This window comes from Caulobacter sp. DWR2-3-1b2, from assembly GCF_049896345.1.
In the GTDB taxonomy this organism is placed as follows: domain Bacteria; phylum Pseudomonadota; class Alphaproteobacteria; order Caulobacterales; family Caulobacteraceae; genus Caulobacter.
On the sequence record NZ_JAFCUC010000004.1, the window covers coordinates 1 to 53,049 of the forward strand.

The window sequence follows — 53,049 nt, forward strand, 5'->3', positions numbered from 1 at the left end:
CTCGATCCGAGCCCACTGATCGTCCCGAAGAACTTCGCCTTCCAACACCGCCTCCAAAAAGCAGCGTTGAATCAGAACCGCCTCTCGATGGGAATCCTAAATCGTCACTACGGCCTAGAACCCGCTGGCGATCGCCGTGTCTGGCCGGCTCTTTTCCTTGCGCGCCATGAGGTTGTTCAGGGCGTTGACATAGGCCTTGGCCGAGGCGGTCAGGGTGTCGGTATCGGCGGCCTGGCCGGTTGCGATGCGACCGTCCTCTTCGAGCCGGACCGAGACCTGGGCCTGGGCGTCGGTGCCCTCGGTGACCGCGTGGACCTGGAACAGGCGCAGGGCGGCGTCGTGCGGCACGATCTGCTGGATGGCGTTGAACACCGCGTCCACCGGACCGTCGCCGGAGGCTTCCGAGGTCTTGACCTCGCCGTCGACTTCGAGGGTCAGCTCGGCCGACTGTCCGTCGGTGCCGGCCACTACCCGCAGGCGCTGGACGCGGATCCGTTCGGAGCCGCGCGCCAGGGCGTCGTCGACCAGGGCGATGATGTCGTCGTCATAGACGTGCTTCTTGCGGTCGGCGAGATCCTTGAAGCGGCCGAAGGCCTCCTTCAGGGCGTTCTGGCCCAACTCGTAACCCAGGTCCTTCAGCTTGGCGCGGAAGGCGTGGCTGCCCGAATGCTTGCCCATGACCAGGCTGGACGGCGCTTGGCCAACCGATTCCGGGGTCATGATTTCATAGGTCTCGCGGTTCTTCAGCATCCCGTCCTGATGGATGCCGCTCTCATGCGCGAAGGCGTTCTTGCCGACGATAGCCTTGTTGTACTGCACCGGGAAACCGGTGATGGCCGAAACGTAGCGGCTAGCGCGGGTGATATGGGTGGTGTCGATCTTGGTCTCGTAGGGCAGCTTGTCGGCGCGCACCTTCAGGGCCATGACGATCTCTTCTAGCGCCGCGTTGCCGGCCCGCTCGCCCAGGCCGTTGATCGCGCACTCGATCTGGCGCGCCCCGCCCTGCACGCCCGCGAGGCTGTTGGCGACGCCCAGACCCAGGTCGTTGTGGCAGTGGGTCGAGAAGATCACTCGGTCGGCGCCCTCGACGTTCTGGGTCATCCAACTGAACAGGTCGGCATATTCCGACGGATAGGTGTAGCCCACCGTGTCGGGCAGGTTGATTGTCGTCGCCCCCGCCTTGATGGCCGTCTCGATGGCGCGGCGCAGGAACTGGCGGTCGCTGCGGGTGGCGTCCTCGGCCGACCACTCGACATCGTCGCGCAGATTACGCGCGTGAGTGACCGACCGGGCGATCACGTCGATCACCGCCTCGGGCTCCATCTGCAGCTTGTGCTTCATGTGCAGGTCGCTGGTGGCGATGACCACATGAATGCGGCCACGCTGGGTGCCCTTCAGGGCCTCCGCACATCTATCAATATCGACCTGGTGGGCGCGGCACAGGCCGGCGATGGTGCTGTTCTTGACGATCTTGGCGACCTCACGGACCGCCTCGAAGTCACCGTTCGAGGCGATCGGGAAGCCGGCCTCAATGACGTCGACCCCCATCTCCTCGAGGATCTTGGCCAGTTCAAGCTTTTCGTCATGCGACATCGAGGCGCCGGGCGATTGCTCGCCGTCGCGCATGGTGGTGTCGAAGATGACGACGTTGTCGCGCTTGTCAAAAGCGCCGGCGGCTACGCCAGGAGAAATCGGGGATGTCATGGATCTACTCGTCGGAAGGTGTCTGCGTGCGGGGCGGCGGCGGGTCGGTTATCCCCTGCGCGCCCGGCCACGACGATGCGCGGCCCCTAGAGCGCCCAGGGGGTGATAAGCCGAAGGCGAAGCAGTTGGCGCGCGACGTTCATGCAGACTTTCTACACAGCGGCCTAAATTCGAGCAAGCATTTTGCGCCAAAGGCTGATTTTGCCGCACACGGAGCAAGTTCCATCCCTCCTCCTGGCTAATCGTGGCTTGACGATTGGCAAATAGGGAAGAAAGACGTCAAAACCGCCTCGCTAGCCGCGGCATCGAGAGGCGATCTGCCTTCACTGGCCTTGGCTACTCAGCCGTCTCGCGCTTCTTGAGCCAGGCGCGGGCCACCAAGCCGCAGACGATCCACACCGCCACCGCGATCACCAGCATGACAATGTGCCGCTGCCCCCCGCCCTCCAGCGCCTGGACGATGGAATTGCCGGCGAAGGCGGTCAGGGCGATCTTCGGGATGATGCCGATGGCTGTGCCAGCGGTGAAGTCGCGAATCTTCATCGGCGTGACGCCGGCGGCCATGTTGACGACGATGAATGGCGCCGAGGGCACCAAGCGGACGATCAGGCTGGCCAGGAAGCCGTTCTTGCCGATCAGTTTCATGAACTTGGCCACGCCGTCGCCGGCCAGGTCCTTGAGCAGTCGCCCGCCGAACGCGCGCCCCACCCAGAACCCGACCAGGGACGAGACCAGGGTGCCGATCCAGCTATAGGCGAAACCTGTCCAGGGCCCGAAGGCCACCACCGCCGCGGCGATCAGCACGAACTGCGGAACGCCGATGAAGGCTAGCGCCGCGAAGGCCGCCACCGCCACGGGAAGTGCCCAGGGTCCGTGCGCCGCGCTCAGCCAGTGCTCCACCGCAGCCTCGCCATTCAAGCCCAGCATCTGGGCTCCGAACAGGAAGACGACCCCTACCCCGCCGAACAGCACGAACGACACCGCCACCGTGCGCCAGGCGCGGCGGTCCATATTGGTGAAGAATTCGATCAGCCGGGCTATCACGTCCCTGCCTCGCCCATGGTCTCCGTTGGGTCAAGCCCCACCTCACGCGCCACATGGGTGCAAAACGTCCGCCGATCGCCCACTTTATTGTCACGCTTCCGCGCCGTCTCGTCGCGGTACGGTTAAGATTCCCGCGCCACGACAATTCCGTTGCGAAGCTGTCTCACCGCGCGGCTAAGTTATCCACAGGCGCCGCTGCGGAAAGCGAGCGTTCTTGGGGAGTGCGTCGGACGTGAAGACCCTGGCTGTGATTTCCCGCAAGGGCGGGGCGGGTAAGACCACCCTGTCGATTAACCTCGCCCTGGCCTCCCACCTCGGTGGCTGGCGAACCATGCTCGCCGACATCGATCCGCAGCGTTCGGCGTCGGACGTCATGCGCGCCCGCACCGAGCCGGGCCCCACCCTGGCCGAGATCAACGCCGGCAAACTTTTTCAGACCCGGTCTCACGCGATCCACGACGCCTATGACGTGATGCTGATCGACACCCCGGCCGCCCCGGACTCCGACGTGGCCGTGGCCGTGAACTCCGCCGATCTCTGCGTGCTGGTGTGCCGGCCTACCTTCCTGGACATCGCCTCGGTGGCGCGCTCGGCCGAGATGGTCCGCCGGCTGGGCAAGGCCGCGGTCATCGTGCTCAGCCAGGCTCCGCCCAAGCGTGGCGCGCTGGAACCGGTGGCCGTGCAAAAGGCGGTCGAGGCCTTGCGCTTCTGCGGCCTGCCGGTCGCGCCGGTCGGGCTGCGCTCGCGGGCCATCTACCAGCAGTCGATCGCCCATGGCCGCTCGGTCGGCGAGTGGGATTCGGCCAGCCCCGCCGCCCAGGAGATTTCGCGTCTCTGGGACCATCTGGCCGCGCAATTGACCCTGGACCAGCAGGCGCGCGGCGCCCGCGCGGTTTAAGCTCGACAAGGATTCCCAGGAAAAACAAGCTCTTGAGGCTGGCGCTAAACCTGCTTGCAAGATATTCCGCAAGTTGAAGTTCTGTTCACACCTGAACCATAACAGTTGTCGCAATCGGTGATCTTGCGGCGCTGACAAGAGGCCGCGCTTATGGGGCGGAGACACCAGATCATGAAGACGATTACAGTGCTTTCTCGCAAGGGCGGGTCGGGCAAGACGACACTGGCCGTGAACCTAGCCCTGATGGCCTTTCTGGCCGGGCGCAAGGTCATGCTGGCCGACATCGATGCCCAGCGTTCGGCCTCCGACTCCCTGCGACGTCGCGTCGAGCCTGGCCCTACTCTGGTCGACGGCGTAGCGGGCAAGCTGTTCCACGCCCGGTCCACCGCCATGCGCGAGGACTACGACTACCTCTTCATCGACACCCCCGCCTCGCCCGAGACCGATGTCGCCCAGGCGGTGAACCTCTCGGACCTCTGCCTGGTGGTTGGACGTCCCTCGTTCCTGGACCTGGCCCCGATCGTGCGCTCGGCCGAGGCCGTGCGGCGGCTCGGCAAGAGCGGCTTCGTTGTGCTCAACCAGGCCCACACCAGCAAGGCCGAGGTGGCGCCGGTCGCCTATCCGGACATCCTCGAGGCCCTGCGCTTCTGCGGCCTGCCCTTGGCGCCGTACGGCCTGCGGGCGCGCGACGTCTTCCAGACGGCCATGGCGAACGGCCGCTGCGTGCCCGAGTGCGAGGGCGCTGGCCCGGCCGCCCGCGACCTGGAACGGCTTTGGGTCTTCGTCGAAGCGCACATGGTCGCCAGCCGCGCACAGCCGGCCAGGACCGCATTGGCCAGTTGATCTCGCCTTTCACGATCGACCGATCGCTGGCTAGAGCATTTTTCGAGCGAAGGGGTTCCGGTTCGCGTGAAGAAAAATGCGTCAAAACCAAAGATTAGAGCTCACGGCCTGACGCAGTCAGGTCGGGAAATGCTCTAGCGGTCGCCGCCTGTTCAGTTGAGTGCTGAAGGACGCCATCGACTGGGCCTCGCGCGGCCCTCCCTCGGCCTTGGACGGCAAGCTCGCCTGCATCATCGGCGCCTCGCCCGGTGTCACCGGCACAGTCCGCGCCCAGGACGCCCTGCGCCAGTCGCTGCGCATGGTCTCGGCCCAATGCTGGCCGCTCAGCGAGATGCTGGTCGGCCAAGCCCACACCAAGATTGAGGCCGCCGTACTTATGGACGAGAATACCACCGCCTATCTCGGCCGGCGCCTGGCGGCGTTCGTGTAGCGTGTGCGGAATGTGGGTGGCTTTACTCAAACTTCTTCGGGTCGTAGTCGGCCCCGAAGTCCAGCACGAACAGCGGCCCCAGCACCAGGGTCTGTCTGGCGCCGGCCAGCTGTAGCGAGACGCTGGCCTGGCCCTTGTCGGCGTCGATCGTCGCTCGGCCGCGCGAGGTGTAGATCTTCCATTCGGAGCCGGTGATGGCGATCGGCGTGCCCTCGACGATGCCGCCCCAGGGCTCGGCCGCCTGCTGGATCCGCACCGCGCTGACCGTGCCCGAGGCCGGGCCGCCATCGACAGGTTCGGCCTTGGCGTAGAAGGCCACCATCAGCACGTCACCCTTGGTGATCTTGCCCTGCACCGCCTGGCTAGCCCCGATGGTCCAGGGCTTGTCCGGCGCTGCCGTGGCCACCTGCACCCGCAGGCCGCCGCCGCCCGCCACGGCCTTGTCCTTGACGTAGCTGTTCGTCTGGCCCGGACCGTAAAGGGTCCAGGACGTCGATGGCTTGTTGATCGCGTATTTCATGATGTCTTCGGCCGACGAGGCCGGCCGGACGGTCGCCAGGCCCAGGGCCGCGACGGCGGCCAGCAGTACGATCTTGCTCATGGTGTTTCCCCCTTCTGCGACGTCATGCGCCGCGTGGCCGCCCGTGGTCGGGCGATAGGTCGTTTGCTCCCCCGGGCCGCCCGCCATGCGCGACGGCCTCGTTATGATGATAGCGGTACCGCTAGTGTCCTGCCGACGCAAGAACCCCGGTTTTCGGCGTCATGCCGCGTTGCGCCGCGGCAAGCGGGGGCGTAAAGACCGCCGCAATCCTGAAACCGGTCTTTCGAGTCCACGTCCTCCCAGGGGAGTCCTGAACTATGTCGCTCGAGTCCGCCGCCCTGCGGCGCATCGCCCCTTCGGCCACCATCGCCATCAGCGCCAAGGCGCGCGCCCTGAAGGCCGCCGGTCGCGACATCATCGCCCTATCGGCGGGCGAGCCGGACTTCGACACCCCCGATAACATCAAGGAAGCCGGAATCGCGGCGATCCGCGCCGGCAAAACCAAGTACACCGACCCCGACGGCATGCCCGAGCTGAAGGCCGCGATCTGCGCCAAGTTCAAGCGCGAGAACGGCCTGGACTACAAGCCAAGCCAGGTTCACGTCGCGCCGGGTGGCAAGCCGGTGATCTACAACGCCCTGGTCGCCACTCTGGACCCGGGCGACGAGGTGATCATCCCCGCCCCCTACTGGGTGTCTTATCCCGACATGACCCTGCTGGCCGGCGGCACGCCGGTGGCCGTGGAGACTACCGCCGAGAGCGGCTTCAAGATCACGCCGTCCGCCCTGGAAGCGGCGATCACGCCCCGCTCCAAGTGGCTGATCATCAACAGCCCGTCCAACCCCTCGGGCGGCGCCTATACTCGCGCCGAGCTGCAGGCCATCGCCGACGTACTGCTGCGCCATCCGCAGGTCTGGGTGCTGACCGACGACATGTACGAGCACCTGGTGTTCGACGACTTCGAATTCACCACCATCGCCCAGGTTGAGCCCAGGCTCTATGACCGCACCCTGACGATGAACGGTGTGTCCAAGGCCTATGCCATGACCGGTTGGCGGATCGGCTATGCGGCCGGTCCCGAGCCGTTGATCAAGGCCATGGCCAAGATGATCAGCCAGACGACCTCGAACCCCTCGTCCATATCGCAATGGGCGGCGCTGGAGGCCCTGAACGGCACGCAGGACTTCATCAAGCCGCACGCCAAGCTGTTCCAGGAACGTCGCGACCTGGTGGTGTCGATGCTGAACCAGGCGGCCGGTTTGCACTGCCCGACCCCGGAAGGCGCGTTCTACGTCTATCCGTCCTGCGCCGGCCTGATCGGCAAGACCGCGCCCAACGGCAAGGTTATCGAGAGCGACGAGGACTTCGCCGTCGAACTGCTGGAGACCGAAGGCGTGGCCGTGGTCCACGGCGCGGCGTTCGGCCTGTCGCCGTTTTTCCGCATCAGCTACGCCACCGCCAACGACGTTCTGGAAGACGCCTGCACGCGCATCCAGCGCTTCTGCGGCAATCTGAAATAGGCTCCAGGCGATTTGGGGATGCACACCCACCGCGCTGCGCAAGCGGTCGGCTAAACGCCTTGTTATGAGCGTGCATCCCCGCCTGTTCCACGTCATCGCGTAAAAATCGCAACCCTTTGCTCGCGAACCGCGCTAACGGTCCGCGTCGCACGTCTGTGACAAAGGAGGTCGCCGCATGGCCCGTACGCCTAACTATTCTTTCGAACGTCAAGAGCGCGAGCGCCTGAAGGCCAAGAAGGCCGCCGAAAAGGCCGCTCAGAAGGCCGCCGAGAAGGCCGCGCAAAATCCCGACGAGTCCCCTCGGACCCCGACTGACGACTAATGTCCGACGACCAGTGAAAGACGGCCTATGCCCAGTTCTACCGCGTTCAACCATGAAACCGTCGTCCTCGACGGCGAGCACTTCAGCGACTGCGAATTCCGCGACTGCCGTCTGACCTTCGCTGGCGGCAAGGCCCCGGTGTTCGACAACTGCAAGATCGTGGACTGCGAGTGGAAGTTCGAGGGCGCGGCCGAACATACCCTGGCGCACCTCAAGGCCGTCTGGAACGCCGGCGGCAAGGCCCCGGTGCAGGCGATGATCAAGGACATCACCGGCGGCGGGCGCTGATCACCGCCGCTTGTTCTTGGAGGACCTGAATGCCAGGGGCGGTCCAGCGGGACCGCCCTTTCTTGTCGACAGGTCCGCAAAGCCAAGGCCGACGGTTATTCCCTAGGCTCATCGTCGATCCAGTCCGTCAGTCCTTCACGCGCGTGCACCTCGCGCAGGGACGGCATGGCGCGCATCCCCGCCAGGTAGCGGGCGATGTTGGGCCACATGGTCGCGGGCCTGGGCATGTTGCGCGACCAGCGCATCAGCATGGTCGCCAGGAAGTCGACGGTCGATAGCCGCTCGCCCAACATGTAGGGGCCTGGCTGGGCCGCCAGGTGGGCGTCGATGCGGTCCCAGATCGCCGCCAGTCGCGCTGCGGCATTGGCCGTCACCGCTTCCGTCGCAGCCTCTCCAGCCGGCTCATGCGGATAGAACCAGGCCCGGAAGCCCGGCATCGCGGTATTGGCCAGATACACCATCCACTGCAGCCAGGCCGCGCGCTCTGGCGCGCCCACCGCCGGGGCCAGGCCCCGATCGGGATGACGCTCGGCCAGGAGCATCAGGATCGCCGCCACCTCGCAGACCGGCGCGCCATCGACGATCAGGGTCGGCACCACGCCGCTGGGATTGAGCTTCAAATAGTCGGGGCTTTTCTGCACGCCCGTGGCCGTGTCGATCAGCGTCAGCTCAAACGACACGGCCATCTCGATCAGCATCCAGTGCGCCGCCAAGCTGGCCGTGCTGGGACAGTAGTAGAGCCGATACATGCGAAAATCCCTCACCCGAGACGGGCGAGGGATCGTTCAGAGCAGCCGAGCTGTCAATCGCCGTGCGATGAACGTCAGTGCTTCTCGCGCCACTGGGCCTTGGCGTCGTCCTGGGTCAGCGAAAGATGCACGGCGTCTTCGTCGATATGGTCGATCCAGCTGATCGGGATCAGGTGGTGCTTGAACCCGCCGCCAAGATCCAGCTTGGCCAGCTCGATCTCGTCGCCGAGCACATGGTCCACGCGACCGACATGCCCGCCGTCCGAGCCGACGACTTCCAGATGTTCGCGGATTTGCGAGATGTCGATCATGGTGGTTCTCCGATGGATGAAAACGTTCGGAGAGCCAACGGGCCAACGGGCCACGGGGTTTCACGAAGCTCTTGCGAGGCGCGAATGTTCTTTACATGTTCTGCTCAAGGGTGAGGTTGGCTGTTCAGCGTGAAGCTTTGCGACCGTGGCTATCCTTGGCTATCAGTCGTCACCCGTCCGATGAGGAATGACAGATGATCAGACCGCTCGCCGCCGCGTTGCTGCTGATACTGACTGGCGCGGCGACTGCCTCGGCCCAGACGGCGTCGGAGGCCGTCGCGAGCGCTCCTGCCCCCGTCGCCGCTGCGTCGGTCGCGCCCCTGCCCCGAGTCGACGCGGTGTTCGCCCCCGACGGCGTCACCCTGACGGACGGCGGCAAGAGCGTGCTGTTCTACCGCACCGCGCCCGCCGATCCGCACGAGTCGGGCCGCTTGAACTATGTCCACCCGATCTGGGCGCCCGACGGAGCCGTGCTGACGGAGGATCGGCCCGCCGACCACCTGCACCAGCGCGGCGCCTTCTGGAGTTGGCATCAGGTCATCGTCGACGGCAAGAATGTCGCCGACGGCTGGTTCATGAAAGGGCTGACCTTCAATGTCTGCGAAAAGCGTTTCAAGGGCGACAGCGCGGGTGGCGGGACGCTGCTGGTCAATGCCGACTGGATCGTCAGTTCCGGACCCGAGGTGGCCTATGTGGCGCGCGAGACCACCAAGGTACGGGTGTATCCGCTGAAGAGCGGCGCTCGGCGCATCGATTTCGACACGGTGATCACCGCGCGGTCCAAAACCCTGGCCTTGGGCGGCAGCGACGACGACAAGGGCTATGGCGGGTTCTCGATCCGGTTGGTCAAGCCCGACCGCTTGGCCTTCGGCTCGAACGGCAAGGCCGTGGCGCCGGCGGTCGGGCCCGTCGAGGCCGGCAAGGCCATGGGCTTCGCCTGGACGCCGGGCGGCGGGGCTCCGGCCTGGACCGTGGGCCTGGCCTGCAAAGCCAACGGCGCGCCGATCACCCGCTGGATCCTTCGCAAGGAGCTGTCGATGCAGAACTGCGTCTTCCCCGGTCGCGCGCCCTTCGTCCTCAAGCAGGGCCAGACCTTGCGCCTGCAATCTACCCTCATCCTGCGGCCAGCGACGCCTCCCAAGAAGAAGGGCTGAGCCTTGGCCGAGATCCTCAACCTCAATCAGGCCCGCAAGGTCAGGGCCAAGACAAACGCCAAGACCCAGGCCGTCGAGAACCGCGCCAAGTTCGGCCGCACCAAGGGCGAAAAGGTCGCCGAGGCGGCGCTAGCCGAGAAGCTCAGGCGTGATTTGGACGGGGCCAAGCGGGACGGCCAAGACGAGGACTGAGGGGTCGCCGGGGAGACGGGGAAGCGAGCCGTCTCAGGGACCAGTTCCTTAGCGAGGAGCCAGATACCGCATGGGCTTGGGCGGCGTCGGGTTCTGAACGGCGCTTTCCGCGGAGCCGGCCATCCGCCGCGACGTCCTGGCTCGCCGAAATGCCGCCGCTAGATGCTGCAGCGCCAGCACCCAACCAAAGCTAGTTTCCTTATGGGTCTTGATCGCTTCGTCCATCATCGTCGCCTTCCCTGCGCTGCGATGACTGGAAAATCGCGTTTTTGCCATTGGATGACAAACGGGGCCTCCTTGGGTAAACATAAGCCTTACTTATGTCAGACATCCTCGCCACCTTGCCGCTCAGCGCGATCCGGATCTTCGAAGCGGCCGCGCGCCTGAAGAGCTTTACCAAGGCCGCCGACGAGTTGGGCGTCAGCCAGGCCGCCGTCAGCTGGCAGGTCAAGGCGCTGGAGCAGCGCCTGGATCAGTTGCTGTTCACCCGCCTACCCCGCGAGGTCTTGCTGACCCCCGCCGGCGAGCGACTGTCGCGGGCCGCGACCGAGGCCATGGCGATCCTGCGCATGGCGCTGTCGGACCTGATCGATACGGGCGAGGGCGTGCTGTCGATCACCACCGTCCAGAGCCTGGGCGCCCAATGGCTCGCCCCACGCCTGGGCGGCTTCCAGGTGGCCCACGCCAAGCTGGCCGTACGGCTGGAGACCTCCAGCCGCGTCGTAGATCTGCAGCGCGAGAGCGTCGATCTGGCCCTTCGCGGCGGACGGGGTCAGTGGCCTGGCCTGGAGAGCCACTTCCTGGCGCCATCGATCCAGACCGCCCTGTGCACACCCACGTTCCTGGCGCGGATCGGCGGCCTGGCCACGCCGGCCGACCTCGTCGACGCCCCGCGCATCGGCTCGGCGGCCGAGTGGGCGACCTGGTTTGACGCGGCGGGCGTGGCCCCCTGCGACACGCGCGTCGCGCCGCGCCTGATGGCCGACGCCCAGGCGCTGGAAGTGGCCTCGGCTCTGGCCGAGCAAGGCGTGGCCCTAGGCTCGCCGATCTTCTACGCCCAGGACATCGCCCAGGGCCGCCTCGTCGCGCCCTTCGATGTCGTCGCGCAGTATGGCGGCGGCTATTGGATCACCTATCCCGCCGAACGCCGCCGGGTGCGCAAGATCGCCGCCTTCCGCGACTGGATCCTGGCCCAGGCGGCTGGGGACCCATTGATCGCGCGGTATCAACATCTAGGCGGCGCCTGAGCGCGCCCTGCCCGTCGCTTATTGCGGCGTGAAGCGATCGCGATAGTGCGCCGGGATGGCTTGATAGACCGTGTTTGGCCCGACCTTCAGCAGCTTGCGGGCCTCGTCGAGCGGCAGGGCGAAAAGAGCCGGATAGTCCACCTCCGGCAGCCACGCCGCCGCGCGGCCGTTGCGCCAGGCCTCGCGCACGGCCTTGCGATAGGGCTGACCGGTCTTCTGCTTGGTGAACTGGCGTGCGCCGGCCAGGGCGATGAGGGCGAAGCCCAGATTGCGGGTCTGGGCGTAGGAGAAGGCCACCACGCAGACCTCGCCCAGCGAGTCGGTGCCGTAGCCGGTCAGCACATGCCAGACGTCGTGCACGTCGCGCATGCGCCGGCCGTACCAGGCCAGGGGGTGCGGAGCGTCGATGTCGCCATCGACGACCTTGCGGCTCTCATTGGCCAAGCCCTCGGCGGTCAAGCCGCGCGGCGCGATGAAGTCGCGATAGCCCGCGCCCACCGTGCCGGGCCCGAACTGCGCGAGCCAGCTCTTGTCCGACAGGCGTTCGGCGAACTCTTCACGTTCATAGGCGATGCGGCCTCCCTGCGCCGTGCGCATAAGGCGCCGATAGCCCTCGACCACCGACGTGCCGGAGAGGGCGCGCATGATCTCGAACACCTGGGCGGTGTCTTCCTTGTCGGCGATCAGGCGCCGTACGGCCCTGAGCGCCCGCAAAGGCTGCACCTGGAAGGTGTCGCGTTGGCGCCGAACCGGCTGCCGAGTGTTTTGATCATCGAGGGCTTGCGTGGCGGTGATCATGAGGCATGCTCCGGCTGAACCCCATAAAGATGACATTGCGTCATTTTTAATCAAGGGGGTTCGGCGATCCCCGCTACGCGAATATTTACTGGCGAGATGGGACGGGCGAGATGGGCAGTCTGAAAAAGCGTTCGATCAACCTGGCCGGTCACGCCACCTCGCTGGCGCTGGAGCCGGAGTTCTGGGCCGTGCTGCAGAGCGCCGCGGCGGCCAACGCGACCAGTATCGCCGGCCTGATCCAGCGCATCGACGCCGGACGCGGCGAGCGGCCCCTGGCTTCGGCCTGCCGGGTCTATGCCTTGCAGTATGGGCAGGCCCACTAGGCCAGGGCATTTTTCGAGCGAAGTGGTTCCGGTTCGCGTGAAGAAAAATGCGTCAAAACGAAAGATTAGAGCTCACGGCCTGACGCAGTCAGGTCGGGAAGTGCTCTAGGTCTCTGCCTTGAGCCCAGGCCCCGGCAACGGGGAAGGCTGCGGATCGGGCATCGGTATACGCGGCAGGCGTGGCAAACCGGGCGCGGCGGGCATTCGCAGCACGATGTCGTTCGATCGAATTGCCAGCAAACCCGTGCGCCAGCTGCTCCACACCAGGGCGACGACGAAAAGCAGGACGACCACCAAGGCCAGTCCTGCCCATCCGATCAGCTGGAGTGGCTGTCCGTTGCGATGACGCGCCATGGCCTGCTTCTACTTCGGCGCGTCCGGAACCTTGGGCGCGTCCAGCTGCGGTGCGGAGACATTGATATCAACGCTCTTCTTGTGGCTCACCCCGCCCGTGAAGACGAAATAGGCGATCACCGCCACCACGACCACCAAAGCGCCGATGATGAACGCCATTCCGGCGTTGCCGCCCCCGCTCGTATTACCTTCAGCCACTTGATCTCTCCGTGAATTGTCGTCCCGCCGAACAAACGGCAGGCGCCAGTCGTGGTTCCGACACGTGGCGCGCACCGAAGGATTCCCGTTTTGGTCTCGCTTCCAACAGGTAGCACTTAGTGCTATATTTTCATGATGACTGAGACCAATTAAGTCAGGCGGGTCTTCAAGACGGCTTGGTTCACCGGGGCGGCCAAAAAGGCGCTGATCAAGGACGACGAGCTTTGCGCGGCAGCGTCAGCGGCCGAGGCGGGCCAAGCCGATGATCTGGGCGGCGGGGTGTTCAAGAAGCGCCTCGACAAGAACCGTAGCCGCAGCATCATCCTGGCCAAAGGTCGAAGGTATTGGGTTTACGCCTATCTGTTCGCCAAGAAGGACAGGGCCAATATCGACGACGACGAATTGAAGGCCTTTCGCAAGCTGGCCGACCCCCACGCCGAAAAGACCGACGTGGAGATCGACAGGGAGCTAGAGGCCAAGGTGATTGTGGAGATCTGTCATGACCAAGCGCAAGTTTAAGAGCGACGCCTTCGAGGCGATCCATGACAACGTCGCCGGGATGTATCGGGCCGGCACGATCAACAAGGCCACGATGCGCGACTTCGACGCCACCTGCCTGACCACGCCGCCGATGATCGAGCCCGCGCAGATCAAGCAGCTTCGCGAAAGCAACCATGTCAGCCAGCCGGTCTTCGCCCGCTATCTCAATACCAGCGAAAGCACGGTTGAGAAGTGGGAGGCCGGCGCCAAGAAGCCCAGCGGCGCGGCGCTCAAGTTGCTGGCGATTGTGCAAAAGCACGGGCTGCAGATTTTGGCCTAACCGGCAGACTTGGTAACCCCTGCGACATCTCCGGCCCGAGGGCTTAAGCCGGGCGAAGTTTGTGCTACATATGTTCCATGTCTTCCGTCTTCGACTCGTACCCGCCCGCCCCCCCGTCCGCCGACGACTTCCCCGGCGACCTGCCCGCCCCGCGCATCTCCGACCTGGCCCGCCCGCGCGGACCGGAGCGCCCGGTCGCGAACTATTTCGAAGGGCTGAACCCCGAACAGCGGGCCGCTGTCGAGGCCACCGAAGGCCCCGTCCTGGTGCTCGCGGGCGCTGGCACCGGCAAAACCCGGGTGCTAACCACCCGCTTGGCTCACATCCTGGCGACGGGCCGGGCGCGGCCTTGGGAGCTGCTGGTCGTCACCTTCACCAACAAGGCGGCGAAGGAGATGCGCGAGCGGATCACCCACATCATCGGCGACGAGGCCGAGGGCCTGCGCTGGCTGGGCACTTTCCACTCGGTGGCCGCCCAGATCCTGCGCCGCCACGCCGAGCTGGTGGGCATGAAGTCCAGCTACACGATCATCGACAATGACGACCAGGAACGGCTGCTCAAGCAGCTGATCGAGGCCGACAATATCGACGCCAAGCGCTGGACGCCGCGCATCCTGGCCGGACTGATCGACCAGTGGAAGAACCGCGGCTGGACCCCTGACCGCGTGCCGGCCAGCGAGGCCGGCGAGTTCGCCAACGGCAAGGGTATCGCGCTGTACCGGCAATACCAGGAGCGGCTGCGCATCCTGAACGCCTGCGACTTCGGCGACCTGCTGCTGCACAACATCACCATCTTCACTAGCCATCCCGACGTGCTGGCCGATTTCCAACGCCGCTTCCAGTACGTGATGGTCGACGAATACCAGGACACCAATGTCGCCCAATATCTGTGGCTGCGGCTGCTGGCCCAGGGCCGACAGAACGTCTGCTGCGTGGGCGATGACGACCAGTCGATCTATGGCTGGCGCGGGGCCGAGGTCGACAACATCCTGCGCTTCGAGCGCGACTTCCCGGGCGCCAAGGTGGTCAAGCTGGAGCGCAACTACCGCTCCACCGAACACATCCTGGCGGCGGCGGCCGGCCTGATCAACACCAACAAGAGCCGGCTGGGCAAGACGCTGTGGACCGAGATCCAGGGCGGCGAAAAGGTCAAGGTCAGCGGCGTCTGGGACGGCGAGGCCGAGAGCCGGATGGTCGCCGATGCGATCGAGACCGCGAAGAAGGCGGGCCGAAAATACGCCCAGATGGCCATCCTCGTGCGCGCCTCGTTCCAGATGCGGGCCTTCGAAGAGCGCTTCGTGATGCTGCAGATCCCTTACAAGGTGGTCGGCGGCCCGCGGTTCTTCGAACGGGCCGAGATCCGCGACGCCCACGCCTATCTGCGCCTGATCCAGTCTCCCGACGACGACCTGGCCTTCGAGCGAATCGTCAACACCCCCAAGCGCGGCATCGGCGACACCTCGGTGACCAAGCTGCTGCAGATCGCCCGGCGGGAGGGCATTTCGACGGTTGACGCCGCTCGGGTCATCATTGGCAGCGACGACCTGCCGGCCCGCACCCGCACGGCCCTGAGCAATTTCCTGCGCGACCTGGACCGTTGGCGCGCCCTGGCCAGCACCACGCCGCACCAGCGGGTGCTGGAGGCCGTGCTGGAGGAGAGCGGCTATACCGACGCCCTGCGGCTGGACAAGGGTCCGACCAGCCAGACGCGGTTGGAGAACCTCAAGGAGCTTGTCCAGTCGATGAGCGCCTTCGACACGCTGGAGGCCTATCTTGAGCACGTGTCGCTGGTCATGGACCTGGACAAGGGCGCTGGCGACGACGCGGTCTGGATCATGACTCTGCACTCGGCCAAGGGGCTGGAGTTCCCGCTGGTCTTCCTGCCCGGCTGGGAGGAAGGCGTTTTCCCCAGCCAGCGCAGCATGGACGACAAGGGCGAGAAGGGCCTCGAGGAAGAGCGCCGCTTGGCCTATGTGGGCATCACCCGGGCCCGCGAGGAGGCGCGGATCAGCTTCGTGGCCAACCGCCAGGTCTATGGCCGCTGGACCAGCCAACTGCCGTCGCGCTTTGTCGACGAACTGCCCCTGGCCCACGTCGATGCCGCGTCCGAGACCGGCTATTACGGCGGCGGCCCTGGCATGCAGCAGACCGTGGCCTCGCGCTGGGACGAACCTTCCAACACCTTCAGCGCCGGAAGCTATGACAGCCCCGGCTGGAAGCGGGCGCAGGAGCGCACGTCGGGCTTCGGCGAGAAGAACACGCCGACCTGGCGGGCCGGCGGCTCGGCCGCTCGCTCGGCGCCCATCGAGGGCGAGGGCCGGCTTGTGGCGGTCTCGGCCAGTTCGGCGGCCAGCGACCACAAGCGGGGAGACCGGGTGTTCCACGTCAAGTTCGGCTACGGCAAGGTGACTGCGGTCGAGGGCAACAAGCTCAGCGTGTCGTTCGACAAGGCCGGCGACAAGAAGGTGATCGACAGCTTCGTGGAGAAGGCGTGAGGACCGGGCCGTGAGGACCGGGGCGTGAGGACCGGGGCGTGAGCGGCGGCCTCAACCCCGCCTCTCCCCTCGCCCGCCTGATGGCCGGCGCGATCCGGCCCGGTCACGTGATGTGGCTCGGCGCGCGACCGGCGCGCCACGCGCCGTTGGTCGCGTTGGACGCGGCGGAGATCACCCGCGAGACAGGGTTGGTCGGCGATCACTACAACGGCCGACCGAACACCGACGGCAAGGGCGGTAAGCGCCAAGTCACCCTGATCCAGGCCGAGGACCTGGCGGCCATCGCCAGCTATCTGGATCGCGACGTCACCCCCCAGCATCTGCGGCGCAACATCGTGGTTGAGGGGATCAACCTGCGCGCCCTGAAGAACCGGCGTTTCCAGGTTGGCGAGGTCGTGCTGGAAGACACCGGCGACTGCCATCCCTGCAGCCGCATGGAAGAGATCCTCGGCCCCGGAGGCTACAACGCGGTGCGTGGACACGGTGGAATCACCGCGCGGGTGATCACCGGCGGCCTGGTGCGGCTGGGTGACCCCGTGAGGGTAGTGGAAACGCCGCTGCCTCTGTTCGACGCCGCCCCGTAATCCACGCATCCGGCGAAGCCAAGGTGTAGGAAGCCGAGACCTCAGTCACACCCATCGACCAGCACCAGCCGGCCATCGGTGGCGCCGTGGCGCAAGGCAAAGAGCGACTTGGCATCGGGGTCGTCGAGAAAGGCCTGGGCCGCCTCGCGTGAAGGGAATCGAGGATGACCATTCGCTCGGGCCTCCAGTCACCTTCGACGACCGTCGGTTCGGCGCCCTGCACGACGTATCGGCCGCCGTGCTTGTCAATGAACGCTGGGATCGCGGCGACGTAGGGCATGAACGCCGCGACGTCGCGAATGGAAAAGTCGAGCACCAGATAGGCCTTCATCGTGTCCCTCCCGCCGCGCCGTCCTACCCGCGAACCCGCGCCGGATTACCCACCACCGTCGCGCCGGTCGAAACGTCGCGGGTGACCACGCTGCCGGCGCCAATGATGGCGTCGTCGCCGATGGTCACCCCCGGCAGGATGATCGCCCCGCCCCCGATCCAGACGTTTTGGCCGATCACCACGGGTTTTGAGTACTCGATGCCCGTAAGACGCTCCACCGGATCGCGGGGGTGCTCGGCGGTGTAGATCTGGACGTTCGGCCCGATCGTTGTCCTGGCCCCGATCGTCACGGTGGTCACGTCGAGGATCACGCAGTTGAAATTGAGGAACGCGCCTTCGCCGATGCTGATGTTGCAGCCGTAGTCGCAGTGGAACGGTGGGCGGATGATGCAGTGGTCGCCGACATGGGCGAACAGTTCGCGCAACAGGGCGTGGCGTCGACCGACCGGCAGGTCCAGAGCGTTGTATCGCCCCATCCAGGCCACCGCCGTTTCGTGGTCGGCCATGATCTCCGGGTCCATCGGACTGTAGAGATCGCCGGCCAGCATCCGCTGCTTCTGAGTACGAAGATCGGTCACGCTAGGGAACTCCTGACTTCAATTCTCCATGCCAGACGATGCGGCGATCGCAAACCTTCACGTTTGGCCTTCGAGCTTCACTGAGTCGGCCTTCTCGCCCCTTGCGCACCCCAAACCCCGCCCCCATTTCGGCTCCTCGCGACCGGCGACCTTCGGGCGGGGTCGCCACTATCCCAACTGAGAAGCCGTTTTGCGCGGCGCCCCTGTGTTAAAGCGGCGCAGCCGCGCGGCAGCCCCTTCCAATGCTGCCGCGTTTCCATATCTAATCCATGTAAGGCGGGTGGTTCGGCTCGCCGGGAGAAAGCGGTCGATGGCCGAGCGAAAGCAAGGCGGACAGAACAACGGCGCGGGTTCTTCGGTAATCACGGAAGTGAAGCCGAAGACGCAGAAGCCTTCGCTGTATCGCGTATTGATCTTGAACGACGACTACACACCTATGGAGTTCGTCGTTTACGTACTTGAACGTTTTTTCAATAAGTCGCGCGAAGATGCGACCCGGATCATGCTGCATGTTCATCAGCATGGCGTCGGCGTTTGCGGCGTTTTCACTTACGAAGTTGCCGAGACCAAGGTCGCCCAGGTGATCGACTCGGCAAGCAGGCATCAGCACCCACTGCAGTGCACCATGGAAAAGGACTGAGGAGCCCTCCCCTTGCCCTCTTTTTCGCGCCCACTCGAAGAATCCCTGCATCGCGCCGTCGCTTACGCCAACCAGCGCAAGCACGAGTACGCAACGCTTGAACACCTGCTGCTGTCGCTCACCGACGACGACGACGCGGCCGGGGTCATGCGAGCCTGCGATGTCGACCTCAATGCTCTGAAGAAGAGCCTCGTCAACTATCTCGATGTCGAATTGGCCTCTCTGGTCGTCGACGACGAGGACGATGCAAAGCCCACCGCGGGTTTCCAGCGCGTGATCCAACGCGCGGTGATCCACGTCCAGTCCTCCGGTCGCGAGGAAGTCACCGGCGCCAATGTGCTGGTGGCGATCTTCTCGGAACGCGAGAGCCACGCCGCCTACTTCCTGCAAGAGCAGGACATGACCCGCTACGACGCGGTGAACTTCATCGCCCACGGCATCGCCAAGAAGGCCGGGTCGTCCGAGCCGAAGACGGCCAAGGGCGCAACGGTCGAGGAAGACGTCGAGAAGCCCAACGCCAAGACCGGCGGCGAGGCCCTCGAAGCCTATTGTGTCGACCTCAACGAAAAGGCCCGCCAAGGCAAGGTCGATCCGCTGATCGGCCGCGCCAATGAAGTCGAACGCGCGATCCAGATCCTCTGCCGGCGCACCAAGAACAACCCGCTGCTGGTGGGCGAACCCGGCGTCGGTAAGACCGCCATCGCCGAGGGCCTGGCCCGAAAGATCATCACGGGGCAGGTTCCGGAAGTCCTGGCGGGCGCCACCATCTTCTCGCTCGACATGGGCGCGCTGCTGGCCGGCACACGCTATCGCGGCGACTTCGAGGAACGCGTCAAGCAGGTGGTCAAGGAACTGGAGAACCATCCCAACGCGGTGCTGTTCATCGACGAGATCCACACGGTGATCGGCGCGGGCGCTACTTCGGGCGGGGCCATGGACGCCTCCAACCTGCTCAAGCCCGCCCTCGCCTCCGGCTCGCTGCGCTGCATGGGCTCGACCACCTACAAGGAGTTCCGCCAGCACTTTGAGAAGGATCGGGCTCTGGTTCGCCGCTTCCAGAAGATCGACGTCAACGAGCCGACGGTGGAAGACACCATCAAGATCCTCAAGGGCCTGAAGATCTACTACGAGGACTTCCACAAGCTGAAATACACCAACGAGGCCCTGAAGGTCGCGGTGGAGCTGTCGGCCAAGTATATCACCGACCGCAAGCTACCCGACAAGGCGATCGACGTGATCGACGAGGCGGGCGCCGGCCAGATGCTGCTGCCGGAGGGCCGTCGCAAGAAGGTCCTGGGCGTCAAGGAGATCGAGGCCGTCGTGGCCAAGATCGCCCGCATCCCGCCGAAATCGGTGTCCAAGTCCGACACCGAGTCGCTGCGAGAGCTGGAAACCGACCTGAAGCGCACCGTGTTCGGCCAGGACGAGGCCATCAAGCAGCTGTCGTCGGCCATGAAACTGGCTCGAGCGGGTCTGCGCGATCCCGAAAAGCCGATCGGCAGCTATCTGTTCAGTGGCCCGACCGGCGTCGGCAAGACCGAAGCGGCCAAGCAGCTCGCCCAGACGCTCGGGATCGAGATGATCCGCTTCGACATGTCGGAATATATGGAACGCCATACCGTCAGTCGGCTGATCGGGGCTCCCCCCGGCTATGTCGGCTACGATCAGGGCGGTCAGCTGACCGACGCCGTTGACCAGCACCCGCACGCCGTGGTGCTGCTGGATGAGATCGAGAAGGCGCACCAGGACGTCTACAACATCCTGCTCCAGGTCATGGACCACGGGGTGCTGACCGACAGCAACGGCAAGAAAGTCGATTTCAGGAACGTCATCCTGATCATGACCACCAATGCCGGCGCTTCGGATGCTCAGCGCCAATCGATCGGTTTCGGCCGCGACAAGGTGCAAGGCGAGGAAGAGGCTGCCCTCAAGCGCCTGTTCACCCCGGAATTCCGCAACCGCCTCGACGCCGTGGTGGCCTTCAAGCCGCTGACGCCCGAGATCATCCGGATGGTCGTGCAGAAGTTCGTCATGCAGATGGAGGCCCAACTGGCCGACCGGAACGTGACGATCTCGCTGAGCGACGACGCGGCCGACTGGCTGGCCAAGAACGGCTTCGACGAGCTCTACGGCGCCCGCCCCCTGGGCCGGGTCATCCAGGAGCACATCAAGAAGCCGCTGGCCGACGACATCCTGTTCGGGCGTCTGGTCCGAGGGGGCCATGTCAAGGTGGTGCTCAAGGACAGCAAGATCGACTTCGAGATCGAGAGCAATCCGGAGAAACCCGCCAAGGGCTCCAAGGTCGCCGACGAGGACGAGGCCGAACCGGCCCTGGCCGAATAGGCAAAACGACAGCGAGAGGCCCGGAGCGATCCGGGCCTCTTTGCTTTTGAGCTCGCGAATGAAGACTGTACAAAACAGGAACGCTCGGATAGCTTGAGTTCGTGAACCCGGCTTTCGACACGCTCACCGCCTCGGAATGCCTTCGTGACGCGGGGCTGGAAGAGCGCGCGGCGGAAGCGATCGTGGGGCTTGTGCAGTCGGCGGCGCACTTTCCAGACATTAGCTGCTTGGCGACCAAGGTCGATGTCGCGAACATGGCGACCAAAACGGACATCGCCGACATGGCGACGAAGGCTGACCTCGCGAACATCGCGACGAAGGCCGACATCGCCGACATGGCGACCAAGGCTGACCTCGCGAACATGGTGACGAAGGCTGACATCGCAGACATGGCGACGAAGGCCGACATCGTAGATATGGCGAAGAAGGGTGACGTCGCCGAATTGGCGCACACGACCAGGATGGACAGCCAAGCCTTGAAGGCGGACCTGGCCATAACCAAAAACCAGATACTGGCCGAGCTAAACGACAAGCTCCGCTTCCAAAGCTTCGCGTTGATGGGAGGCGTGACGGCGATCGTCGGCTTGGCTACGGCGATTATCAAGTTAGGCCCCTAGCCGAGCGGCCGATCCCGTCAGAGCGCCGCCGAGATCTTCTCGGCCACGGCCTTCAGGTCCTCCACATCGGCCATCCCCTCGCCGTGCCGGCCCAAAGCCTCGCCGTCGTAGCGCGGAATGATGTGGAAATGCAGGTGGAAGACGGTCTGGCCGGCCGACGCGCCGTTGAACTGGGTGACCACCACACCGTCGGGCTTCAGGGCCGTGGTCACGGCCTGGGTCACCTTCTGCACCGCGCCGATCAACCGGCCCAGGGTCTTGGTCTCGGCCTCGAGGATGTTGCGGGCCTGGCTGGTCTTGGAAATCACCAGCACATGGCCGCGCGACTGCGGAAAGACGTCCATGAAGGCCAGGACCTGGTCGTCCTCGAACACCTTGACCGCCGGGATCTCGCCCCGAACGATCTTGGCGAAAATGTTGTCTGTGTCGTAGCTTCCGTGAAGGCTCATGGCGGTCTCCTGTCTCAAGTGCAGGTCGTAGCAAACCCCGGGGGAGGCGCAAGCATGGGCATGAGCACCGAGACCCTCGCCGAGCGCCAGAAGAAGTGGTTCGCCTCGGTCAAGGAAGGCCTGGCGCGCGACACCGGCAAGAGTCTTGCCGACCGGGTGGCGGTCGCCAGAACCTGCCCGGAGACCAGCCCCCGCGCCCGCCTGGCATGGATGAAGCACCACCACGGCCTGGGCCAGAACCGGGCCAGCTTTGTGATGTCCGAAGCCTTTCCGGAGGCCAACAGGATCGGCGAGGACGTCGGCGCGCAGCGCGCGGCTCTATGGAGCGATCCCGCCTCCACCGCGATCCTCGAAGCCCTGGGAAAGGTCGTCGCCGACTTGCCAGGCCTGATCACGGGCCAGCGCGAGGCCTTCACCGCCTGGTCGCGCGGCTTCCAGTTCGCCGCGGCCAAGCCGGCCAGGGGCGGCGTGGTGATGCTGGGCCTGGCCGCAGCGCCGGATGCTTCACCTCGCCTCATCCCACCCAAGAACGAAGGCTGGTCCGAACGGTTAAAGGCCAAGCTCGTCCTCGCCGCGCCGTCCGAGGTCGATGAGGATCTTAAGGGGCTGCTGAAGGCCGCCTGGGAAAATTCCTGAAGCCTTTCGAGGAACGGTCGCCGCGCCCCTTCGTTGGCTAGCGAACGGAGGAACGTCCATGTCCAATGAAGCTGAAATCGTCACCAAGTTCTGGAAGTCGCTGAAGTCCGACAGGACGGCCATGGTCGGCCTGATGGGGGTCGAAGGCGGCCGGGCTCAGCCCATGACCGCGCAAACCGAAAGTGACGAGGGCGGTCCGATCTGGTTCTTCAGCTCGTCGGAGACCGACCTCGTCTCGGCCTTGACGACCAAGAGCCGGGCCGATCTGCATTTCGTGTCCAAGGGCCACGACCTGTTCGCCTCGGTCGAGGGCGACCTGGAGATCGACACCGATCGCGCCACCATCGACCGACTGTGGAATCCTTTCGTCGCCGCCTGGTTCGAGGGCCAGGACGATCCCAAGATCCGCCTGCTACGCTTCGACGCCGGTCAAGGTCAGATCTGGTTGAACGAGCATAGCCTGTTCGCGGGCGTCAAGATGCTGCTCGGGCGCGACCCGAAGGCCGACTACAAGGACAAGGTCGCCGCGACCAATCTGGGCTAGCGCATTTTTCGAGCGAAGTGGTTCCGGTTCGCGTGAAGAAAAATGCGTCAAAACAAAAGATTAGAGCTCACGGCCTGACGCAGTCAGGTCGGGAAATGCTCTAGCGTTCTTCGCGGAACGGCGAGAATTCTTCGGTCAGCATCTCGATCTCGGCGCTGACCGCCTCGCGCTCCCGCTCCAAATAGCGCGCCACCGGCTCGCGCAGGGCGGGGTCGGCGATCCAGTGGGCGGAATAGACCGGGCTGGGCAGATAGCCCCGCGCGATCTTGTGCTGCCCCTGGGCGCCGGCCTCGACGCGCGGCAGGCCAAGGCGAATGCCGTGCTCGATGGCCTGATAGTAGCACAGCTCGAAATGCAGGAACGGCACGTCCTCGGCGCAGCCCCAGTGGCGGCCGTAGAGGCAATCGCCGCCGATCAGGTTCAAGGCGCCGGCGATCCACGGACCGCCGGGACGGCGCGCCATGATCAGTAAGACCTTGTCGGCCATTCGTGCGCCCAGCAGCGAATAGAAGGCCCGGTTCAGATAGGGCCGGCCCCACTTGCGGCCGCCGGTGTCCATGTAGAAGCCGAAGAATGCGTCCCAGTGATCCTCGGTCAGCGCGTCTCCGGTCAGAGCGACAATCTCCAGGCCGGCCTGGGCGTCACGCCGTTCGCGGCGAATGGTCTTGCGGCGATTGGACGACAATGCCGCGAGGAAGTCGTCGAAGGTGGCGTAGCCGTTGTTGTACCAGTGATATTGCTGGTCCTGCCGCAGCAGCATGCCGCGCTGGCCCATCCAGGCCCACTCATCGGCCTTCGGAAACGTCACGTGCAGGGACGACGCCTCGAGCCGGTCGCATAGGGTCAGGGCCCCGCCCAGCAGGGCCGAGCGGCCGTCGTCTATATCGATATCCGGCCGGACGATCAGTCGCGGCCCGGTGACCGGCGAGAACGGCGCCGAACACTGCAGTTTGGGGTAGTAGCGCCCCCCGGCCCGCTCGTAGGCGTCGGCCCAGCTGTGGTCGAAGACATATTCGCCCTGGCTGTGGGACTTCAGATAGAGCGGCATGACCGCCGCGACACGGCCGTCCTCGTCCAGCACGCTGAGATGATGCGGCGCCCAGCCGGTGCGATCGACGGCGCAGCCGCTCTCTTCCAGGGCGTGGAGGAAATCGAAGCTGACAAACGGATCGCCGCACGGCCCGGCGCAGGCGTCCCAGGCCTCGCGGCCGATCTCGACGATGCGCCGATGGATGCGCACCTCCGCCTTGACGGCTGTCACGCGGCGAAACCCTCGAAGATCATGTTGTCGCAATGGTCGCTGACGCTGTCCCACTGCTCAGCCGAGCGCACGGTCCAGGCAATGATCGGCATGCCCTTGGCCCGCAGCAGATCGGCGCGTGGACTGGGCAGCATGTCCATGCCTAAGGCCAGGAAGTCGGGCCGGGCGATCTCGACATGCTCCAGCGCCGCGAGCGACTTGCGCATTTCCGGGGCCAGCCTGCGGGCGCTCTCGTCGGCCCAGCTGTAGCTGTCCAAGCCCCGCAGAATCTGCGGTTGGTGCTCGGCGAACCAGGCGTGGGAATAGGGATTGAAGCCGATCACGGCTGTCGGGCCGTTGTGGTCGAGCAGGATGTCGGAGACCCGCTTTTCGAGCTCGCCTACCTCACCGAACGGGGTCTTGAGCTCGATATAGACCATGGCCCGGTGGCCGATCACCGTCAGGGCGTCCGCCAGGCTGGGAATGGTCTCATCCGTGCCCGACAGCGTCAGTCGTTCCAGGTCAGCAGCGGTATGATCCCGCAGCTTGCCCACCGCGCCTGTCAGTCGCTCCAGGTGGTCGTCATGAAAGACCACCACGTGATTGTCGGCGGTCAGTTGCACGTCCAGCTCGATGGCGTAGCCGCCGGCGCAGGCGGCCTGAAAGGCGGCTAACGAATTTTCCGGCGAGCCGCCCGGCGACCACAGGCCCCGATGCGCGATGGCCGGTTCGAACAGCCGCTCCCAGGCCTCGCCGAACGCCTGGGCTTCGGGTCTTGGCCGGGCGCGCATCAGAACACCTCGACCACGGCGTCAACCTCGACCGAGAAGCCCAGCGGCAACCTGTAGACCCCCACCGCCGAGCGAGCGTGGCGTCCGGCGTCGCCAAACACCTCGACCATAAGGTCCGAGCAGCCGTTGATGACCTTGGGGATGTCGGTGAAGTCCTGGCTGACCTGGACGAAGCCGCCCAGCTTGACCACTCGCTTCACTCGGTCCAGATCACCGGTGGCGAGCTTCATCTGGGCCAGCAGATTGATACCGCAAAGCCGCGCGCCTTGCTGGGCCGTTTCGAGATCGACGTCGGTCCCCACCGTGCCCTTGAGGCCGCCATTGGCGTCGAGCGAGATCTGGCCGGAGATGTGGATCAGGTTCCCGGTCTGGACGAACGGAACATAGTTGGCCACCGGAGCGACCGGTTGCGGCAACACGATTCCCAGCTCCGTCAGACGCTCTTCGACCTTCGACATCATACGCTCCAAAGACTGGAGCCCATGCTTAGCGCCGCACGCTGACAGGACAAGAAAAAAGGCCCGAACCGTTCCCGGTCCGGGCCTCTTGAACTGCGTTTTTAATGACCCGAAGGCCAGAAGGTTTAGCGCGCGGCTTGCAGCTTTTCGACTGTGGCGGTGACGCGTTCATTCAGCGGCTTGACCGAGTCCTTGATCGAGGCCGAGACGATCTCCGAAGCCTTGCTCATCTGGGCGATGTAGGCTTCCAGGGCCGACTTGGCCCAAGCGGTTTGCAGCTCGACGGCTTCTTGGACGCTCTTGGCCCCGGCCAGCGACTTTGCGGCGGCCACCTGATCTTCGGCGGCCTTCTTCGAATAGGCGAAGGCTTGGGCGCCGAGGGCTTCAGCGCCCTTGGTGGCGGCGGTTACCGAGGCGACGACAGCTTCCAGGTTCTTCTTCGACTGGCTGTTGGCGTCGGCCAGGGCGGCCAGGGACTTTTCCACGCCGTCCTTGAACGCTTGGTTCGAGGCGGTGCTGAATTGCTCAGCGGTGTTCTTCAAGGTTTCGGCGGCGGCCATGGGGGAGCTCCTGGCAAAGGGCGGGGCACGATCAGGACCAACGATCCCGCCCATGCATTTGGGACAACGCCGGTGTCTCATGTTGCAGTGCAGCAGTCAAGATTTTTGTGCAGCGCACCATTACGTAACGGAAACAATCGCCAGCGGGCTGAAGCTTCGCTGCAACGCCTTGAAAAGATCCATGTCCGCGGCGAAATCGCTCACCAGTTGTTTACTTTGGCGTAAGGCGGCAACGCGCATGTTAGGGTACGCGTGTGGCGGTGCGGAACCGCTCAGTTCAGACGGACGCATTGATCATGTTCGCCAAGCTTAAGTCCGCCCGTTCTGTTCTCGCCGCCGCTGGCCTTGCCAGTGCGCTGCTGTGCGGTCTGGTCGCCCCGAACACGGCTGCGGCCCAGATCCCGTATCTGCAACTCAACACCGCCGAGCCAAAATACGCGGCGATCGTGATCGACGCCAATTCCGGCGAAATGCTTTATGATAAAAGGGCTGACAGCCCCCGCTACCCCGCGTCGGTCACCAAGGTGATGACGCTTTATCTCACCTTCGAGGCGCTTAGCGAAGGCCGCCTGAAGCTCACCGACCGAGTGCCAATCTCCTCGCACGCCGCCGCTCAGGCGCCGACCAAACTGGGTCTGCCCGTCGGCGACAGTGTCAGCGTGGACGAAGCGATTCGCGCCATGGCCGTGAAGTCGGCCAACGACGTCGCCGTCGCCATGTCCGAACGAATCGGCGGCAGCGAAGGCCGCTTCGCCGCTCTGATGACCTTGCGTGGTCAGGAATTGGGAATGCGCAACAGCCGGTTCGTCAACGCCTCGGGCCTTCCCGACAGCCGCCAGATCAGCACCGCCCGTGACTTGGCGATCCTGGCCCGGGCCACGATGCGCGACTTCCCGCAGTACTATTCCTACTTCAGCATCACCGGCTTCAATTTCCGGGGGAACTACATCCGCGGCCACAACCGTCTGCTGACCAGCATGCCTGGCTTCGACGGCCTGAAGACCGGCTACACGAACGCTTCTGGTTACAACCTCGCCGGGTCGGCCGTGAAGGATGGACGGCGACTGATCGCCGTGGTCCTGGGCGGATCCTCGACCGCCTGGCGCGACAACAACATGGAAGACCTGTTGACCACGGGCTTCGACGTGATGAAGCGTCGTTCGCGCGGCGAACGCACGACCATCGCCGCCAACCTGTACGAAGACGAGCCGACCGGCCCGATCATGCGTCCCTCCTCCGAAGAGGGCGACGGCGACCAGGCCGGCCTGAAGATCGTGCTCACCGACAATCCGCGCGCCGCGCCGCCGATGAAGGTCTCGCCGACCCTGCGTCAGGCCCAGGCCAGCGCCAAACCCGCCCCCAGCAAGACCAAGGGCGGGTGGGGCGTGCAGGTTGGAGCCTTCCAATCCAAGGCCTTGGCCCGCGAGCAGATCTCGCTGGTTCGCTCGCGCTTCGCCAGGTTCGTCGCCGATGCCGAAGGCGCGGTCGAGGGCGCGGCGGGCGGGGCGTTCCGCGCTCAATTCCAGGGCCTGAGCGCGGACGCCGCCCGCGGCGCCTGTCAGGCGATCACCGCCAAGCGTCAGCCGTGCATGGTCCTGTCGCCGCGCTAGAGCATTTTCGAGCGAAGCGGTTCCGGTTCGCGTGAAGAAAAATGCGTCAAAACAGAAGATTAGAGCTCACGGCCTGACGCAGTCAGGTCGGGAAATGCTCTAGGGCGGACTATTTTCCGCCAAGCAACCGATCTCGCGCGGCGTTGAGCTGGGCGGCGAGACCCGCCGTGCCGCCCTTGTCCGGATGGGCCAAGCGCATCAGGCGGGCATATGCCGCCTGGACCTCCGCCTTGGACGCCTGGGGTCCTACGCCGAGGATCGAGCGCGCCTCGCTCAGGCTGACATCCGATTTCGCGACGACCTTGCGGATGATCGGTCGCTGCCTGGCTGTGGTCGCCGTCCAGATGCCGATCACCAGAAGGACGATGCAGACTTCCCAGGCCTGGCGGACGCCGGCATAACCCGCGCCGGCGAATGAGACGATGGCCAAGGCCCCTGCCCCCACGCGCCAACCATCCCCCTTCAAGAGGCGCGAGGCGCGACCCGACAGGATGAACAGCAACAGCAGGCCGCCTAGCAGCAGATAGAACATTCAGCGTCCGTCCCGACGCCGCCCCGACTTACTGGGCGGCGAGCAGAGTTTCCCCGGAAAAGGCCGACAGGCCAAGGGAATGCATCAGGGCCCGCAATTCCTGGCGCGCGGCCAGATGCTGCAACGACACCGGCACCGGACGCACCTGGGGCGACAGGTCGGCGATGGTCAGGCCGAACGGAAACAGTTCGCGATAGATCACCCGGTCGCGCAGACCTGGACCCATGCGGAAGCCGACGCGCTTTGAGAGCGCGGTCAGGCGATCCTCGACGCGCTTGCGGTTGCGGGCCTCGGTGGTGGCCAGGCGGTTGCGCAGCACCACCCAGTCCAGCGCCTGGCGCTGACCCGACAGGGCGCGGGCCTTGCGAGCTTCCCACACCGTCAGCGAATAGAGGCTGGGCTTTTGCAGTTCCATGGTCACCGGATCGATGTGACCCAGCATGTCGAAATCGACGAAACTGTCGTTCATCGGGGTGACGATCAGGTCGGCCAGGCCGTGGGCCATGCGCGATATGGCGGTGTCGCCGCCTGGGGTGTCGATCAGCACGAAGTCGGCGGCGTCGCGCGCGGCGACGAAGGCGGCCTCGAACTTCTCGACCTGATCGGTTTCCGGGCCGGCCGCCAGGGCGATGTCATCCTCGCTCAGGCGTTGCTGGATGGGCATGGGCAGGGTCACGCCATTGGCGGCGACCCAGGCCTGGCGATTTTCGAAAAACCGCATCGTCGAGCACTGGCGCAGGTCCAGGTCCATCAACGCCACCTTGGCGCCGCCATACAGCAAGGCAGTGGCCAGATGCACGGCGATCGTGGACTTGCCCGCCCCGCCCTTCTCGTTGCCGACGACGATGACGCGCGGCTCGGCCATGGCTGTCTTTCCTTCTTTCCGCCCGACTCGGCGACTCTTAGCGAAAGATTAACATGCAAGAGACGCCCTGAGAGGGTTGGACGTCAATCCACGGCCCGCTTCCCTGTGGACCCATTGTCGCAGGTGGACGCTTGAGGCCCTGTCCTTCATAAGCCAACGCCTGTTCGTGCAGGAGTTCGCCGTGTCTGACCCGGCCCCGAAAATCGTCCGCACCGTCGCCGACCTTCGTGCAGAGGTGCGGGGCTGGAAGACGGCCGGAGATCGCGTGGCGCTGATCCCGACCATGGGTGCGCTTCATGACGGCCACTTGTCGCTGATCAGGCTGGGCCAGCAACACGCCCAGCGGACCGTGGCCAGCGTCTTCGTCAATCCCAAGCAATTCGCGCCGCACGAAGACTTCGACTCGTACCCGCGCGGCGAGGCTCGCGACGCCGAACTGCTGGCCGCCGCTGGCTGCGACCTGCTGTTTGCGCCCGGCGTCGACGAGATGTACGCCCCAGGCTTCTCGACAACGATCAACCTGACGGGCGTCTCCGAACCCCTTGAAGGCGCTGCGAGGCCTCAGTTCTTCGGCGGCGTGGCTACGGTCGTCGCCAAGCTGCTGATCCAGAGCCAAGCCGACATCGCCCTGTTCGGCGAAAAGGACTACCAACAACTCCAGGTCATCAAGCGGGTGGTGCGCGACCTGGACCTGCCCGTCGAAATCATCGGCGCCCCGACCGCGCGGGCTGCGGACGGCCTGGCCCTCTCCTCGCGCAACGCCTATCTCAGCCCCGAGGAACGCGCCGCCGCCGTCACCCTTCCCACCGCCCTCAAGGCCGCCGCCGAGGCTGTCGCCGCCGGCGGCCGGATCGACGACGCCGAGGCCGTGGGCAAGACCGCGCTGATCAACGCCGGCTTCCGCCAGATCGACTATTTTGACGTCCGTGAGGCCAGTGGTCTGTCGCGCCTGGGTCCCGGCCCGATCGGCGACGCCCAGGGCCGCATCCTGGTCGCAGCCTGGTTAGGCAAGACCCGGCTGATCGACAACATCGCTGTCTAGAGCATTTCCCGACCTGACTGCGTCAGGCCGGGAGCTCTAATCTTTTGTTTTGACACATTTTTCTTCACGCGAACCGGAACCACTTCGCTCGAAAACTGCTCTAGAGTCCTACCAGGCGCCCAGTTCGCGCAGTTGTCGCGCCAGGTCGGCCGGCATCTCGGCTGCCTCGCCCTCAGTGAGGTCCGGCGGGATGTCGGCGTGCTGCAGGTAGCGCCAGCCCTGGAACGGCCGTCGCGGGGTCGGGGCGACGCGCACGAGGTTGCGATCGACGGTGACCTCGCAGCGCGAGGCCGGGCCTTCGCCGATCGTGTCGATGGCCAGGATCGTCTGGCGGCACAGGATCTGGCCCTTGATCACCCGGTACAGCGAACCGCCCTCCAGCACCTCGTCGACCCGCTTGGGCGTCATGCGGGTTTGCATGATCCAGGGCCTGGCGGCGTCGGTGTGCCAGGCGACGAGGTCGTCGATGGTGTCGCAACCGACGACCAGCTTGATAATGTGCAGAGGCATGGCGGGTACTTAGGGCGCGCGCCGCGCCGAGGAAAGAGCCGACGTGGATGCGATGGAGGACATGCCCATGGGCATGTCCTCGTCTGTTCCTAGGACGCTACGGCCAGCGCGGGCTCCAGTCGCGCCAGCACCACGCCCTCGCTGACCTGGCCGCCGGCGATGGCTGACAGTTCGGCCACCACCCCGTCGAACGGGGCGGCCAGGGCGTGCTCCATCTTCATGGCCTCGAGGGTCAGCAGGGTCTGGCCCTTGGTGACCGTCTGCCCGGCCTCGACGTCCACCGAGACGATCTTGCCCGGCATCGGCGACAGGATCGCGCCGTCCGAGGCCGAAACGTGAGCCGCCCCGACCTTCGGCGTGAAGTCGAACTCACGAACGTCGCCGCCTTCAAAGACATAGAGCGGGTCATCGCCGAACGCCGAAGGCAGAACGTCGACGTCGTCGAGCGGCCGGCCGTCCTCGACCGTGATGTCCCACGACCAGTCGTCGCCCGCACCACCAGCGAGGGCCACCCGCAGCGGCACGACCTTGCCGTCCACCGACATCGGCAGGTCCATGGCCGCCCGAGGCGCGTTCATACGAAAGCCCGATAGGCGCGACGGCCCTCCGTTCCAGACGTCGGCCTTGGGCGTGTCGGCCTCCATGAAGGCCTCCAGCCGTTGGCCGATCGCCGCCAGGGTCGGCGCGTCGGAGAAGTTTCGCGCCGTCAGTTCCTCCAGCCGGGCCTCGATGAAGCCGGTATCGACGTCGCCCGCGATGAAGTCGGGATGGCTGGCGCACTTGGCCAGGAAGGCGGCGTTGGTCTTGACCGGATAGACCTCGACCAGCCGGCAGGCCTCGGCCAGGCGCGCCGCGGCGTCCTCGCGATCGACACCATGGGCGATCAGCTTGGCGATCATCGGGTCGTAGAACGGCGTGACCTCGCCGCCCTCCTCCACAGCGCTGTCGACCCGCACGTCACCCTCCGGCAAGCGGAAATGGATCAGCGGACCGGTCGAGGGTAAGAAGCCCGTGGCCGGGTTTTCGGCATAGAGGCGGGCCTCCATGGCCCAGCCGTCGAGCACGATCTCGTGCTGCTCCAGCGGCAATGGCTCGCCCGAGGCTACCAGAAGCTGCCATTCTACCAAGTCCTGGCCGGTGACCATCTCGGTGACCGGGTGCTCGACCTGGAGCCGGGTGTTCATCTCCATGAACCAGATGCGGTCGGCGCGCAGGCCCTCCGAGGCGTCTGCGATGAACTCCACCGTGCCGGCTCCCACATAGCCGACGGCCTGGGCCGCCTTGACCGCCGCGTTGCAGACGGCGGCGCGGGTGGCCTCGTCCATGCCGGGGGCCGGGGCCTCCTCGATGACCTTCTGGTGGCGGCGCTGCAGCGAACAATCGCGCTCGAACAGGTGGACGACATTGCCGTGGCTGTCGCCGAACACCTGCACCTCGATGTGACGGGGCCGGGTGACGTATTTCTCCAGCAACACGCGGTCGTCGCCGAAGCTGGCCGACGCCTCGCGTTGGCAGGAGGCCAACAGGGCGGCGAAGTCCTCGGCGCGTTCGACCTTGCGCATGCCCTTGCCGCCCCCGCCGGCGACGGCCTTGATCAGCACCGGGAAGCCAATCTTGGCCGCCTCTTCCGCCAAATGCGGGGCGGACTGGTCCTCGCCCAGATAGCCGGGCGTGGTCGGCACGCCCGCCGCGATCATCACCTTCTTGGCGGCGTCCTTCAGGCCCATGGCGCGGATGGCGCTAGGCGGCGGGCCGATCCAGATCAGGCCCGCGTCGATCACCGCCTGGGCGAAGTCGGCGTTCTCGGAGAGGAAGCCGTAGCCGGGGTGGATGGCCTCGGCGCCAGATTGCCGGGCGGCGGCCAGGATCTTTTCGGGGACCAGATAGCTTTCTCGCGCCGGCGCCGGGCCGATCAGGATCGCCATGTCGGCCTCCATTACGAACGGCGCCTCGGCGTCGGCTTCCGAATAGACCGCGATGGTCCGCACGCCCAGCTCGCGGGCTGTGCGGATGATGCGGCGGGCGATCTCGCCGCGGTTGGCGATCAGAACGGAAGAGATCAACGGTGAAATCCTAGATCTGCGCCAGGGAGGGGTCGAACAAGTTTCGGACTAGATGGTCCAGGAGGGCTTACGGCGTTCCAGAAACGCGCGCACGCCTTCTTGACCTTCGTCGGACACACGCCTCCGCGCGATGCGTTTTGCCGTCTCGTCGATCAGGCCCCGGTCGATCTTTTGGCCGACAAGGTCGTTGACCAGCGCCTTGGCGTCGGCGATCGCGCCGGGCGCGCAGGCGGCGACCTCTTCGATCAGGGCCTCCTGGGCGGCTTCCAATCCGGCGGCGTCATCGAACACTTCGTCGACCAGACCGTAGCTCCACGCGGCGTCGGCGTCGAACACCCGGCCGGTGGCGAACAGCAGCTTGGCGGTGCGCGGACCCAGGGCGGCGATCACATAGGGACTTATGGTGGCCGGGGTCAGGCCCAACTTGACCTCGGAAAAGGCGAAGCGGGCGTCGGCCGTGGCCAGGGCGTGATCGCAAGCGGCGACCAAGCCCGCGCCGCCGCCGAACGCAGGCCCCTCGACCAGGGCCACGGTCAGGGCCGGAATGTCGTGCAGGGCCTTGAGCATGTGCGCCAGTTCCAGCGCGTCGGCCCGGTTGTCGTCCTCGCTCCACTCCGCGGCGGCGCGCATCCATTCCAGGTCGGCCCCGGCGCTGAACGCTCCCCCCACGCCGCGCAGGAAGACGATCCGCACCCCTTCGGCGCCGTGAAGGGTCTCGAAGGCCTCGCGCAGGGCGGCGATCGTCGCCGCGTCAAAGGCGTTCTTCTTGGCCGGCCGATTGATCCAGACGGTCACCGCCCCGCCCGCCGTCGAGTCCAGATGGACCAGCGGGCTCATGGTGTCGGTGTCGAGAACCTCGACGATCGGATCGGCGATAGGATTGGTCATGACTTCACCTTTCGGGCAGGGCGTTACATCCGGAAGACGCCGAACGTGGTGTCGGGGATCGGGGCGTTGAGGCTGGTGCTGATCGCCAGGCCCAGCACGTCGCGGGTCTGGGCCGGGTCGATGATGCCGTCGTCCCACAGGCGGGCGGTGGCGTGGTAGGGATCGCCCTCTTCCTCGTAGCGGGCGCGGATTGGCGCCTTGAAGGCTTCCTCGTCCTCGGCCGCCCAGGTCTCGCCCTTGGCCTCCATTCCGTCGCGCCTGATCGTGGAAAGGACGCTGGCGGCCTGCTCGCCGCCCATCACCGAGATGCGGCTGTTGGGCCAGGTGAACAGGAAGCGCGGGCTGTAGGCCCGACCACACATGCCGTAATTTCCCGCTCCGAAGGACCCGCCGATCAGGACGGTGAACTTGGGCACTTCGGCGCAGGCCACCGCCGTGACCAGCTTGGCGCCGTCCTTGGCGATGCCGCCGGCCTCGTACTTGCCGCCGACCATGAAGCCCGAGATGTTCTGCAGGAACACCAGCGGGATCTTGCGCTTGCAGGCCAGCTCGATGAAGTGCGCGCCCTTGACGGCGCTCTCACTGAACAGCACGCCGTTATTGGCCAGGATCGCCACCGGCATGCCCCAGATCCGGGCGAAGCCGCAGACCAGGGTCGTACCGTACAGCGCCTTGAACTCGTCGAACGCGCTGCCGTCGACGATGCGGGCGATCACTTCGCGCACATCGTAGGGCGCGCGAACGTCGGTCGGGACGACACCGTAAAGCTCGGCCGGGTCATGCAGCGGCGGCTTGGCGTCGTGGATCTCGGTCTCGACGCGCTTGGTGTTATTGAGGTTGGCGACGATCGAACGGACGATCTCCAGCGCGTGCTCGTCGTCATTGGCCACATGGTCCACCACGCCCGACCGACGGCCGTGGGTGTCGGCCCCGCCCAGTTCCTCGGCGCTGATGATCTCGCCCGTGGCGGCCTTCACCAGCGGCGGGCCGGCCAGGAAGATGGTGCCTTGGCCCCGAACGATCACCGTCTCGTCGCTCATGGCCGGCACATAGGCGCCGCCGGCCGTGCACGAGCCCATGACGCAGGCGATCTGGGCGATGCCCTGGGCGCTCATCCGGGCCTGGTTGAAGAAGATGCGGCCGAAGTGATCGCGATCGGGAAACACCTCGGCCTGGTGGGGCAGGTTCGCGCCGCCGCTGTCGACCAGATAGACACATGGCAGGCGGTTTTGGGCCGCGATTTCCTGGGCGCGCAGGTGCTTCTTCACGGTCATCGGGAAATAGGCGCCGCCCTTCACGGTGGCGTCATTGGCGACGATCATCACCTCGCGACCCGACACCCGGCCGATGCCGGTGATGATGCCGGCCCCGGGGGCCTCGCCATTATAGAGGTCGCAGGCCGCCAATTGGCCGATCTCCAGGAACGGCGAGCCGGGGTCCAGCAGCCGCTCGACACGCTGGCGCGGCAGCAGCTTGCCGCGCGCCGTGTGCCGCGTCCGTGCACTTTCCGGACCGCCCAGAGCCGCGACCGCGACCCTTGCGCGCAGGGTCTGAACGAGGTCACGGTTGTGCGCGGCGTTTTTGGCGAACAACGCGCCGTTTTTGTCGATACCCGTGTTCATCTTCGGCATTAGCGAGGCATAGCCTTTTCCGTTTCCCACTGAAAGCCGCAGTTTTTGACCTTCGATGGTCAAGTTCCGCGGTTCAAGTTAGCGTCCTACCGTGGTCACCCTGCCCGACTTCATGGCCGATACGGCCCTCGCCCGGCTCTTCGCGCAAGAACATCGCGAAGGCGACGCCGCTTGGTTCTCCCTTCCAGGCGGCGCGACACTGTACGCGCCTGGCGAGGCGGCGGACTATCTCTACTTCGTGCGCACCGGCCGGCTTGGCGCGTTTCGGCGCGAGGAAGGTCAGGAGACCCAGTTCCTGGGGGTGATCCGGCCTGGCGAACCGGCCGGCGAGATGTCGATGATCGCCGGCGCGCCCCACTCGGCCAACCTGGTCGCCCTGCGCGATTCGGAGATCCTGGCCCTGCCCCGCGCCGCTTTCTTCGAGGCGGTTGAGCGCGACCCCGAGGTGATGATCGAGCTGTCGCGGCTGATGATCCGCCGGGCCCGCAACGCCGGCGCCCACGCCTCGATCGGCGATCCGTCGGTCTATGGCTTCATCGCAGTGGAGCCGGGCAAGCTGATCCGACCGATCATCGACCGCATCGCCCACGCCGTCGAGACCCTGGGCTATTCGGTCACCGTCGAAGGCGCCGAATCCTTGCTGGCCCCGACCGAGTGGTTCAGCAGCGTCGAGCGCCGGCACGACTTCGTGCTGTACGTGGCCGAGGCCCACGAGACCGCCTGGAAGCATGTGGTGGGCCGGCAGGTGGACCGCCTGTTCCGCGTCGGCCAGGGCGATCGCGCCCCGCCGCCGGTGATCCCCTCCTACGCTTCCGGCCCGCTGCAGGACCAGCGGCTGGTCGACCTGATCCTGCTTCAGCCGGCCAGCGTGACCCACCCCAAGGGCTCGGCGGAGTGGCTCGACGCCACCCAGGCCGCGCGACTGTTCCATCTGCGCGAGAACGGCATGGCCGACGTGCAGCGCCTAGCGCGGGTGCTGACCGGCCAGTCGGTGGGCCTGGTGCTGTCCGGCGGCGGCGCCCGCGCCTATGCCCATATCGGCGCCATCCAGGCTCTGCGCGAGCGCGGCGTTCCGATCGACTTCGTCGGCGGCGCGTCGATGGGGGCCGTGGTCGCCGCCGGCCTGGCCATGGGCTGGGACGACGGCGAGATGGAGACCCGCATCCGCAAGGCCTTCGTCGAGACCAGCCCGCTGGACGACATCGCCTTCCCGCTGGTGGCCATGACCCGCGGCCTGAAGGTCAAGGCGCGGCTGGGGGAGCATTTCGACGCGATCGAGATCGCCGACCTGTGGCTGCCGTTCTTTTGCGTCTCGTCGAACCTGACCTCGGGCTCCTACCACCTGCACCGCCAAGGCGTGCTGCAGGACGCCCTGCGCGCCTCGATCTCCCTCCCCGGCGTGCTTCCGCCGGTGGCCATGGGCAATTCGGTGCTGGTCGACGGGGCGGTGATGAAGAACTTCCCGGCCGACGTGATGCGGGCCTTCCATCTGGGTCCCATTGTCGGGGTCGACGTCACGCGGGGCCGCAGCATCACCGCCGAGGACGTCGATCTCCCGGCCTCGCTGTGGACCTGGTTCTGGTCGGGCGAGTGGCGCAAGGGGCCGCCGATCGTCGCCCTGCTGATGCGGGCCGCCACGGTCTCGACCGGCCGCGACCTGACCGCCAGCCGCGAGGCGTCCGACGTGCTGATCACCCCGAAGCTCGACAAGATCGACATCCGCGACTGGCGGGCCTTCGAGCCTGCGGTAACGGCCGGCAAGACCGCCGCCGCCATGGTCCTGGACAGCCTGGCCAAGCCGGTCACCGAACTGCGCCGCCGCCCCAGCCTCGCCGACTTGGCCCGCGCGCCGGTCAGTAGCGCTGGGCGATGATGAACAGTCGAGGGAACGGGAACAGGGTCACGCCGTCGTCGCGGCGCGGATAGTCGACCGCCAGCCGCGCGCGCCAAGTCGCCAGGAACGCCGCGCGCTCGGCCGGATCGCTCAGGGCCTCCAGATAGGGCTTGAGGCTGGTCCCCGACGTCCAATCGATGAGGGGGTCTTCCCCGCCCAGCGCGTGGACATAGGTGGTCACCCAGATGTCGAGGTCAGCGCTGAGCGGCGACAACCAGTCATGATAGGACCGTGGATCGGCCTCGGACCGCACCGGCGCCAGTGCACCGAGTCGATCCGCCCACGGCCCGTCTCGCGCCACCTCGCGCAGGCTGCGCCGCCAGCCGTCGTCGGCCACCACCGGGATCTGGCAGGCCAGGACGCCGCCCGGGGCCAGCAGACCCATCAGCCGTGGGAACAGCGTCTCGTGGCCCTCGAGCCATTGCAGGGCGGCGTTTGTAAAGATCAGGTCGGGCGCGACGTCGGGCGCGAAGGTGGCGATGTCGCCAAGCACCCAGTCGATGTCGCCGCGCATCGCCTGGCCGCGCGCCAGCATTTCCGGACTGGAATCCAGGCCATGCACCTTGGCCCGAGGATGCCGGGCGGCCAACAAGGTCGCGTGCTCGCCCGTGCCGCAGCCCAGGTCCCAGATCTCCTGCGGATCCAAGTCGCGCGGTATCTGCAGCATCAGGTCCAGGGCCGGACGATCGCGATAGGCCTTGTAGCGTTGATAGACGTCGGGGTCCCAGGTCGGCATCCGCGCTCCACGGTCAAGCTGCGACAATCGGTCCGCTCATTTGCACCAAATGGTCGCTTTTGTCGCATAGGTCCGGAACCTGACCGTGCCTATGTTCAGTTAAGGCGCAGATCCTGGCGCCACGGGAAGGAAAACCGAAATGAACCGCGCCGTCGCACTCGCCGCCAAAGCCCCCTCTTTGAACGTTCAGCGCGCGGGCATGCTGGTTCTCAACACCGGTTTTTGGACCTTCGTCATCCTGGTCGGGCGAGCCCTCTACGCCTGATCGGTGACGCAGACCCGGGTCGCGCATTCCCCCCTTTGCGCGACCCGGGGGTACCCTTTTCGAGCACGGCCCGCCCCCGACACGCTGTCGCGATATTCCCCCTTTGCAGGACGGCCGATCGGCGCCCATATTCCTATCGTGTTGTTCAACATCTGAAAGGAGGTGACCAGTGTCTCATTGTCTCCAACCGAGGTCGCGAGTGACCTGGAGCCTGAAGAACGAGGTTTCCAACTGAGGGCGTTGCACGCCTAAGGTTCGAGTCACGCCGCGATGCGGCTACGACGATGGAGGGCTGTCTCGAGTAATCGGGACGGCCCTTTTTCATTCCCGGATGCGGACGGGACAGGCCCATTGGCCTGTCCCGTCCGCATTCACGCCCCGACCAGTTCCCGCCCGATCAGGAACCGCCGGATCTCGTTGGTGCCCGCGCCGATGTCGTACAGCTTGGCGTCGCGCACCAGCCGCTCCACCGGCCATTCCTTGGTGTAACCCGCCCCACCCAGGGCCTGAACAGCCTCCAGCGACACCTTCACCGCGTTTTCAGACGCCATCAGGATCGCCCCCGCCGCGTCGAACCGCGTGGTCTTGCCGGCGTCGCAGGCCCGCGCCACGGCATAGACATAGGCCCGGGCCGAGTTGAGGGCCACGTACATGTCGGCCACCTTGCCCTGCATCAGCTGGAACGAGCCGATCGCCTGGCCAAACTGCTTGCGGTCGCGGACATAGGGCAGCACCACGTCCAGGCAGGCCTGCATGATGCCTAGAGGCCCGCCCGAAAGCACGGCGCGCTCGTAGTCCAGGCCGCTCATCAACACGCCGACGCCGCCGCCCACCGGGCCCATGACGTTCTCTTCCGGGACCTCGCAGTCCTCAAAGACCAACTCGGCGGTGTCGCTGCCCCGCATGCCCATCTTGTCGAGCTTATTGCTGACGCTGAAGCCCTTCATGTCCTTTTCGATCAGGAAGGCCGTGATTCGTCGCGAGCCCTCTTGTCCATTGGCGGTCTTGGCATAGACCACCAGGGTGTCGGCATGCGGGGCGTTGGTGATCCAGAATTTCGTGCCGTTCAGCACGTAGCGATCGCCGACCAACTCGGCCTTCAACTTCATCGACACCACGTCCGATCCCGAACCGGCCTCGCTCATGGCCAGCGCGCCGACATGCTCGCCGCTGATCAGCTTGGGCAGGTAGCGCGTCTTCTGCTCCGGCGTGCCCCAGCGGCGGATCTGGTTGACGCAGAGATTCGAGTGGGCGCCGTAGCTTAGCCCCACCGAGGCAGAGGCGCGGCTGACCTCCTCCATGGCGATCACGTGCTCGAGATAGCCCAGGCCCAGGCCGCCAAACTCTTCTTCAACGGTGATCCCGTGCAAGCCTAGGTCGCCCATCGGGACCCACAGTTCGCGTGGGAAGCTGTTGGTCTGGTCGATCCTGGCCGCGATCGGCGCGATGTGGTCGGCCGCGAAGCGGGCGGTGGTGTCTCGGATCGCGTCGGCCGTCTCGCCCAGCGCGAAGTCCATCGAAGGTGAGGTTTGGTTCGTCATGGGGCGAACACATAGCACAAACGCCCGCAGATCAAGCAGACCTGCGGGCGTTCATGCTCTCGGTGCGAGGGATCGAGGGTCTAGTCTTCGTTCTCGAGATCGGGATCGCCCAGGCGTCGCATCAGCAGATAGGCCGAGGTGGCGAAGCAGATCATGCCGATCACGCTGGCGGCCCAGCCGAACATCTTGATGGGCGACAGGCCCTCATTGGCCCCGACGCTGAGGTTCCACAGGATACCACCGCCAAACAGCGCCAGGCCGAGCAGGCCCAGGCTGACCAGCAGGCTAACCCCGCCAAAGGCGTGCGGCTGAGCTTCCGCGAACGGCACGTCCTGCGGTTCGAGGTCGACCTCGGCGCTGGTCGAGAAGCCGCCCAGATTGAACACCGAGCCGCCGACGCGCACCCTGGGGGGCTCGAACAGGTTTGGCTCGGCAACGAGCGGCGCCTCGGGGAGCGGCGCCTCGGGCTCCGGCGGCGGCGCAAAGACCGGCTCGGCCGCGGGCTCTTCCGATGTCAGCTGGAATGGCGCGGGCCCGGGCTCGGCCAGGAGGGGCTCTGCGGGCTTCTGATAGAGCACGGCCGACAGCTGGCCAGAGGCGGCCACAGGCGGCTCGGGCAGAACCAGGTCCTGGCTGGGCAAGGCGGCGGCGATCGCCGCGGCCTCGTCGGGCAGGATGGCTTCCAGCCGGGCGCCGACTGCGGCGGCGGCCTGCTCGCTGGCGCTGGGCCGCGACTCCTTGGTCAGCAGGACGGGCGAAGCGTCCTCGCGGTGGGCGACGGCGCGGTCGCCCTCCAGGGAGGTGGTGATAGCGGCCGGAGTTTGGGCAGGGATCAGGGCGCCGGCGTCATGGTCGACCTTGGGCCGCAGCACCGAGCTTGGCGCGGCCACCCAGTTGCCGTCGGTCGGCGTCAGGAACAGCGTCTTCTCGGCCGAGCGGCGGCGCACCAAGGCGTCGATGACGATCCGTTCGCCCTCGAAATCGGCCTTGCGCCACATCTCCATCGCGCCGGCGGCCTGCAACAGCGCGCCCTCGTTAAGCCGACGCAGCACGCCCGAATGGACGAAGTTGTCGGTGCCGATATTGAAGGCGAAACAGGCCAGGGCGTCGAACTGGTTCTGGTTCAGCGGGGTGTAGACGTTCTCGTTCACCGCATGGGCCACGGTGATCAGGTCATAAAGCAGCAGAGCTTCGGCGTCCTGTTCCGAGACAGAGGCGCCAGCTCGGGCGGTCAGGGTGTGGCCATAGCCCAGCGTCCAGCGCCCGTCGGGCAGCTGCGCGGCTTTCATCCGGTAACCCTCGAACCTCTTGATGAGATCGACGGCGGCGCGGGAGACCTGATAACGCGGTTTCATCGCCAGAGATGACCCAGTTTGAGACAGACGCGGATGCGTTCGAGAGACTCCGCGCAAGATGGGCGCCGTTCTTCAGCGCCATCCCTGCACTGCCGCTTGGGTCCCGACTTTCGTCGGTAAGAGCAGCTTGTAGGGGGCGCTAGTGCAACAACAGCGCCGCGATCAGCAGCACCGCGAAGAAGCCGGTGAAGTCGGTCAAGAAGGTGACGAAGATCGACGACGACACGGCTGGGTCGCGTCCCATCTTGGCCAGGGCCAGCGGCGCCAGGATGCCGCCGACCGCCGCGGTGAAGATATTGGTGATCAGGGCCAGGCCGACGATGATCGCTAGCTTACCGTGGTGGTCCTTCGGGCCAAAGAACAGGTAGGTCGCCCCGCCCATCACCACGGCCAGGGTAAAGCCGTTGACCAGGCCGACGCCGAGTTCCCGCAGGATGATCCGGCGAGCGTTGGCGGTGGTCAGCTCCTTGCTGGCCAGGGCCCGCACGGCCACCGCCAGGGTCTGGGTGCCGGCGTTGCCGCCGAGCGACGAGACGATCGGCATCAGGATGGCCAGGGCCACCAGCTGGGCGATCTCGTCCTGGAATACCGCCACGCCGCTGACGGCGATGGTGGCGGTGATCAGGTTGAGCAGCAACCACGGCAGGCGGGCCTTGACGATATCGACCACGGTGGCGTCACGCCCCGCGTCGCTCACGCCGGCCAGGGCCAGGATGTCTTCTTCCGCTTCTTCGCGGATGACCCCAACGATGTCATCGACGGTGATCTGGCCCACCAGCCGTCCGCCGGCCTCGACCACCGGGGCGCTGATCAGGTGGTACTTGTCGAAGATGTAGGCCACCTCCTCCTGGTCCATGTCGACGGTGATCTCGGTCACAGCCTCCATGATCTCGGCCAGGGGGGTCTCCAGCTTGCTGGTCAGCAGCAGGCTGATCGGCAGGGCGCCGACCGGGGTGAACGACGGGTCCACCACATAGACGTCGAAAAACAGCTCCGGCAGGTGGTCGCCCGACACCCGGACATGGTCGATGGTCTGGCCCACGGTCCAGAACTGCGGCGCGGCCAGGAACTCGCGCTGCATCAGGCGGCCGGCCGTTTCGTCCTCGTAGGACAGGCTGGTCTCGATGGCGGCGCGGTCGCCCTCGTCCATGGCGGCCAGCACCTGGGCGCGCTTGCCGGCGTCCAGGTCGTCGATGACGTCGGCGGCGTCGTCAGAGTCCAGCTCCTCCAGCGCCCTCGCCAGGGTCGCCGACGGCGTGGCCTCCAGCACCTCCTCGCGCAGATTGTCGTCCAGTTCGGCGATGATCTCGCCCAGCCATTCCGGGTCGAGGACCGGGATCACCTCTTCGCGGTAGGCGGCCGACAGGAAGCCCATCAGGTCGGCGACGTCGGCCGGCTCCAGCGCGTGGACCAGCTCGCGCAGACGAGCCGTGTCGCCGCGGTCGGCCGCGTCGATGACCATCTCGACATATTCGGGATTGAGGGCGTAGTCGTCGCCAAGGGCGAGGTCTTCGAGATCCTCGACCGCTTCCGGTTCTGGGATCAGCAGGTTGTGACGCGCCTCGTCGGTCAGGTCGACAGTTTCCCGGGTCATGGGCGTCTCCTGAACTGTAAGCGTTGCGTCCTGCGGGTTATTCCGAAGTTGCGAGAAGGGCAAACCCCTTCTCCAGAAATGGGTAGAGCGCGCCCAGCGAGTCGGAAACCGATTTCGCCAAGCGCGCTCTAGGCCTTTGTCCACCTGGTGCGGTCGAGAAGACTCGAACTTCCACGCCCTTTCGGGCACAGCGACCTCAACGCTGCGCGTCTACCAATTCCGCCACGACCGCTCATGGTGAGGCGCGGCAGGTAGCAAACTGAGTTTGATTTGGAAAGAGCGGAGTTTGCACATAGCGAACAAAGCGCCCTTCGCCATGGGCTGGGTCTCAGGCCCCGCCGGCCATGTAGTCGTAGACGTCGGCGGCGCGGGTCACCTGGATGGCGATGCGGTCGTCGCTGATCTGGATTTCGCCCCGGGCGATGGGGTGGTTGTTGGCCAGGATCCAGACCTCGTCATTGGTCTTGGCGTCCAGCGGGATTACCGCGCCGCGGCCCATGCGCAGCAGCTGCTGCATCGGCAGGATCGAGCGCCCCAGAAGAACCGAGATCTCGATATTGACGGCGTTGACCTGGCTCACGAAGTAAGTCCCTGGAAGACACGCGCGGCCATGGTTGGTCGCGTTGCACCTGATGCAAGTCTAAGGCCGCATGCTTGATCGCCCGTTAAGCCTTGAAAATAACGACCTTCCGCTGCTCGGCCATCCGGACGGCGTCCCTGTCGGCTGGGCGGTTTCGACCGGGTACGTGCCTTACCCGGCAGCCGTTGCCGCCATGGAGGCCCGCGCCGCCGCCATCGCCGACGGCACGGCGGGCGAACTGGTGTGGCTGCTGGAGCATCCGCCACTCTACACGGCCGGGGTTTCATCCAAGCCGGCCGACCTGATCGCCGCCGATCGCTTTCCGGTGTTCGCCAGCGGTCGGGGCGGGCAATACACCTATCACGGCCCCGGCCAGCGAGTAGCCTATGTGATGCTGGACTTGACGAAACGCGGCCGAGACGTCCGCGCCTTCGTGCAAGCTCTGGAGGCCTGGATCATCGACGCCCTGGCCGCCTTCGCCGTCACCGGCGAGATGCGCGAGGGCCGGGTCGGCGTTTGGGTCGAGCGCAAGGGTCCCGGCTGGTCGCGTGACGACAAGATCGCGGCGATCGGCGTCAAGCTGCGCAAGTGGGTCAGCTTTCACGGGATCAGCCTGAACGTCGAGCCGGACCTGGAGCATTTCTCCGGCATCGTGCCGTGCGGCCAGACCGAGCACGGGGTCACGAGCCTGGTGGATCTAGGCCTGCCTGTGACCATGGACGAGGCGGATGAAGCGCTGCGGGCCAGCTTTACGCGGGTGTTCGGGGCGGCGGAGGATTCTCCCTCTCCCCTTGCGGGAGAAGGTGGCGGCGAAGCCGACGGATGAGGGTCGCGCTGACCTGTCCGCTTGCGGCCGATCCGCCTTTCGACCCCTCATCCGACCCCGCTCCGCGAGGCCACCTTCCCCCGCAAGGGGAGCAAGGATTTAGACCGCGACCACCGGTTTCAGCGGGTTAGGTCCATACCGATTGGCGCCCTCCTCGCCGGGCATGACGCCCAGCTCGATGATGGTCCACAGCACGACGCCGGCGAACAGGAAGTCCCAGAAGTGTTTGGGCGTCGGCCAGACGGCCACCAACGAGAGCAGGACCAGCGCCGCCCACCAGCCCGACCGACCTCGGTCATGCAGCCGCTTGGAGAACACGCAGGTCGCGACGAACAGCAGCGGCGGGTAGATCAGCCACCCGGTCAAGAGGTGGGTGGTCGTGCCCGTCGCCTCATAGACGACAGCGAAGGTCAGCAGCGCCGCCGACACCATCAGGAACCGCCCGCGCGCCAGCCGGCCCGAGGCCGACAGGAAGAGGTCCCACCATTCCGCGCGATCGTTCATGCTGGTCCCAGCGACTCTCAAGGCTCCAAACCTAAGCCGCGCAATGTTCCGGCGGAAGGCCTAGGCGAAGATCTCGGCGAGTTTGCTATCGGTCTCGCCGCCAATGCCCTTGGGCGATTTTCCATAGCGGTTACGCCCTTGCGTGCCGTCCAAGAAACCCAACTCGATAAAACCCCAGATCCAACCGACGACCGGCACAAGCCAGAAAAACACCACCCAACCACCGCCCTTGTTGCGATCATGGCAGCGCTTTAGCGCTAGAGCGATGCCAATCCACAACTGCGGAATGTAGAGGACGCACTGAACGACCCTCGTAGGACCACTGCCCTTTTCGTAGTCACCAAATATCGCGAACGACACCAAGGTGATGACGACGATGATTACAGTGAACCCAATGTTGATGAGCCAGTAATCGCGGCGGCGCAATCGGCCCTCGAAGCCAAACACCTTCTGCATCATTGTCATCGAATCGCCCCCTCAAGCTCTACCTTGGCGCACACAAACACGCCTAGGCGAACTCCACCAGCACCTCATCGGCGGCCACCGGGTCGCCGCTCTTGGCGTTGACCGCCTTGACCACGCCGTCGCGCTCGGCGCGGATGATGTTCTGCATCTTCATGGCCTCCAGCACGCAGACAATCTCGCCCTCGCGGACGGTCTGGCCCAGGGCGACGTCCATGCTGACCACCAGTCCCGGCATCGGCGACAGCACCAGCTTGGAGGTGTCGGCGGCCTGCTTCTCGGGCAACTTGTCGTGCAGTTCGGCGCTGCGCGGGGTCAGGACCAGCACCTTGGCCTTGGCGGCGCGATGGCGGATCACGAAGCCCTCGGCCGCCGGCGTCACCTGGACGGTGAAGGCCTTGCCGTCGAGCTTGCCGTGGAACACCGGCTTGCCGGGACGCCAGTCGAGGGTCTCCAACACGATCGCGCGGCCCTCGTCCGGCAGCTCCACATTGAGCGACGCGCCCTCTCCCGACAGCCTGACCCGTCGCTTGGCGTGGCCCACCGCGACGATCCACTCGGTGCGGACGGGATTGCTGAGCCCGGCCCCCGTCGTGCGAGACCGGGCCGCGTAGACCCGCTGCATGGCCGCGCCGACGGCGGTCAGCACGTCAGCCTGCTCCGGCGTCGGTTCCACGCCTTTGAAGCCGTCGGGGAACTCGTCCTTGATGTAGTTGGTCGAGATGACGCCCGAGCGGTAGCGCTCCTGGTCCATCACCGCCGCCAGGAACGGGATGTTCTGCCCCAGGCCCTCGATATGGAAGTCCTCCAGCGCCCGCCCCATGCCGTCGATGGCCGCCAGGCGAGTGGGCGCCCAGGTGCAGAGCTTGGAGATCATCGGGTCGTAATACATCGAGATCTCGTCGCCCTCGCGCACCCCGCCGTCGTTTCGGACGGTGTAACCCTCATGCTCGCCCTCCTCCGGAGGGTCGTAGCGAACGAGACGGCCGATGCTGGGCAGGAACTTGCGGTAGGGGTCCTCGGCATAGATGCGGCTCTCGATGGCCCAGCCGTTGATCTTCAAATCATCCTGGGTGAAGGCCAGCGCCTCGCCCCAGGCGGAGCGGATCATTTGCTCGACCAGATCCAGGCCGGTGATCAGCTCGGTGACCGGATGCTCGACCTGCAGGCGGGTGTTCATCTCCAGGAAGTAGAAGCTCTTGTCCTGGCCCACCACGAACTCCACGGTCCCGGCGCTGTCGTAGTTCACGGCCTTGGCGAGGGCCACGGCCTGGGCGCCCATGGCGGCGCGGGTGGCTTCGTCGAGCAAGGGCGACGGCGCCTCCTCGATGACCTTCTGATTGCGCCGCTGGATCGAGCATTCGCGTTCGAACAGGTGGACCACGTGACCGTGCTTGTCGCCCAGCACCTGGATCTCGATGTGGCGCGGGCTCTCGATGAACTTCTCGATGAAGATCCGGTCGTCGCCGAAACCGGCCTTGGCTTCGGCGCGGACGGCCGGGAAGCCCTCCTCGACGTCCTGGCGGTTCCAGGCGACGCGGATGCCCTTGCCGCCGCCGCCGGCCGAGGCCTTGATCATCACGGGATAGCCGACCTGCTCGGAAATGATCACCGCATGGGTCACATCGGCGATCTCGCCGATATGGCCCGGCACGCAGGACACCCCGGCCGCCTCGGCGAACTTCTTGCTTTCGATCTTGTCGCCCATCGCCGAGATGGCGCCGGGGTTGGGACCAATGAACACCACGCCTTCGTCGGCGCAGCGCTGGGCGAAGCTGGCGTTCTCCGACAGGAAGCCAAAGCCCGGATGAACGGCCTCGGCGCCGGCCTGCTTGCAGGCGGCGATGATCTTGTCGGCCACCAGATAGGACTGGTTGGCGGGCGCGGGGCCGATGTGCACGGTCTCGTCGGCCATCTCGACGGCCAGGCTATCGGCGTCGGCGTCGGAATAGACCACCACTGTCTTGATGCCCATCCGGCGGCAGGTCTTGATCACCCGCACCGCGATCTCGCCCCGGTTGGCGATCAGCAGCTTCTTGAACATCCGGCCGTCCCCTACGCGCTTGTCATTGTCTTGTTGGACACCGGACTAGCAGGCCGCTCGCGGTTTGCAACGGCGCCGCAGCGTGACATGGTTCATGACACCGGTTTCCAATGGCGACCGCAACGAAGACCGATGCGCGGCGCCTGGACTGTTGTTCGCATTCGCAACATGAGGCCCACCGCCGCGATCGCACGCCACTTCAGAGGAAACGACCCAATGCTCCGTTCCACGCTTGCCACGCTCGCCCTGGCCGTCGCTCTGATGGCCGGGCCCGCCTTGGCCCAAACCGCGCCCGCCCCGGTTCCCGCCGCGCCGCCGGCCCCGCCCTACGGCCGGTCGGTGACCCTGGCCGAAGCCAAGGTCGCCGTGGCCGCCGCCGAGGCCGAGGCCCGCAAGCAGGGCTGGTTCATGGTCATCGTCGTGGTTGAACCCAACGGCGCCCTGGTGATGAGCGAAAAGATGGATGGGGCGCAGTACGGATCGAACGACGTCGCCCGCCGTAAGGCCGAGACCAGCGCAAACTTCCGCCGACCGACATCCTACTTCCAGGAGGCGGTGAAGGGCGGCACGCTGAACGCCATCTTCACCGGCGCCCTGGCGATCGAGGGCGGCGAACTGCTGATCGTCGATGGCAAGATCCTGGGAGCCATCGGCGCTTCGGGCGGCTCGGGCGCCCAGGACGGCCTAATCGCCAGGGCCGGCGCCGCGGCGGTCAAATAGGCCGGCCTAGTCCACGAATTCCTTGGCGAACATGGCCACATATTCGTCGTGCTTGTCCCCGGCTTCGGGGGCCACGAGGCGGGCGATCGCGGCGCTGAAGGTCACGGGCGCCAGGCCGGACGCGGTGACCAGCCGGCCGTCGGTCACGGCCTTGGCGCTGTCGACATAGCCGCCCGACCCGGCATAGTCCGGGGCCTGCTGGGCCAGCCAGTCTCCGCCGTTCGAGGTGTGCGCCTTACCGGTCAGCAGGCCCGCCCGGGCGGCGGCCACCGTGCCGGCGCAGATCGCGCCAATGATCTTGCCGTCGGCATAGGCTTGGCGCAGCAGGCTGAAGAAGGCCTCGTCGTGATATTCGACCCAGGCGTCCGAGCCGATCAGCAGCAGCACGTCGGCGTCGGCCAGCACCGGATCGGAGAACTTGTAGTCCGACGCCGCCAACACGCCGCCGATCGAGGTCTGCGGTTCGCCGTCAGGCGTGGCGACCTCGATCTGGACACCATTATATTCACGCAGAGCGGCCAGCACGGGGCCAGCCTCCCAATCGGCCCAGCCCGGTTGCAGGAATGCGACGGCGATGGTCATGGCGGAGTCCTCATCATGGTTCGAGACGAACGCGGTAGGTGATTCTGGGCTCCGTCGCCTCTATCGGACGCGCCCTCGAGCCCCTAAATTGTAGCGCATGACAGACATAGCCACCCTCTCCGCCACCGGTTTCGATCTAACTCCGCCGACCGAGCCCGAGCGCCAGCGCCTGGAGGCCGACCTGACCGCCGAGGAAGCCCGCGTCCTGCTGAACCACGGCACCGAGGCCCCGTTCTGCGGCGGCCTGCTTGGCGAGAAGAACCCCGGCGTCTATTGCTGCCGCGAGTGCGGCCTGCCGCTGTTCGAGTACAAGACCAAGTTCGAGAGCGGCACGGGCTGGCCGAGCTTCTACGCGCCGTTCGACGAAGCTCACGTCAAGGAGGTGCGCGACACCGCCTATGGCATGGTGCGGATCGAGACGCTGTGCGCCCGCTGCGACAGCCACCAGGGCCACGTCTTCCCGGACGGCCCGGCCCCCACGCGTCTGCGCTATTGCATCAATTCGGTATCGTTGCAGTTCGTGAGGAGCGGCGAGCCCCTGCCCGACCCGCTAAATCGCGGGGACAAGGTTTCAGGCTAGAGCATTTTTCGAGCGAAGTGGTTCCGGTTCGCACGAAGAAAAATGCGTCAAAACAAAAGACTAGAGCTCACGGCCTGACGCAGTCAGCTCGGGAAATGCTCTAGCGCGAAACCGCGTTGCCGCCCTCGGTGACCATGAGGACGCTGTAGGTCAGGTAGCCGCGCTCGACCATCCGCCGCATGGCTTCATAAACCTCGGCCAGTTCTTCGTAGGCGGCGCGGAGGGCCGAGAGCCGCACGGTCTGCTCGGGCGTGATCGCGACGCCGCCCTCAGTCATGGCCACCGCTTCGGCAACCCAGCGGGCACGCGCCGCGGCGGCGGCGACGGCCAGGCGCTGGAACTTGCCGGAGTCGCTCTTATCGAGCACCTGGGCGATCACCGCGCTGTTGGAGGCGAAGGCCGTGTAGTCGATCTGCTCCAGGTGGCCGCGCAGGCGGCGCTGGGTTTGGGGATCGGTATCCTGCGGTTCGAAATGGTCGTGCGAACGGCGAAAACTGTTGCTGACGGTCGAGGACATGGCGACCTCCCTGAACTGTCCGTCTTGCCCAAGGTGTTTGGGAGGCGAACCTGGACGTCAGCATGCGCGCCACGCCTTAACGCCGGATTGAAGCGGACAGCCGTCAGTCGGGCGTGAAGATGCCCTGCAGGCCGACGATCATGGCGATGACGCCGAACACCGCCAGCACCAGGCCCGATCCCTGCGATCCGCTGGCCGGCAGGTCGCGCCCCGCGAAACGTCCGGCCCGCAGGCGATCCCACAGCAGCAACACGCCCACGGCGATCGCGACGATCTCGAAGTGGAACACGTGCGGCCCGCTGATCAGGTGGACGAGCAGGAAATAGCCGCCGCAAACCAAGGCCACGATGCCGACGATCCAGCGGAAAGGCGACAGTCGGTCGGCGAACCGTCCGAAGTCGTCGCCGGCCTTGGGGATCAGCGCCAGCAGGCCGATGGCCAGCATGAAACCGCCGAGGATGTTGGAGAGGTCGAGGAGGAGCGCGATCATGGCTGTGAAATGCCCGTCCAGTTCTGGCGTTCCACGCCACGCCGACCGCCGGACCCTTGGCCGGCGATCGTCCATAATCGCGGTGTAACGTCGAGACCCACGCTAGCGCAGGAATCTTCAATACTTTTGCCTCGCGGCGCCGCAGATGCCGAATGGTCGCGAGGCTTTCCGACCCGGCGGTCGCCAACAACACTTAACGCGCCCTTCACTGGAACTGAAAAATGGCGAACCATGATCTTGGGCGTGTCTACGGCGACCTTCACCCTGATTCACGTGATCATCAGCCTGATCGGCATCGCCGCGGGCTTGGTCGCCCTGGGCGGCATGCTAATCAACCGGCGGCTGCCCGGCTGGACGACCGGCTTTCTGGCCACCACCGCCCTGACCAGCGTCACGGGCTTCTTCTTCCATTCCAAGGCCATCGGTCCGCCGCGCATCGTCGGCGTAATCTCATTGGTGGTCCTGGCGATTGCGTTCTGGGCACTCTACGGCAGCAAGCTGGTCGGCGCCTGGCGACCGATCTATGTGATCACCGCGACCATCGCCCTCTATCTCAACGTCTTCGTCGGCGTGGCTCAGTCGTTCCGGAAGATCCCGCCGCTGCACGTCCTGGCCCCGGCCGGAACCGAGCCGCCCTTCGCCATCGCCCAGGGGGCTAGCCTGATCCTACTCGGCGGGCTGGGCTTCTTGGCGGTGAAGCGCTTCCGGCCGGTCTCCTAGGGCCGCCGCGTCCAGCCCCAGTCGCTGCGCCACCACCGCCGTCGACGCCCCGCGCGGAACCACGACCCAGTCGCCCGGGTTGGAGGCTAGCACGGCCACCACGGCGTTCTTGGGACAGACGTCGAAGCAACCGACTTCGACGACGCCCGCGCGGGCCTTGCGGCCTTTGCCGGCGATGGATTTTCGCAGCGCCTTGGCCAGGCGCTGATCGCCGTTGTCGCCGAACCCGCCGTCGAGTTTCTTCGAACATTTGCGGCAGACCAGGACCACTTCGGTCCAGTCGGAACGGGCGCGCTTGAACGGCCTATCGTGGCTCACGGAGGTCCTGCCTGACTGGAGCCATGGCTCCGCTCACGCAGATGGGACGCGCCCGGCGGATGGCAAGGCCTCGCCAAGCTGCTAGAGACCGCCGCTGCAAGCAGGAGGCTCGCCATGGTCCGCACTCTGAAAGCTAAGTTGGCCGCGCCGCCATCGAAGATTGATCCCGTCGCCAAGGCCGACCAGGACTGGTTCGACGCCCACGAGGGCCGCGCGTTTCGCCTGCGCGATCCGGCCCCGCTGGAGTTCAGGGACCCGCTGGGCGAACCCGGCGAGGGCTTCTCGTGGCGCGTGCTGGTCGTGAAGCTGGCCGACGGCAATCGCCTACGCCTGCCGGTTTCGCTGGCCTGGGACCTGCACAACGATCACGCCAAGGACGTGCACTTGCGGACGATCTTCGACCAGGTGGCGCCGGAAAAGGCCAAGGCGATGCTGGCGAAAGGCTAGCCCCGCCGCAGCCAGGCCGCCACGGCCCAGGCGTGCCCGTCATGCCGCAGCGCCACCACGGCGTCGCGGGGATCAAGCCACACCAGCGTGTGGTCGTCCTCGACCTTGAGGTCCGGCCGCTCGGCCACGACCGTCACCGCGTACACCCCGCCGAAGTTGCGCAGCGGCTGGCCGTTGGACTTGATGAACGGCTGGCTGATCTCGACCACGCGGCGGCCGACCTCGACCACCAGGCCAGTCTCCTCGCCGAACTCGCGCACGATCGCGGCGGGCTCATCCTCACCGCCATCGACCGCTCCGCCGGGCAGATCGAAATAGGGCGGCTGGCCGGGCTTGCGCACCTCGACCAGGGCGATCTTGCCGTGGGCGCCCTCGGCGATGCCGAAGGCGGCCCAACGGTTCTTGTAGTCCAGCGCCGCGTCGGGCGCGTCGAACGCCAGCAAGCGATCAGTCCTTGCCGTACAGGTCGATCCAAGGATCGGCCTTGCCCGACACCACGTCGGCGACGGTGGTCTCGGGGCGATAACCGATCTTGCCATTGGCGCTGGCCTTCCAGGCATCGACGACCAGGTCGCGCAGCTCGGTGGCGCCAGCCGCCAGCCGCTCGTCGACCAGGGCCTTGGCGCGCGGGTCGGTGGCGACCATGCCGCCGGCCTTTTCTAGCTGATACAACGGCTCGACCAGACTGAAGGTCTTGGTCAGATAGGCCACGGTGCGAGTCTCGACCGCGCAGGCGCAATCGACATAGGCCGGCACCAGCTTCTTGACGTCGGCTTTGACGGCCAAGGCCTTGACCAGCGGCCCCTCGAAATCGCCATGGGTGGCCCGGCTCTGGGTGTAGCCGTTCGGGTTGGGGTAATCGCCCCAGCCGTTGTAGTGCACGCTCAGATGCAGGGGTTGGCTGCCGTCACCCACATAGTGGGCCCAGACGCCGAGGTCGCGGATCACCAACTCCTCGCGGCGCTTCAGGTCGGCGACGTAGTAGGCGCGCTTGGTCTTGTCCTTCTCGGTCTTGGAGACTGCCTTGAGGATGCGCCAGTAGGTGAAGTCCTTCGCCAGCTGCTGGTAACCGTCAATGATCGTGTAGGGCAGGTAGCCGGCGTTCCAGCTGTCGTGGCCTGCCAGGGCCAGGGCCTTCTCATAGTCGGCTCGGGTAAGCGGCAGGGTCTCGACCGAGAATTTCGGCCCGCCATACATCTTGCCTTCATCGTCAAGGTCCAGGAAATGGGCCGCGTCGCGATCTGTGTCGTGGACCTTGCCCGAGCCCTTCCAGCGGTCCGGCTCGCGGGCATACTCGCCGATGGCGGCCACGGCGGCGGGCGTGCTCAGGAACGCCGGCACGTCGCCGGGCAGGCTCTCGGCGGCGACCACCCCGACCATGCGGTGGCCCCAAGCCCCCCAGGCCAGGGCCGTTGGCGCGGGCGCGGCGATCAGGGCCACGACGGCCAGGCTGACGGACAGACGGACGGACGACTTCATGCGCGCTCCACGGAACTGACGGGCCCGACGACGCGAGGACGGGTCGATCCGAGCGACTCACTCGGCCAGAAAGCTGACCTGAGAGGCGTCTGACCGTGCCCATCCAGCGGGCGACTCGGGTTTAAGACACCCGCGCGCCCTTCGCTAGCGCCGGCTTGTCACGAACGGCAAGCGCCAGCACGAAGGCCCTTGTGAGGCCAGGCTTTGCGCGTCTTGCGGAACTGATTTCAACCCTGCGCGCTGCGCGCCGCC

General features: G+C 66.0%; 61 protein-coding genes, 1 tRNA gene and 2 pseudogenes. 28 read left to right on the forward strand and 36 right to left on the reverse strand.

The genetic code is table 11. The annotated features are described in order from the left end of the window. Positions 1–114 precede the first annotated feature (114 nt). Together ACP694_RS11730 and ACP694_RS11735 are read right to left on the reverse strand one after the other, a co-directional pair. Positions 115–1,704 carry a 2-isopropylmalate synthase gene (locus ACP694_RS11730; protein ID WP_426012594.1) on the reverse strand — a complete coding sequence of 530 codons (1,590 nt, stop codon included), beginning with the start codon at positions 1,702–1,704 and terminating at the stop codon, positions 115–117. A gap of 336 nt (positions 1,705–2,040) precedes the next feature. Then, a complete protein-coding gene (locus ACP694_RS11735) occupies positions 2,041–2,748 on the reverse strand; it encodes a TVP38/TMEM64 family protein (RefSeq protein ID WP_426012595.1) in 708 nt (235 codons plus the stop codon). A gap of 232 nt (positions 2,749–2,980) precedes the next feature. Here ACP694_RS11735 and ACP694_RS11740 point away from each other — a divergent pair, with 232 nt between their 5' ends. The 3 genes from ACP694_RS11740 to ACP694_RS11750 all read left to right on the forward strand — a co-directional run bounded on the left by ACP694_RS11740 (position 2,981) and on the right by ACP694_RS11750 (position 4,919). Beyond that, positions 2,981–3,646 carry an AAA family ATPase gene (locus ACP694_RS11740; RefSeq protein WP_426012597.1) on the forward strand — a complete coding sequence of 222 codons (666 nt, stop codon included), beginning with the start codon at positions 2,981–2,983 and terminating at the stop codon, positions 3,644–3,646. A 171-nt stretch (positions 3,647–3,817) separates the two neighbouring features. Further along, positions 3,818–4,489 (forward strand): AAA family ATPase, encoded by a 672-nt coding sequence (locus ACP694_RS11745; RefSeq protein ID WP_426012598.1) that lies wholly within the window; start codon positions 3,818–3,820, stop codon positions 4,487–4,489. A 160-nt stretch (positions 4,490–4,649) separates the two neighbouring features. Beyond that, positions 4,650–4,919 carry an NADPH-dependent FMN reductase gene (locus ACP694_RS11750; protein WP_426012599.1) on the forward strand — a complete coding sequence of 90 codons (270 nt, stop codon included), beginning with the start codon at positions 4,650–4,652 and terminating at the stop codon, positions 4,917–4,919. 22 nt (positions 4,920–4,941) lie between these two features. On the opposite strand, the gene ACP694_RS11755 is transcribed toward ACP694_RS11750, so the two are convergent. Then, a complete protein-coding gene (locus ACP694_RS11755) occupies positions 4,942–5,520 on the reverse strand; it encodes a hypothetical protein (RefSeq protein ID WP_426012600.1) in 579 nt (192 codons plus the stop codon). 257 nt (positions 5,521–5,777) lie between these two features. Between ACP694_RS11755 and ACP694_RS11760 the strand changes: the two genes are divergently transcribed. From ACP694_RS11760 to ACP694_RS11770, 3 genes are all read left to right on the forward strand, one after another. Further along, complete coding sequence (locus tag ACP694_RS11760; RefSeq protein ID WP_426012602.1) at positions 5,778–6,980, forward strand: pyridoxal phosphate-dependent aminotransferase; 1,203 nt, start codon at positions 5,778–5,780, stop codon at positions 6,978–6,980. Between the two features lie 175 nt (positions 6,981–7,155). Beyond that, positions 7,156–7,302 carry a hypothetical protein gene (locus tag ACP694_RS11765; RefSeq protein WP_426012604.1) on the forward strand — a complete coding sequence of 49 codons (147 nt, stop codon included), beginning with the start codon at positions 7,156–7,158 and terminating at the stop codon, positions 7,300–7,302. A 27-nt stretch (positions 7,303–7,329) separates the two neighbouring features. After that, on the forward strand, positions 7,330–7,590 hold the full coding sequence (locus ACP694_RS11770) for a hypothetical protein (RefSeq protein WP_426012606.1): 261 nt from the start codon (positions 7,330–7,332) through the stop codon (positions 7,588–7,590). Positions 7,591–7,685: 95 nt separating this feature from the next. On the opposite strand, the gene ACP694_RS11775 is transcribed toward ACP694_RS11770, so the two are convergent. Both ACP694_RS11775 and ACP694_RS11780 read right to left on the reverse strand, forming a co-directional pair. Further along, positions 7,686–8,339, reverse strand: coding sequence for a glutathione S-transferase family protein (locus ACP694_RS11775; RefSeq protein WP_426012608.1), 654 nt, complete (start codon positions 8,337–8,339; stop codon positions 7,686–7,688). A gap of 74 nt (positions 8,340–8,413) precedes the next feature. Then, positions 8,414–8,650, reverse strand: a complete 237-nt coding sequence (locus ACP694_RS11780) for a DUF2171 domain-containing protein (RefSeq protein ID WP_426012610.1) — start codon at positions 8,648–8,650, stop codon at positions 8,414–8,416. Positions 8,651–8,844: 194 nt separating this feature from the next. Here ACP694_RS11780 and ACP694_RS11785 point away from each other — a divergent pair, with 194 nt between their 5' ends. The 3 genes from ACP694_RS11785 (at position 8,845) to ACP694_RS11795 (ending at position 11,243) form a co-directional block, all read left to right on the forward strand. Further along, entirely contained in the window at positions 8,845–9,804 is a 960-nt protein-coding gene (locus tag ACP694_RS11785) for a DUF6807 family protein (protein ID WP_426012612.1), read from the forward strand. A 3-nt stretch (positions 9,805–9,807) separates the two neighbouring features. Beyond that, the gene (locus ACP694_RS11790; protein WP_426012614.1) at positions 9,808–9,996 is read left to right on the forward strand and encodes a DUF4169 family protein; all 189 of its coding nucleotides are present in this window, start codon (positions 9,808–9,810) and stop codon (positions 9,994–9,996) included. 320 nt (positions 9,997–10,316) lie between these two features. Beyond that, positions 10,317–11,243 carry a LysR substrate-binding domain-containing protein gene (locus ACP694_RS11795; RefSeq protein WP_426012616.1) on the forward strand — a complete coding sequence of 309 codons (927 nt, stop codon included), beginning with the start codon at positions 10,317–10,319 and terminating at the stop codon, positions 11,241–11,243. An 18-nt stretch (positions 11,244–11,261) separates the two neighbouring features. Here the strand turns inward: ACP694_RS11795 and ACP694_RS11800 are convergent, their stop codons facing one another. Continuing rightward, entirely contained in the window at positions 11,262–12,041 is a 780-nt protein-coding gene (locus ACP694_RS11800; RefSeq protein WP_426012618.1) for a Coq4 family protein, read from the reverse strand. A 110-nt stretch (positions 12,042–12,151) separates the two neighbouring features. On the opposite strand from ACP694_RS11800, the gene ACP694_RS11805 reads away from it, so the two are divergent. Next, on the forward strand, positions 12,152–12,364 hold the full coding sequence (locus ACP694_RS11805; RefSeq protein WP_426012620.1) for a ribbon-helix-helix domain-containing protein: 213 nt from the start codon (positions 12,152–12,154) through the stop codon (positions 12,362–12,364). 105 nt (positions 12,365–12,469) lie between these two features. On the opposite strand, the gene ACP694_RS11810 is transcribed toward ACP694_RS11805, so the two are convergent. Together ACP694_RS11810 and ACP694_RS11815 are read right to left on the reverse strand one after the other, a co-directional pair. Further along, positions 12,470–12,718 carry a hypothetical protein gene (locus tag ACP694_RS11810; protein ID WP_426012622.1) on the reverse strand — a complete coding sequence of 83 codons (249 nt, stop codon included), beginning with the start codon at positions 12,716–12,718 and terminating at the stop codon, positions 12,470–12,472. Positions 12,719–12,727: 9 nt separating this feature from the next. Continuing rightward, positions 12,728–12,877, reverse strand: a complete 150-nt coding sequence (locus ACP694_RS11815) for a hypothetical protein (protein WP_426012624.1) — start codon at positions 12,875–12,877, stop codon at positions 12,728–12,730. 210 nt (positions 12,878–13,087) lie between these two features. Between ACP694_RS11815 and ACP694_RS11820 the strand changes: the two are divergent. From ACP694_RS11820 to ACP694_RS11835, 4 genes and pseudogenes are all read left to right on the forward strand, one after another. Continuing rightward, positions 13,088–13,435 (forward strand): annotated as a pseudogene (locus tag ACP694_RS11820) (type II toxin-antitoxin system RelE/ParE family toxin); the annotation flags it as partial. Further along, entirely contained in the window at positions 13,416–13,736 is a 321-nt protein-coding gene (locus ACP694_RS11825) for a helix-turn-helix domain-containing protein (RefSeq protein ID WP_426012625.1), read from the forward strand. The pseudogene ACP694_RS11820 and the gene ACP694_RS11825, both read left to right, overlap by 20 nt. 77 nt (positions 13,737–13,813) lie before the next feature. After that, positions 13,814–16,231: an ATP-dependent helicase gene (locus ACP694_RS11830; protein WP_426012627.1), complete on the forward strand. Its 2,418-nt coding sequence runs from the start codon at positions 13,814–13,816 to the stop codon at positions 16,229–16,231. Between the two features lie 38 nt (positions 16,232–16,269). Next, positions 16,270–16,815: an MOSC domain-containing protein gene (locus ACP694_RS11835; protein ID WP_426012628.1), complete on the forward strand. Its 546-nt coding sequence runs from the start codon at positions 16,270–16,272 to the stop codon at positions 16,813–16,815. Between the two features lie 41 nt (positions 16,816–16,856). Here the strand turns inward: ACP694_RS11835 and ACP694_RS11840 are convergent. Both ACP694_RS11840 and ACP694_RS11845 read right to left on the reverse strand, forming a co-directional pair. Beyond that, positions 16,857–17,146 (reverse strand): annotated as a pseudogene (locus ACP694_RS11840) (DUF1330 domain-containing protein). A 23-nt stretch (positions 17,147–17,169) separates the two neighbouring features. Continuing rightward, positions 17,170–17,724: a sugar O-acetyltransferase gene (locus tag ACP694_RS11845; protein WP_426012629.1), complete on the reverse strand. Its 555-nt coding sequence runs from the start codon at positions 17,722–17,724 to the stop codon at positions 17,170–17,172. A gap of 310 nt (positions 17,725–18,034) precedes the next feature. Here ACP694_RS11845 and clpS point away from each other — a divergent pair, with 310 nt between their 5' ends. From clpS to ACP694_RS11860, 3 genes are all read left to right on the forward strand, one after another. Further along, a complete protein-coding gene (clpS, locus tag ACP694_RS11850; protein WP_426012631.1) occupies positions 18,035–18,364 on the forward strand; it encodes an ATP-dependent Clp protease adapter ClpS in 330 nt (109 codons plus the stop codon). Positions 18,365–18,376: 12 nt separating this feature from the next. Continuing rightward, positions 18,377–20,707: an ATP-dependent Clp protease ATP-binding subunit ClpA gene (gene clpA / locus ACP694_RS11855; protein ID WP_426012633.1), complete on the forward strand. Its 2,331-nt coding sequence runs from the start codon at positions 18,377–18,379 to the stop codon at positions 20,705–20,707. 101 nt (positions 20,708–20,808) lie between these two features. Next, positions 20,809–21,324, forward strand: coding sequence for a hypothetical protein (locus ACP694_RS11860; protein ID WP_426012634.1), 516 nt, complete (start codon positions 20,809–20,811; stop codon positions 21,322–21,324). 17 nt (positions 21,325–21,341) lie between these two features. Here the strand turns inward: ACP694_RS11860 and ACP694_RS11865 are convergent, their stop codons facing one another. Further along, the gene (locus tag ACP694_RS11865; RefSeq protein ID WP_426012635.1) at positions 21,342–21,773 is read right to left on the reverse strand and encodes an HIT family protein; all 432 of its coding nucleotides are present in this window, start codon (positions 21,771–21,773) and stop codon (positions 21,342–21,344) included. A gap of 60 nt (positions 21,774–21,833) precedes the next feature. On the opposite strand from ACP694_RS11865, the gene ACP694_RS11870 reads away from it, so the two are divergent. Continuing rightward, on the forward strand, positions 21,834–22,409 hold the full coding sequence (locus ACP694_RS11870; RefSeq protein WP_426012636.1) for a DUF5655 domain-containing protein: 576 nt from the start codon (positions 21,834–21,836) through the stop codon (positions 22,407–22,409). Positions 22,410–22,467: 58 nt separating this feature from the next. After that, a complete protein-coding gene (locus tag ACP694_RS11875; protein WP_426012638.1) occupies positions 22,468–22,953 on the forward strand; it encodes a pyridoxamine 5'-phosphate oxidase family protein in 486 nt (161 codons plus the stop codon). 100 nt (positions 22,954–23,053) lie between these two features. On the opposite strand, the gene ACP694_RS11880 is transcribed toward ACP694_RS11875, so the two are convergent. The 4 genes from ACP694_RS11880 to ACP694_RS11895 form a co-directional block, all read right to left on the reverse strand. Beyond that, a complete protein-coding gene (locus tag ACP694_RS11880) occupies positions 23,054–24,214 on the reverse strand; it encodes a GNAT family N-acetyltransferase (RefSeq protein ID WP_426012640.1) in 1,161 nt (386 codons plus the stop codon). Continuing rightward, positions 24,211–24,984, reverse strand: a complete 774-nt coding sequence (locus ACP694_RS11885; RefSeq protein WP_426012642.1) for a glycerophosphodiester phosphodiesterase — start codon at positions 24,982–24,984, stop codon at positions 24,211–24,213. Before ACP694_RS11885 ends, ACP694_RS11880 begins: the two co-directional genes overlap by 4 nt. Continuing rightward, complete coding sequence (locus ACP694_RS11890; protein ID WP_426012643.1) at positions 24,984–25,442, reverse strand: RidA family protein; 459 nt, start codon at positions 25,440–25,442, stop codon at positions 24,984–24,986. The genes ACP694_RS11885 and ACP694_RS11890 overlap by 1 nt, the downstream gene beginning before the upstream one ends. 125 nt (positions 25,443–25,567) lie before the next feature. After that, positions 25,568–26,002 (reverse strand): phasin family protein, encoded by a 435-nt coding sequence (locus tag ACP694_RS11895; protein WP_426012645.1) that lies wholly within the window; start codon positions 26,000–26,002, stop codon positions 25,568–25,570. 296 nt (positions 26,003–26,298) lie between these two features. Here ACP694_RS11895 and ACP694_RS11900 point away from each other — a divergent pair, with 296 nt between their 5' ends. Continuing rightward, positions 26,299–27,612 carry a serine hydrolase gene (locus ACP694_RS11900; protein ID WP_426012647.1) on the forward strand — a complete coding sequence of 438 codons (1,314 nt, stop codon included), beginning with the start codon at positions 26,299–26,301 and terminating at the stop codon, positions 27,610–27,612. A gap of 109 nt (positions 27,613–27,721) precedes the next feature. Here ACP694_RS11900 and ACP694_RS11905 read toward each other — a convergent pair whose 3' ends face one another. After that, positions 27,722–28,144, reverse strand: coding sequence for a molecular chaperone DnaJ (locus ACP694_RS11905; RefSeq protein ID WP_426012649.1), 423 nt, complete (start codon positions 28,142–28,144; stop codon positions 27,722–27,724). Between the two features lie 28 nt (positions 28,145–28,172). Then, complete coding sequence (locus ACP694_RS11910) at positions 28,173–29,009, reverse strand: division plane positioning ATPase MipZ (RefSeq protein WP_426012650.1); 837 nt, start codon at positions 29,007–29,009, stop codon at positions 28,173–28,175. 181 nt (positions 29,010–29,190) lie between these two features. On the opposite strand from ACP694_RS11910, the gene panC reads away from it, so the two are divergent. Then, positions 29,191–30,051 (forward strand): pantoate--beta-alanine ligase, encoded by an 861-nt coding sequence (gene panC, locus ACP694_RS11915; protein WP_426012652.1) that lies wholly within the window; start codon positions 29,191–29,193, stop codon positions 30,049–30,051. Between the two features lie 108 nt (positions 30,052–30,159). Here panC and ACP694_RS11920 read toward each other — a convergent pair whose 3' ends face one another. From ACP694_RS11920 to ACP694_RS11935, 4 genes are all read right to left on the reverse strand, one after another. Beyond that, positions 30,160–30,561 (reverse strand): DUF1489 family protein, encoded by a 402-nt coding sequence (locus ACP694_RS11920; RefSeq protein WP_426012654.1) that lies wholly within the window; start codon positions 30,559–30,561, stop codon positions 30,160–30,162. Positions 30,562–30,650: 89 nt separating this feature from the next. Beyond that, the gene (locus ACP694_RS11925) at positions 30,651–32,624 is read right to left on the reverse strand and encodes a biotin carboxylase N-terminal domain-containing protein (RefSeq protein ID WP_426012655.1); all 1,974 of its coding nucleotides are present in this window, start codon (positions 32,622–32,624) and stop codon (positions 30,651–30,653) included. 48 nt (positions 32,625–32,672) lie between these two features. Then, complete coding sequence (locus ACP694_RS11930; RefSeq protein ID WP_426012658.1) at positions 32,673–33,512, reverse strand: enoyl-CoA hydratase-related protein; 840 nt, start codon at positions 33,510–33,512, stop codon at positions 32,673–32,675. 23 nt (positions 33,513–33,535) lie between these two features. Beyond that, positions 33,536–35,143, reverse strand: coding sequence for a carboxyl transferase domain-containing protein (locus tag ACP694_RS11935; protein ID WP_426012660.1), 1,608 nt, complete (start codon positions 35,141–35,143; stop codon positions 33,536–33,538). Between the two features lie 112 nt (positions 35,144–35,255). On the opposite strand from ACP694_RS11935, the gene ACP694_RS11940 reads away from it, so the two are divergent. After that, positions 35,256–37,016, forward strand: coding sequence for a patatin-like phospholipase family protein (locus ACP694_RS11940; protein ID WP_426013250.1), 1,761 nt, complete (start codon positions 35,256–35,258; stop codon positions 37,014–37,016). Here the strand turns inward: ACP694_RS11940 and ACP694_RS11945 are convergent. Beyond that, positions 36,997–37,773 carry a methyltransferase domain-containing protein gene (locus ACP694_RS11945; RefSeq protein ID WP_426012662.1) on the reverse strand — a complete coding sequence of 259 codons (777 nt, stop codon included), beginning with the start codon at positions 37,771–37,773 and terminating at the stop codon, positions 36,997–36,999. The two genes, ACP694_RS11940 and ACP694_RS11945, sit on opposite strands and share 20 nt — an antisense overlap. A 139-nt stretch (positions 37,774–37,912) precedes the next feature. Between ACP694_RS11945 and ACP694_RS11950 the strand changes: the two genes are divergently transcribed. Next, the gene (locus ACP694_RS11950; RefSeq protein WP_426012664.1) at positions 37,913–38,038 is read left to right on the forward strand and encodes a hypothetical protein; all 126 of its coding nucleotides are present in this window, start codon (positions 37,913–37,915) and stop codon (positions 38,036–38,038) included. A gap of 371 nt (positions 38,039–38,409) precedes the next feature. Here ACP694_RS11950 and ACP694_RS11955 read toward each other — a convergent pair whose 3' ends face one another. The 5 genes from ACP694_RS11955 to ACP694_RS11975 form a co-directional block, all read right to left on the reverse strand. After that, positions 38,410–39,579, reverse strand: a complete 1,170-nt coding sequence (locus tag ACP694_RS11955) for an isovaleryl-CoA dehydrogenase (protein WP_426012666.1) — start codon at positions 39,577–39,579, stop codon at positions 38,410–38,412. 80 nt (positions 39,580–39,659) lie between these two features. Further along, a complete protein-coding gene (gene spmX, locus ACP694_RS11960; RefSeq protein ID WP_426012668.1) occupies positions 39,660–40,934 on the reverse strand; it encodes a lysozyme-family localization factor SpmX in 1,275 nt (424 codons plus the stop codon). A 139-nt stretch (positions 40,935–41,073) separates the two neighbouring features. Continuing rightward, positions 41,074–42,528 carry a magnesium transporter gene (gene mgtE / locus ACP694_RS11965; RefSeq protein WP_426012670.1) on the reverse strand — a complete coding sequence of 485 codons (1,455 nt, stop codon included), beginning with the start codon at positions 42,526–42,528 and terminating at the stop codon, positions 41,074–41,076. A 145-nt stretch (positions 42,529–42,673) separates the two neighbouring features. Further along, positions 42,674–42,760: transfer RNA gene (locus ACP694_RS11970), tRNA-Leu, on the reverse strand. A 96-nt stretch (positions 42,761–42,856) separates the two neighbouring features. Further along, positions 42,857–43,162 carry a FliM/FliN family flagellar motor switch protein gene (locus ACP694_RS11975; RefSeq protein WP_426013252.1) on the reverse strand — a complete coding sequence of 102 codons (306 nt, stop codon included), beginning with the start codon at positions 43,160–43,162 and terminating at the stop codon, positions 42,857–42,859. Positions 43,163–43,178: 16 nt separating this feature from the next. Between ACP694_RS11975 and lipB the strand changes: the two genes are divergently transcribed. After that, the gene (gene lipB / locus ACP694_RS11980) at positions 43,179–43,934 is read left to right on the forward strand and encodes a lipoyl(octanoyl) transferase LipB (protein WP_426012672.1); all 756 of its coding nucleotides are present in this window, start codon (positions 43,179–43,181) and stop codon (positions 43,932–43,934) included. 99 nt (positions 43,935–44,033) lie between these two features. Here lipB and ACP694_RS11985 read toward each other — a convergent pair whose 3' ends face one another. From ACP694_RS11985 to ACP694_RS11995, 3 genes are read right to left on the reverse strand one after another with little or no spacing between them, the layout of a single operon-like run. Next, a complete protein-coding gene (locus ACP694_RS11985; protein ID WP_426012674.1) occupies positions 44,034–44,438 on the reverse strand; it encodes a DUF805 domain-containing protein in 405 nt (134 codons plus the stop codon). 60 nt (positions 44,439–44,498) lie between these two features. Then, on the reverse strand, positions 44,499–44,903 hold the full coding sequence (locus ACP694_RS11990) for a DUF805 domain-containing protein (protein WP_426012676.1): 405 nt from the start codon (positions 44,901–44,903) through the stop codon (positions 44,499–44,501). Between the two features lie 43 nt (positions 44,904–44,946). Further along, positions 44,947–46,944 (reverse strand): acetyl-CoA carboxylase biotin carboxylase subunit, encoded by a 1,998-nt coding sequence (locus ACP694_RS11995; RefSeq protein WP_426012677.1) that lies wholly within the window; start codon positions 46,942–46,944, stop codon positions 44,947–44,949. A 216-nt stretch (positions 46,945–47,160) separates the two neighbouring features. Between ACP694_RS11995 and ACP694_RS12000 the strand changes: the two genes are divergently transcribed. Then, positions 47,161–47,664 carry a GlcG/HbpS family heme-binding protein gene (locus ACP694_RS12000; RefSeq protein WP_426012679.1) on the forward strand — a complete coding sequence of 168 codons (504 nt, stop codon included), beginning with the start codon at positions 47,161–47,163 and terminating at the stop codon, positions 47,662–47,664. 6 nt (positions 47,665–47,670) lie between these two features. Here ACP694_RS12000 and ACP694_RS12005 read toward each other — a convergent pair whose 3' ends face one another. Continuing rightward, entirely contained in the window at positions 47,671–48,246 is a 576-nt protein-coding gene (locus ACP694_RS12005) for a DJ-1/PfpI family protein (protein ID WP_426012680.1), read from the reverse strand. Positions 48,247–48,343: 97 nt separating this feature from the next. On the opposite strand from ACP694_RS12005, the gene msrB reads away from it, so the two are divergent. Next, positions 48,344–48,826: a peptide-methionine (R)-S-oxide reductase MsrB gene (gene msrB, locus ACP694_RS12010; RefSeq protein WP_426012682.1), complete on the forward strand. Its 483-nt coding sequence runs from the start codon at positions 48,344–48,346 to the stop codon at positions 48,824–48,826. A 100-nt stretch (positions 48,827–48,926) separates the two neighbouring features. Here the strand turns inward: msrB and ACP694_RS12015 are convergent, their stop codons facing one another. Both ACP694_RS12015 and ACP694_RS12020 read right to left on the reverse strand, forming a co-directional pair. Next, a complete protein-coding gene (locus tag ACP694_RS12015) occupies positions 48,927–49,343 on the reverse strand; it encodes a hypothetical protein (RefSeq protein WP_426012684.1) in 417 nt (138 codons plus the stop codon). 103 nt (positions 49,344–49,446) lie between these two features. Further along, entirely contained in the window at positions 49,447–49,833 is a 387-nt protein-coding gene (locus tag ACP694_RS12020; protein WP_426012686.1) for a hypothetical protein, read from the reverse strand. A 231-nt stretch (positions 49,834–50,064) separates the two neighbouring features. On the opposite strand from ACP694_RS12020, the gene ACP694_RS12025 reads away from it, so the two are divergent. Further along, positions 50,065–50,553 carry a hypothetical protein gene (locus tag ACP694_RS12025; protein WP_426012688.1) on the forward strand — a complete coding sequence of 163 codons (489 nt, stop codon included), beginning with the start codon at positions 50,065–50,067 and terminating at the stop codon, positions 50,551–50,553. Here the strand turns inward: ACP694_RS12025 and ACP694_RS12030 are convergent. Continuing rightward, complete coding sequence (locus ACP694_RS12030; RefSeq protein ID WP_426012689.1) at positions 50,500–50,871, reverse strand: (2Fe-2S) ferredoxin domain-containing protein; 372 nt, start codon at positions 50,869–50,871, stop codon at positions 50,500–50,502. The genes ACP694_RS12025 and ACP694_RS12030 overlap by 54 nt on opposite strands. 114 nt (positions 50,872–50,985) lie before the next feature. Here ACP694_RS12030 and ACP694_RS12035 point away from each other — a divergent pair, with 114 nt between their 5' ends. Further along, positions 50,986–51,318: a hypothetical protein gene (locus ACP694_RS12035; RefSeq protein WP_426012691.1), complete on the forward strand. Its 333-nt coding sequence runs from the start codon at positions 50,986–50,988 to the stop codon at positions 51,316–51,318. Here ACP694_RS12035 and ACP694_RS12040 read toward each other — a convergent pair. After that, entirely contained in the window at positions 51,315–51,761 is a 447-nt protein-coding gene (locus ACP694_RS12040; protein ID WP_426012692.1) for an NUDIX domain-containing protein, read from the reverse strand. The genes ACP694_RS12035 and ACP694_RS12040 overlap by 4 nt on opposite strands. 4 nt (positions 51,762–51,765) lie before the next feature. Continuing rightward, positions 51,766–52,797 (reverse strand): S1/P1 Nuclease, encoded by a 1,032-nt coding sequence (locus tag ACP694_RS12045; RefSeq protein WP_426012693.1) that lies wholly within the window; start codon positions 52,795–52,797, stop codon positions 51,766–51,768. Positions 52,798–53,049: the final 252 nt, after the last annotated feature.

Excerpts from the sequence above, each read along its gene's own strand:
- ACP694_RS11730 (WP_426012594.1), bottom strand. The coding sequence starts at position 1,704 with ATGACATCCCCGATTTCTCCTGGCGTAGCCGCCGGCGCTTTTGACAAG.
- ACP694_RS11745 (WP_426012598.1), top strand. The coding sequence starts at position 3,818 with ATGAAGACGATTACAGTGCTTTCTCGCAAGGGCGGGTCGGGCAAGACG.
- ACP694_RS11755 (WP_426012600.1), bottom strand. The coding sequence starts at position 5,520 with ATGAGCAAGATCGTACTGCTGGCCGCCGTCGCGGCCCTGGGCCTGGCG.
- ACP694_RS11760 (WP_426012602.1), top strand. The coding sequence starts at position 5,778 with ATGTCGCTCGAGTCCGCCGCCCTGCGGCGCATCGCCCCTTCGGCCACC.
- ACP694_RS11765 (WP_426012604.1), top strand. The coding sequence starts at position 7,156 with ATGGCCCGTACGCCTAACTATTCTTTCGAACGTCAAGAGCGCGAGCGC.
- ACP694_RS11770 (WP_426012606.1), top strand. The coding sequence starts at position 7,330 with ATGCCCAGTTCTACCGCGTTCAACCATGAAACCGTCGTCCTCGACGGC.
- ACP694_RS11775 (WP_426012608.1), bottom strand. The coding sequence starts at position 8,339 with ATGTATCGGCTCTACTACTGTCCCAGCACGGCCAGCTTGGCGGCGCAC.
- ACP694_RS11780 (WP_426012610.1), bottom strand. The coding sequence starts at position 8,650 with ATGATCGACATCTCGCAAATCCGCGAACATCTGGAAGTCGTCGGCTCG.
- ACP694_RS11785 (WP_426012612.1), top strand. The coding sequence starts at position 8,845 with ATGATCAGACCGCTCGCCGCCGCGTTGCTGCTGATACTGACTGGCGCG.
- ACP694_RS11795 (WP_426012616.1), top strand. The coding sequence starts at position 10,317 with ATGTCAGACATCCTCGCCACCTTGCCGCTCAGCGCGATCCGGATCTTC.
- ACP694_RS11800 (WP_426012618.1), bottom strand. The coding sequence starts at position 12,041 with ATGATCACCGCCACGCAAGCCCTCGATGATCAAAACACTCGGCAGCCG.
- ACP694_RS11805 (WP_426012620.1), top strand. The coding sequence starts at position 12,152 with ATGGGCAGTCTGAAAAAGCGTTCGATCAACCTGGCCGGTCACGCCACC.
- ACP694_RS11810 (WP_426012622.1), bottom strand. The coding sequence starts at position 12,718 with ATGGCGCGTCATCGCAACGGACAGCCACTCCAGCTGATCGGATGGGCA.
- ACP694_RS11815 (WP_426012624.1), bottom strand. The coding sequence starts at position 12,877 with ATGGCGTTCATCATCGGCGCTTTGGTGGTCGTGGTGGCGGTGATCGCC.
- ACP694_RS11825 (WP_426012625.1), top strand. The coding sequence starts at position 13,416 with ATGACCAAGCGCAAGTTTAAGAGCGACGCCTTCGAGGCGATCCATGAC.
- ACP694_RS11830 (WP_426012627.1), top strand. The coding sequence starts at position 13,814 with ATGTCTTCCGTCTTCGACTCGTACCCGCCCGCCCCCCCGTCCGCCGAC.
- clpS (WP_426012631.1), top strand. The coding sequence starts at position 18,035 with ATGGCCGAGCGAAAGCAAGGCGGACAGAACAACGGCGCGGGTTCTTCG.
- ACP694_RS11865 (WP_426012635.1), bottom strand. The coding sequence starts at position 21,773 with ATGAGCCTTCACGGAAGCTACGACACAGACAACATTTTCGCCAAGATC.
- ACP694_RS11870 (WP_426012636.1), top strand. The coding sequence starts at position 21,834 with ATGAGCACCGAGACCCTCGCCGAGCGCCAGAAGAAGTGGTTCGCCTCG.
- ACP694_RS11875 (WP_426012638.1), top strand. The coding sequence starts at position 22,468 with ATGTCCAATGAAGCTGAAATCGTCACCAAGTTCTGGAAGTCGCTGAAG.
- ACP694_RS11885 (WP_426012642.1), bottom strand. The coding sequence starts at position 24,984 with ATGCGCGCCCGGCCAAGACCCGAAGCCCAGGCGTTCGGCGAGGCCTGG.
- ACP694_RS11890 (WP_426012643.1), bottom strand. The coding sequence starts at position 25,442 with ATGTCGAAGGTCGAAGAGCGTCTGACGGAGCTGGGAATCGTGTTGCCG.
- ACP694_RS11895 (WP_426012645.1), bottom strand. The coding sequence starts at position 26,002 with ATGGCCGCCGCCGAAACCTTGAAGAACACCGCTGAGCAATTCAGCACC.
- ACP694_RS11900 (WP_426012647.1), top strand. The coding sequence starts at position 26,299 with ATGTTCGCCAAGCTTAAGTCCGCCCGTTCTGTTCTCGCCGCCGCTGGC.
- ACP694_RS11905 (WP_426012649.1), bottom strand. The coding sequence starts at position 28,144 with ATGTTCTATCTGCTGCTAGGCGGCCTGCTGTTGCTGTTCATCCTGTCG.
- ACP694_RS11910 (WP_426012650.1), bottom strand. The coding sequence starts at position 29,009 with ATGGCCGAGCCGCGCGTCATCGTCGTCGGCAACGAGAAGGGCGGGGCG.
- ACP694_RS11920 (WP_426012654.1), bottom strand. The coding sequence starts at position 30,561 with ATGCCTCTGCACATTATCAAGCTGGTCGTCGGTTGCGACACCATCGAC.
- ACP694_RS11930 (WP_426012658.1), bottom strand. The coding sequence starts at position 33,512 with ATGACCAATCCTATCGCCGATCCGATCGTCGAGGTTCTCGACACCGAC.
- ACP694_RS11935 (WP_426012660.1), bottom strand. The coding sequence starts at position 35,143 with ATGCCGAAGATGAACACGGGTATCGACAAAAACGGCGCGTTGTTCGCC.
- ACP694_RS11940 (WP_426013250.1), top strand. The coding sequence starts at position 35,256 with ATGGCCGATACGGCCCTCGCCCGGCTCTTCGCGCAAGAACATCGCGAA.
- ACP694_RS11945 (WP_426012662.1), bottom strand. The coding sequence starts at position 37,773 with ATGCCGACCTGGGACCCCGACGTCTATCAACGCTACAAGGCCTATCGC.
- ACP694_RS11950 (WP_426012664.1), top strand. The coding sequence starts at position 37,913 with ATGAACCGCGCCGTCGCACTCGCCGCCAAAGCCCCCTCTTTGAACGTT.
- ACP694_RS11955 (WP_426012666.1), bottom strand. The coding sequence starts at position 39,579 with ATGACGAACCAAACCTCACCTTCGATGGACTTCGCGCTGGGCGAGACG.
- spmX (WP_426012668.1), bottom strand. The coding sequence starts at position 40,934 with ATGAAACCGCGTTATCAGGTCTCCCGCGCCGCCGTCGATCTCATCAAG.
- mgtE (WP_426012670.1), bottom strand. The coding sequence starts at position 42,528 with ATGACCCGGGAAACTGTCGACCTGACCGACGAGGCGCGTCACAACCTG.
- lipB (WP_426012672.1), top strand. The coding sequence starts at position 43,179 with ATGCTTGATCGCCCGTTAAGCCTTGAAAATAACGACCTTCCGCTGCTC.
- ACP694_RS11985 (WP_426012674.1), bottom strand. The coding sequence starts at position 44,438 with ATGAACGATCGCGCGGAATGGTGGGACCTCTTCCTGTCGGCCTCGGGC.
- ACP694_RS11990 (WP_426012676.1), bottom strand. The coding sequence starts at position 44,903 with ATGACAATGATGCAGAAGGTGTTTGGCTTCGAGGGCCGATTGCGCCGC.
- ACP694_RS11995 (WP_426012677.1), bottom strand. The coding sequence starts at position 46,944 with ATGTTCAAGAAGCTGCTGATCGCCAACCGGGGCGAGATCGCGGTGCGG.
- ACP694_RS12000 (WP_426012679.1), top strand. The coding sequence starts at position 47,161 with ATGCTCCGTTCCACGCTTGCCACGCTCGCCCTGGCCGTCGCTCTGATG.
- ACP694_RS12005 (WP_426012680.1), bottom strand. The coding sequence starts at position 48,246 with ATGACCATCGCCGTCGCATTCCTGCAACCGGGCTGGGCCGATTGGGAG.
- msrB (WP_426012682.1), top strand. The coding sequence starts at position 48,344 with ATGACAGACATAGCCACCCTCTCCGCCACCGGTTTCGATCTAACTCCG.
- ACP694_RS12015 (WP_426012684.1), bottom strand. The coding sequence starts at position 49,343 with ATGTCCTCGACCGTCAGCAACAGTTTTCGCCGTTCGCACGACCATTTC.
- ACP694_RS12020 (WP_426012686.1), bottom strand. The coding sequence starts at position 49,833 with ATGATCGCGCTCCTCCTCGACCTCTCCAACATCCTCGGCGGTTTCATG.
- ACP694_RS12025 (WP_426012688.1), top strand. The coding sequence starts at position 50,065 with ATGATCTTGGGCGTGTCTACGGCGACCTTCACCCTGATTCACGTGATC.
- ACP694_RS12035 (WP_426012691.1), top strand. The coding sequence starts at position 50,986 with ATGGTCCGCACTCTGAAAGCTAAGTTGGCCGCGCCGCCATCGAAGATT.
- ACP694_RS12045 (WP_426012693.1), bottom strand. The coding sequence starts at position 52,797 with ATGAAGTCGTCCGTCCGTCTGTCCGTCAGCCTGGCCGTCGTGGCCCTG.